A 56,701-nucleotide genomic window follows, 5' to 3' on the forward strand; every position below is an offset into this window, starting at 1 on the left:
GCGTCGTCGGGGTTGACGGCGTTGGGCCGTCCCACCGAGTGCAGCAGCGGAAGGTCGTTGCTGGAGTCGCTGTAGGCGGTGCAGTGGGCCAGGTCCACGCCTTCGCGGGCCGCAAGCGCCTCGACCGCGGCGGCCTTGGCCGGGCCGTGCAGCAGGTCGCCGACCAGTCGGCCGGTATAGACGCCGTCGACCGTCTCGGCCACCGTGCCAAGGGCGCCGTCCAAGCCGAGCCGGCGCTTGATGATGTCGGCCAGTTCCACGGGCGTGGCGGTGACCAGCCATACGCGTTCGCCCGCCATGAGGTGGCGTTCGACGAGCCGCCGGGCGCCTTCCCAGATGCGGTCGGACATCGTGTCGTCGTAGATGCCTTCACACAGGTCGACGAGGTCGTCGACGCCGTGGCCCGCCACGAAGGCCAGCGCAGCGTCGCGTGCTGCGTTGATCTGCTGGGGCTGTTCGGTCCCGCTGACGCGGAAGAGCGCCTGTCCCCAGGCGAAGCGCAGCAGGTCGCGGGTGGTGAACAGGTCGCGTGCTGCCAGTCCGCGCGCGAAGTGGTAGATCGACGCGCCGCGCATGAGGGTGTTGTCGACGTCGAAGAAGGCGATGGGGGCGCCGGTGCGCTCCGCGTCGACGGGGGACCCTGCGGGCAGCGGCACGAAGGGTCCGTCGTCGCCGGTATCGCGGCGCCGCGATCGTGCATCGGCCGCCGACGCTTCCCCTGCCAGGGCGGCGCGGCCGCGGTCGGATCGACGGAGATTGCGCCACATGCCCCCGAGTTTACGGCTCGTGCACGCACCATCGGGCGAAGCGGCGGCGACGGCGCTATGGCCGGTGAGGTAACTCACAAGCCAAACGGCTGATTCTGCTCAAACGCCGATGAATAGGGCATAACGGGCGGAGAATGTCCGGTCCGGATTCACCACCGGCCCCGCGCGTGCACCATGATTGGCGGGATGGTCGAGGTTGGACTGGCATTCGTCTGCGCCTTGGTGGCATGGAGCGCCACCGCGGCGCTGATCGCCCGCGGTATCAAGAGCCCGGGGCTCCGCAGCGCTGTCTGGGGCGCCTCGGCGGCCGCGCTCGCGATCGCGCTCAGCGCCGCCTTCCCCGGAGCGCTCCTGGGGTTCTCCGGCGCCACGTTCCGGACCCTGCAGATCGGGATCGGGCTGCTGGGACCGCTGCTGATCGCCTGGGGCGCCGTGGAGTACACGGCCGAATCGCCGCGCGCGCGGTTCGGCACCCGCCTGGTGGTCACCACCCTGGGCGTCGTGCCGCTCGTGGTGCTCGCCATGGACCGCCTGCGCGGCAGTTTCGACAGCTCCTATCCCGTCATGCGCGAGCACTACGACACCATCCCCGCGGTCTCCCTGGGCGTGGTGCACGGTTTCGCGCTGGTGGCCCTCGTCGCCTGTGCGATCGCCGTGATACGCCGCCTGCGCGAAGCGCCCCGGCTGTCCCGGCACGAGCTGTCCGTGCTGGGGCTGATGGCCGTGGCCGCGCTGCTGGAGATCGTCGTCAGCCGCTACGGGCTGGGTATCCTCGGGCAGCTGCTGATGTCGGGTGCTATCGCGGCCCTGTGGGTGGGCGCTCTGCGGGCCGCCGCCCCGCCGCGCGAACGTCCGAACCGCCGCACGCGCGGCCGCTCCCGGACGGGAGGCGGCGACCGGGGCGACGATCGCGCCGACGTCGCCGACGACGATGAGGAGGACGCTGTGTGGGGCAGGCGCCGACGGCGCGACCGCGGCCGTGACGACTACGACGACTACGACGACTACGGCGAGCCCGACCCCGGCGGTGCTCCCGCGGCCGCGGGAGCACCGGCCCCGCGCCCGCAGCCGCTGCTGGGCGTCATCACCATCTACACGCTCGCCGACGGCCGCGCCGACGCGTTCGACGAGGCCGCCGAAGAAGTCGTCGACGAGGTGGCCCGCCAGGAGCCCGACACCCTGCTCTTCGCCTGCCACACCGTCGCCGGGGCGCCGCTGCAGCGCATCGTCTACGCCATCTACCGCGACGAGCTGGCCGTCGAGGAGCACGAGCAGCAGCCGCACGTGCTGGAGTTCGGCAGGCGCAGCTCGTCGGCGGTGGTCGCCACCAATGTCATCGAGCTGTCGCTCTCGGGAGCCTCGGCCACCGACAATCTGGCCAGCATGCTGATGTCGCGCTAATGTCGTCGTCGGTGTGCGTCGGCACTCCCGCCTTCGCGAGACCGGTCCGGCCACTCGGGTGCTTTGCCCGGGTTCGCCGGAAGATCCCCTGGTATACGAAGCGACGACGCGTGTGAAGTACCCTTCGTTCAAGTACTGAGCTTTGGGCGCCCTCCGACGCCGCCGCCGTGGCGTGCCCGCCGGCCGGATGTCGGATCCGGGCGGGGCGCCGGAACCAACAGGAGCGTGCTGGTAGCCCGATGCGTAAGTTCCTCGTCTTTGTGATCTTCGTGCTGGTCGTGGTGGCTGTGGCCGACCGCGGCCTGCACTACGCGGCCGAGAGCGAGATCGCCTCGCGCGTCGAGCAGCAGTACGAGATGTCCTCCGAGCCGGAGGTCACCATCGGCGGCTTCCCCTTCCTCAACCAGGCCATCGGCGGCGAGTACGGCCGGATCCGGATCGTCACGGGCGCCGTCGTCGTCGACGACGTCCAGCTCGACCGCGTCGACGTCACGGCGCGCGACGTCACGGCGCCCCTGTCGGACTTGATGACCCGGCCCAGCGTGGTCGCCGACACCGCCGACGCGAAGGTCCTGCTGCCCTACAGCGAGCTGCAGAAGCGCCTGCCCGAAGGCATCGTGATCGAGAACGAGGACGGCCAGCCGCGCATGTCCGGCGACCTGGCCCTCGGCCAGTACAGCACGCCGGTCACGGCCGACCTCGAAGTCGCCGTCGAGGACGGCTCCATCATGGTCACCCCCGCCGACATCGAAGTCGGCCAGAGCCGGCTCGGCGGAGCGGACCTGGTCGAGGACCTGCTGGCGCTGCAGGTGCCGGTTCCCGAGATGCCGTTCGGACTCAACGTCCAGGGCATCGAGGCGCTGCCCAACGGAGTCGAGGTCAACGCCGAAGCGGACGACGTCCAGCTCGTCGGCGGCTCCTCCCCGGCACAGGGGTAGTCTCGTGGACGCGGGCGCAGTCGGCGCCGAAACGGCAGCGGGTACCGCCGCACTCGTCGCGGTGCTGCTGGCCGGAACGGTGTTCGGGCTTCTGCGGCGGCGCCTCGACGGCCGGTTCCGCACCGCGCGCGGCGCCCGCCGCACACGCCCGCTGCCGACGGCGCAGCAGTCGCCAGGGGAGGAGGCGCCCGGTATGGACGCACAGCACGACGGGAGTGCGGGCGCTGCCGCAGACGGGGCCCCGCACGAGCTCACCGGCGGCGACCTGGGCGCCGGGCTGGGCGAGCGCGCGACACTGGTGCAGTTCTCCACCGCTTTCTGCCAGCCCTGCCGTGCGACCCGCAGCGTCCTCGCCGACGTGAGCGGCATGGTCGACGGTGTGGCCCATGTCGAGATCGACGCCGAGTCGCACCTGGACCTGGTGCGCCGGCTCGACGTGCTGCGCACGCCCACGGTCCTGGTGCTCGACTCTGCCGGGCGCATCACCCGGAGGGCCGCCGGCCGGCCCCGCAAGGCCGACGTCATCGCCGCCCTGGGTGCGGCCGTAGCGGACTAGGGACGATTTCCGCGGTGCCGAACCGTGTGGAGGCGCGGCCCGGAACCCGACGACCCGTCCGGGGGAGCCGCCGGAGCGGCCGATCCCGGCCCCGGAAGGCGCCGCACCGGAGTGCGGGCCGGGGGAATCCGCGAAACCCGGACCGGTCCACGGGTCTGTGAGCGGCCCCACCCGTGACATCGGCCTGCGCAGGCCGTATCATCGGAAGCGTGAGTTCTCCGACAGAGCCGTTTCTGACGAAGCGCCGCGCCGTGGACTTCTGCCACGTCGCCGCCGCGCTCTGTCGTGCTGTCAGCTAGAGCCGAGCGCCCCGGGGCGTGACCCCGGTCCGCCGCTCGGCTGCGCGACCCGGCCGCCGGCCGCCCCTCGACTCCGCCAGCAGCACTCACCCGGGTGGGAACTCCACGATGCAGGTCGACCCGCGAGGTCAACGCTTCGCCGCCGCCGTCACCACCGCAGTCCTCGCGACCGTGCTGGTCACCGGTAGCGCATGGCTCCTCGCCTTCCAGGCGCTCGTCTTCGCCGTGGCAGTCGTCGCCGGTGTGCGGCGCTCGCCCTACGGCCTGCTCTTCGCCTGGTGGATCCGCCCGTTCCTGGGACCGCCGCACGAGACCGAGGATTCCGCCCCGCCGCGCTTCGCCCAGGCGGTCGGGCTGGTCTTCGCCCTACTGGGCCTGGCCGGCTACCTCGCGGTCGGCGCCTGGCTGGGCGTCGCCGCCACCGCGTTCGCGCTCCTGGCCGCTTTCCTCAACACCGCCTTCGGCCTGTGCCTCGGCTGTGAGACGTACCTGGCGATGCGCCGGCTGACCCCGGTGGGCCGCACCCCGTGACGGCGTTCGGCACCCCCGACCGCCTGCACGGCGACATGCACGATCGACCGATGATTCAAGGAGGTTCCCCATGAGCCGCTCCGACGTCCTCGTGGACGCCGACTGGGTGGAGGCTCACCTCGACGACCCGAACGTCGTCCTCGTCGAAGTCGACGAGGACACCTCGGCGTACGACAAGGGCCACATCCGCAACGCCGTCAAGCTCGACTGGAAGACCGAACTCCAGGACCCGGTCCGCCGGGACTTCGTCGACCGCACCGGCTTCGAGAAGCTCCTCTCGGAGAAGGGCATCTCCAACGACGACACCGTCGTGCTCTACGGCGGAAACAACAACTGGTTCGCGGCCTACGCCTACTGGTACTTCCGCCTCTACGGCCACCAGGCCGTCAAGCTGCTCGACGGCGGCCGCAAGAAGTGGGAACTGGACTCCCGCGAGCTGGTCGACGACGTGCCCCAGCGCGCCGCTACCTCCTACCGCGCCCAGGAGCAGGACACCTCCATCCGCGCGTTCCGCGAAGAGGTCGTCGACTCCATCGGCAAGAAGGACCTGGTCGACGTCCGCTCGCCCGACGAGTTCGTCGGCAAGCTGCTGGCGCCGGCGCACCTGCCGCAGGAGACCGCGCAGCGGGCCGGGCACATCCCCACCGCGCGCAACATCCCCTGGTCCAAGACCGCCAACGACGACGGCACGTTCAAGAGCGACGAGGACCTGCGCAAGCTCTACACCGACGCCGGCGTGGACCTGAACAAGGACATCATCGCCTACTGCCGTATCGGCGAGCGCTCGTCGCACACCTGGTTCGCGCTGCACGAGCTGCTGGGTCTGGACAACGTGAAGAACTACGACGGCTCCTGGACCGAGTACGGCTCGCTGGTGGGCGTTCCGGTGGAACTGGGCGAGGCCAAGTAACGAGCGCCGCGCCGGGGCCGTCCGCGGTCCGGCGGCGGCCCGCAGGGCACTGAGCGAGGAGGACACGCAGTGAGCGACAACGGATGCGGCGCGCCGGTCGGCGGCGTCGCCCTGGCAGACGCCGACGCCGGTGACCAGGCGGTGATCCAGGGGGTCGTGCGTCGCGACGGCGCGCCGCTCAGCGGCGCTTACGCACGCCTGGTGAACAGCTCCGACGACTTCGTCGGCGAGGTGGCCACCGGCGAGGAGGGCACGTTCCGCTTCTTCGCCGCGAACGGCGCCTGGAAGGTCAAGGTGCTGGCCTCGAAGGGCTTCAGTGCCGAATACGAGGTCGAAGCCGAGACCGGAAAGGTGATCGACCTCCAGGTCGACGCCTGAGCACGGCCGCGACCGGATAACCGCGCGGACGCCGGTGCGGACGGGGCACGCCCCGTCGGCACCGGCGTCCGTCGTATGCGGGCGGCCCGGTGCACGCCCGGCGCCGCGGGCCGCCGCGCCGCGGCGGCCCGCGCCCCCGCATCCCGTTCGCCGAGCGAACCGCGCCCCGCCGCCGCGCGTCGTACGCGGGCGGGTCGGCAGCGCGGACACCCCGGAGAGCCCTCCACCGAGCACCCGCCGAGAGCGGTTTCGCACCGCTTCTCCGGGTATACGACGCCCGAGCCGGCCCGACCTCGCCCAGCCCCTGAAGCGAACGGACCGTCCCACCGCCGATGGACACCCTCGCCGTCGCCGCCGTTCTGACCGCCGCCCTCCTGCACGCGGTCTGGAACGCCATCGCCCACGCCATCACCGACCGGCTCGTGGGATTCGCGCTCATCGGCGCCGGCGGCACGGCGATCGGGGCCCTCGCGGCGCCCTTCGCCGGAACCCCCGATCCCGCGGCATGGCCGGCCCTGCTGGTCTCGGTAAGCCTGCACATCGCCTACATGGGCGGGCTCATGCTCTGCTACCGCCTCGGCGACTTCGGCCAGGTCTACCCACTCGCGCGCGGAACCGCGCCCTGGGCGGTGGCTCTGGCCGCCGCCGCGCTGCTGGGCGAGCACCTGCCCCCGGTCCGGCTGTGCGGCGTCCTGGTGGTGTCCGCCGGCCTGTGCGCCCTGGCCTTCGCCCACGGAAGGCCCACGCGCGCCCGGCTGCCCGCCATCGGCGCCGCCCTGGCCACCGGGCTGATGATCGCCGCATACACCCTCGTCGACGGGTTCGGCGTGCGCGCCTCCGGCGACCCGCTCGCCTACGTCTCCTGGATGATGCTGCTGCAGGGCCCGTTCTACGGCCTCGTGGCGCTCGTCGTGCGCCGCGGGAGGCTCACCGCCCAGGTCCGGCCGGTGTGGCGGATCGGCCTGCTGGGCGGTGCGCTGTCGACGACCGCTTACGGCCTGGTCCTGTGGGCGCAGACGATCGGCACGCTGGCGGGAGTGGCGGCCCTGCGCGAGACCGGCATCGTCTTCGGCGCACTCATCGGAACCGTGTTCTTCGGAGAACGCTTCGGACGGGTACGCGCGGCCGCGGCAGCCGGAGTCGCGATCGGTGCAGTGCTGCTCAACGCCTGAAAGCACCCGCCCGGCGCCCTGCGGCCCGCCGGCGTCCCGCCCGCCCCCGCCCGCGCAGCGGTCGCGTTCCGCTGCCGTTTCGTGACAACACGCAGACCCGGTGCCACCATCTGCGGTAGTCTCCGCACGATCTCCGCATACCGCGCGATGCCGACCCGGCCGCCCCCGCCGGGCTGGAGGTGCTTCGAGGTGGCCGACCCCCCGTCGGGAACCCAGCCGAGTCCGACCTACCTCGGGTGGCGCTACGAGGTGCCGACGCCCGATCCCGGGCCGCCGCCGCAGCGCCCCTCGCCCGGAGACCGGGCGGATCCCAGCCCTGAGTGGATCTCTGCGCAACGGGAGGACGAGGCCCGCACCCACCGCCCGCTGTACGCCGCGCTGGCGGTCCTGGGCGGCGTCGCACTGCTGTGCGTGCCGCTGTGGCCGCTGCGCGTGCTTCCCGGGCCGGTCGTCTTCGGGGCGTTGTCGGCGTGCGCCGCCGTCGCCCTGCCCATCGCCGTCGCCCTCGTCCAGGGCCGCCGCGTCACCCGCGACCGGCTGCGCCTGGAAGAGCGGCGTGTGGAATCCGAGCGGGCCGCCCGCGAACGCGACCTCCGCGAACGCCAAGAGGAGCACGCCCGCGCCTACGAAGCGTGGCAGGCCCGCAAACGCGCCTACGAAGCCCAACCCCGCTGGTACGGCGTGCGCCCGCCCGACGGTTCCCGGGCCGTCGTCGTGGCGGGCGGCGACGACACCGGATGGTCGGCGCTGGTGACCACCGTGGGCGCCTCGGCGCTGCGCGTCGGCGGCGACCTCACCGTCGTCGACCTCTCCGGCCGCGGCACCGCCGCCGAGCTGTGCGCACTGGTCAAACGCTCCGCCGTGGTCCCCCGCATATGGGTCCTGCCGGCCGACCTGCCGCGGATGAATCTGGGCACCAACGTTCCGGCGGACCGGCGCGCCCGCATCCTGGCCGCGCTGGCCGGCGCCGCCGACGCCACGACCGACACCGGCGCCGACGAGGCGCTGCTGCTGGGGCTGCTGGAGGTGCTGGGCCCCCAGAGCGGCGTCGCCGCGGTGATCGGCGGGCTACGGGCGCTGAGCACGCCGCCCGGGGATCCCGCGAGCGACGACGCCGACCCCGACCTCGGCCCGATCCCGGCCGCGCAGCGCGCGAAACTGCGTTCCCGGTGCGGCGGCACCCGGGCGGTGCGGGAACGCGCCTGGAAGCTGGAGGCGCGGCTGTCCCCCTTCGAGGGCGTCGGGCGCCGGGCCGCCGAAGAGCCCTACGCCCAAGTCAAAGTCGTCGCCACCGACCGCACGCTGAGCGACGCCGCCGCGCGGGCCTACGGCACCTACACCGCGGCGGCGCTGAGCGAGCTGCTGGAGATGCGCGCGACCCGCGCGCCGGCGCCCGCACGCCCCTGGCAGCACACGATCGTGGTCGCCGGCGCCGAAGCGCTGCCCGCACACGCGCTCGACCGCCTCGGAGCGACCGCCTCGGCCGGCGGAGCGGGGCTGGTGCTGCTGTTCCGCGAGGTCGACGAGGACGCCGAGCACCGGTTGCGGGGCGAGGGGAGCGTTCCCGTCGTCATGCGCCAGCCCACCGCCGCGGCGGCTACGCGCATGCTGCGGGTGCTGTTCGGACCCGGCGGCGCGGATCGGGAGCGGGCCGGCCCCGGCACGGCGCCCGCGTTGCGAATGCACCGGCTCACCGAGGTCATCGGCGAGGCACTGCGCGGCTCCGTAGCCGACGGCTATGTCGGCGACACCGCCGAGGACGTCACGGCGCCGGTCTCGATGCGCAACGCAGCGGCCTCCGTGGCGCCGCTGGACCTGGCCCGGCACATCCGCACCGCCACCACCTGGGGGCGCACCACCGCCCAGGCGGCGGGCATCGGCGGCGAACCCCCCGGCGAACCGGAACGCGCCGAGGACGCGCTCAGCGGCCACCGCGCCGACGCGCACGGACTGTGCACGCTGCCGCCGACCGCCATGGTCGTGCCCGGCGCGGACGGCCCCGTCCTCGCCGACGCCAACCCCGGCATCCTGACCCTGCCCACCGCCACGCTCGGCACCGTCGGAGCCGCCCCCGACGCGCCGGTGCCGACCACGGCCGAGGCCGAGGCCGCCGGCGGGGGGCGCGGGGCGGCGCGGGACGAGCCCCCGCCCAACCTCGGCCCGCCGCCCGAACGGCTCGACTGGCGCGCGGCCGGCACGACCTAGGTGTGATGTCCCGGCCCAGCGCGCCGCGGTCGCGGCGCGGCGCGGCGCGTCCGCTCCGGTACTCTGGCCGCCTCACCCGCCCGGCGCGCTCCGGCGGATCAGTGCGGTCCGGGCAGGGCAATAGTCTGGGATGTGCCGCCTGGCGCCCAGGCGCACCGCAATCTCTCTCATTCGAACGTTGTGGGGATCATGAGCGAACTTCCCTTGCGTGCCCAACTGGCCGCGGTCGTGGGTAAGGGCGCGGCCTCGCTCTCCCGGGCCACCGGGCGCGGCGACGGCTCCGTCATCGGCGGAAAGATCGCGCTCAAGGTCGAACCCGACCTGCTCGCCCAGCTGTCGCGCGGCCGCCGGGTCGCTCTGGTGAGCGCGACCAACGGCAAGACCACGACGACGCGGCTGATCGCGTCGGCGCTGCGGGAGCTCGGTCCCGTCGCCACCAACGAGCACGGCGCCAACATGCCCACCGGCCACATCACCGCCCTGGGCAACCAGCCCGACGTCCGCGAGGCCGTACTGGAGGTCGACGAGAAGTACCTGCCGCGGGTGCTGGAGGCGACCAACGCGGCGGTGGTCGTGCTGATGAACCTCAGCCGCGACCAGATGGACCGCGCCTCCGAGATCAACCTCCTGGCCAAGAAGTGGCGCGAGGCGCTCGGCCGCACCCAGGCCCACGTCGTCGCCAACGCCGACGATCCACTGGTGGCCTGGGCCGGGCTGGGCGCCAACTACGCCACGTGGGTCTCGGCGGGGCAGCGTTGGAAAGAGGACTCCTGGTGCTGCCCGGAGTGCGGCGGCCACCTCAAGCGCGACCCCGATCCGCACTGGGAGTGCCCGGAGTGCGGCATGCGCCGCCCCGACGCCACCTGGTCGGTCGACAACGACGACGACAGCGTGGTCGACCCCGGCGGTCAGCGCTGGCCCCTGCGCCTGAGCCTGCCCGGCGACGCCAACCGCGCCAACGCCGCGACCGCGATGGCGACCGCGGCGGCCTACGGACTCCAACCCGCGCAGTCCCTGCCGCGCCTGCAGGAGATCCGCTCGGTCGCCGGGCGCTACACCTCGGTCGTCACCGACGGCGTCGAGGTCCGGCTGCTGCTGTCCAAGAACCCCGCCGGCTGGCTGGAGTCCTTCTCCGTGCTCGACCCGCCGCGGGTTCCGGTGATCCTGTCGGTCAACGCGCAGATCCCCGACGGCAAGGACACCTCCTGGCTGTGGGACGTCGACTACTCGGTGCTGCGCGGCCGCCGCGTGTTCGTGATGGGCGAGCGGCGCACCGACCTGGCGCTGCGCCTGGAGACCGACGAAGTCCCCTTCGAGGTCGCCGACCGGGTCAGTGACGTGGTCGCCAAGGTCACGGCCGAGAGCCCCGACATCACCAAGCTGGACGTCATCGCCAACTACACGGCGTTCCAGCAGATCCGCGCCGACTACGGCCGCGTCGAGTAGGACACGGAAGGGCATCTGATGAGCGACACCAGCAGCGTACTGCGCATCGTGTGGATCTACCCCGACCTGCTCAGCACCTACGGCGACCAGGGCAACGCGCTGATCCTGCGCCGCCGCGCCGAGCAGCGCGGCATCAGGACCGAGATCCTGCACGTCTACTCCAGCGACCCGGTTCCCGCCGAAGGCGACGTCTACCTGCTCGGCGGCGGCGAGGACCGGCCGCAGACCCTCGCGGCCGACCGGCTGCGCGCCGACGGCGGCCTCAAGCGCGCCGCGGAGCGCGGCGCGGCGGTGCTGGCGGTCTGCGCGGGCTACCAGATCGTCGGCCAGAGCTACGGTGACGACGACGACAACCCGCTGCCCGGCGTGGGGATCCTGGACATCCACAGCGGGCGCGGCGAGACCCGCGCGGTCGGCGAGATCGTCGCCGACGTCGCCCCCGAACTGGGCGGTGGCCGCATCACCGGATTCGAGAACCACCAGGGCCGCACCAGCCTGGGACCGGCCGCCACACCGCTGTCGCAGACCGTGACCGGAATCGGCAACGACGGCAGCACCGAGGGCGCCTACCAGGGACAGGTGCTGGGCACCTACCTGCACGGCCCCGCCCTGCCGCGCAACCCGCAGTTGGCCGATCTGCTGCTGCGGATGCGCGTGGGCGGACTCGCCCCGCTCGCCCCGTCGTGGGGCGAGGCTCTGCACGAGGAGCGGCTGGCGGCCGCCCTGTAGCCGCCCGGCCCGCGGCCCCGGGGAGGGCGGACCCGCCGTCCCCGCCCCGGGGCCGGAAACGGCGCGGGGGAGCGGCGGCGAAGCCCCCGGGAACCACTCGGCACGGGGCGATCCGCGGGCTAGCCCAGAAGCAGCGCGAACACCAGCAGGACCAGGGCCACCGGCAGCGCCGTGAAGCCCACGACCTCCTTGCTCCGGTCCTCGCGGATCAGTTCCTGCTCGGTGTGGGTGGAGATCGTCAGCGGCTCCTCCTCGGAGCCCATGAGCACCACGCCGCCGTCGTCCGTGCGGTGCGGAAAGGCGCGCAGGAAGATGCGCTCGCCGGGGTGGATCACCCATTCGCGGAACGAGCAGCCGGGCGTCAGCGCCGCCGGACCGGCCACCTTCGTGCCGGCGGTGCGGGCGTCGGGGTCCTCCTCGTCCGAGTGGGGCGGGGACAGCGCGTCGGCGGGTGGCACCGTGCCCTCGGCGAAGCGGTCGTGGACCAGGTCGGCGTGCTCCACCGTGAGCCAATGCGGCCGGCACTCGGCCGAACCGGTGACGTCGGTGAGCGCGAACGGCTGATGGGAGTGCAGATCGAAGACCGGGCTCAGTTCCAGCCGGTCGCCGGTCTCGTCCGAATAGCGGTGGTGCACCACCTCGACCCGGAACCATACGCACTCGGTCTGCGAGTACGGCGAGGTCAGCAGCCCTTCCGGACCGGCAGCGGCCTGCGCCAGGACCTCGGCCCGGGTCGGAAGCGCCTCCACCTCGGCCAGGCTGCCCAGCGGGTAGTTGGGCGTCGTCTGCAGCTTGAGCCGGTGGGAGCGCGCCTTCATGGCGCGCCACCACAGGAAGGCGCCGACGCCGACCAGGAGCAGCGTGATCAGTTGGAGAGTTTCTGCCACTTCGTCCATGTGGAGGTGTCCGATACGCGTCGGTGGTGAGGGAGCGGCCGGATCACCGACGGCCGAGGGCGCCGCCCATCGGATCGGCGCCCGCGGCGCTCGGCGGGCCGGCCGATGGCACCATGATCGTCCTCGAATCCGCCCGCGCGGCGGCGCGCCGCGGGGCTCCGCCGATGGATCCGCAGCAGCAGACTAATGGATCGGCGCCGCGGGATCACCTCGGTGCCGCGATGAGCGACCGGGAGCGCGTCCGGCGCTCAGGCCGGGCGGCGGCGCAGCCGGATGTCGGCGTTGGCGCCGGTGTCGGGGTCTACGACGACCTCCTGACCCGCGGCGATGCCGTCGACGGCGAACTGCGTCTCGACGGGCACGGTCCGCTTGACCAGACCGAGCGCGATCGGCCCCAGTTCGTGGTGGCGGGCCGAGGATCCCGCCACGCCCACGGACCGGCCGTCCAGCTCGATCGCCGCGCCCCGCTCGGGCAGGCGTTCGACGGTGCCGTCGAGGTGCAGCAGCACCAGGCGCCGCGGCGGGCGGCCCAGGTTGTGCACCCGGGCGACGGTCTCCTGGCCGGGGTAGCAGCCCTTCTCCAGGTGGACCGCCGGGCCGACCCAGCCCATCTCGTGGGGGATGGAGCGGTGGTCGGTGTCCACGCCGAGGCGGGGGCGGTGGTCGGCGATGCGGGCGGCCTCGTAGGCCTGCATGCCCGCTGCCCGGATACCGGCGTCGGTGAGTGCGGAGGCGGCCTCCTCCAGGGAACCGGCGGGCAGGAACAGGTCGGTGCCGGAGTCGGTGCGCCGCACGGGGAGCGCGGCGCCGAGGTCGGGTATCAGGGACAGTGCGGCCTCGCGGTCGGGGCCGGCGAGGGTCAGCACGGCGCGCGTGTCGCCGAGGTCCTCGATCTCCACCCGGAGCATGAACCGCATGGAGTCGAGGAAGGCGGCGAGCTCGGCGCCGGCGCCCGGCTCGGTGTGGATCCACACGGCTTCGCCGTCCTCAAGCAGGGACAGGTGGAAGCGGATGTGGCCCTTGGTGTCGAGGATCAGCGCCTCGGTAGCGGTGCCGGGTTCGGCGCGGGCCACGTCCTGGCTGGTGAGGTCGTTCAGCCAGCCGAGACGGTCGGGACCGCTCACCCGCACGACCCCGCGGTTCCCGCGGTCGATCCAGGCGGCGCTGCGGTCCATCGCGCGGCCTTCCTGTACCGGTTCGCCGTAGTGGGCGGCGACATCGGAGTCGGGTTCGGCGGCGGCGACGGCACCGGGACGCGTCAGCAACGGCGAAGTCATACCTCCGATGGTATGCGCCGCTGCGGCACTTCGGGGGTGCGGCGCCGGCCGGAACGGCCCGCGTCGGCGACCCCGCCCGCCGGAGGCCCGCGATCGGAAAACGGACAAAGCAGGACAGGCGACGCATGAAAAGTGTTTGCCCCGCGCTTCGCGGCCGCCGTAGTGTCGAAGGCACGCAGGAAAGGAGGTGGTCCGAACAGTGAAGACGTTCAGGACATGCGAGGTGTCCGTCCGCTAGGGCGACACGCTGAAGCGGTTCGCCCTGGCGAATCCACATCGGACACCCGGATCCCCGGGTCGCCGGGACTTGTCCGTCCGGCGCGACCCCGCCGCCCGCGGCGGAGTCACCCCGGGGATCTGTCCGTGTCCGTGTCCGGGCGCCGAACGCGCCCCGCACTCCCCCTCGCACCCGCCGCCGGACGCCGCGTCCGCGGCGCGCCCGGCCGGCGGATCACTCGGCCTGCTTCAACTGGGCCGACATGAACGACCGCAGGTCGTGGCCGCGCGCCGCCATATCCCAGGCATAGCCCAGGGTCTCGCGCTCCTCGCCGAACAGGCCGTACAGCCGCTTGCCCGCCGTCACCTGCTCACCGGTCTCGGTGCGCACCACGGCGTCGGTGGTCAGCTCCACCCGGCTCGCGAAGACCGTGCCGAGGTAGAGCTCGCTGTAGCCCTCGGGGTGGCTGATCAGCGCCTCGACATGGACCGGGGGCGTGTCGTCGGCGGGCTCCCCGGCCGGTGCCGGGCGGCAGCGCCAGTATCCGGACTCCGTGGTCCACAATTCGTCCAAGGATCCGTCGGCGGTGAGCTTCCACACTCGGCTGCGGTAGCCGAGGTAGGGCCCGCCCTCGTCGGTGAACTCCACCTCCTGGCCGAACTGGAACTCGTCCATCTCGGCGTATCCGGCGACGCCTACCCCCTCCCAGCGGCCGATCAGGAAGGACAGCTTCTCAAGATCGCGGTGCACCTCTGACTGCATGGTGTCCGAGCGTAGCCGCTCACGGACGCCCGAGTGACACCGCGTGTTCGTCCCGCAGGGCCCCGGCTCCAGCCGGTGTTAACGGCCCGGTCTCTCCCGTCAGGTATTACGGTGTTCACTCGCACGAGTCGCGGGGACGCGGGCGATCGCGGTGGGCGATCGGGAACGTCCGCCCGCCTCCGCCGAACCTGGTAAAGAAGATGCCGGTGCCGCGGCGCCGTCGCCGACGGCAGCCGACGCGGCCCGTATCACCGACGAATCGAAGAGAGGCGGCCTGGCATGCTGGTCATCGGGGTGGCCCTCCTGCTCGGCGCTGCGATCCTCGCGCCGCTGGCCGTCCGCGCCCTGCGCCGCCGGCTGAGCCGGCGCGACGCCGACGACGTGTGCCCCCGCGCCCTGGCCGAGCAGGCCGGCAGCGACGTCAGCGTCTCCGGGGTCGCGGTCGCGGGTCCCCAGGGCCCCGTCGAGTCCCGTCTCGCCCGCACCGACTGCGTCTGGCACGGCCACGAAGTGCTGCGCCACTACTGGTCGCTGACCGAGGACTCCGGGAGCGGCGAACGGGTCCGGACGCGCGCCTGCGACTCCATCGCCGACTACGGAGGCGCCGACATCCTGGGCCTCACCGGCAGCGTCGCCGCGGCCCGGCGCAACCGCCCCCCCGTGCTGATCGATCCCGAGGACGCGGCGTTCTCCGGCGCCGACCTCTGCCTGCAGCGGGTCGTGGGCCGGCCCCAGCGCGGCGTCCCGGCCCCCGCCGACGACCTCCTGCCGCGCGTCAAAGGAAGGATCTCGGGCCTGTTCCGCGGCGAGACCATCGAGTTCGAGTACCGCGAGTGGGTTCTGCGGCCGGGCGACCCGATCACCGTGCACGGCCGGGTGGAGCTGCGCGACGGCCGACCGGTCCTCACCGCGCCGCCGGACGGGCGGCTGCGCATCGAGCGCCGCCGCGACGACGACGATCGGGAGCGGCGGCCGGGCTCCGGTGCCGCCGCGCTGCTGCTGGGCGGATCGACCGTGGTCGCGGCGTGCGCGGGCGTGCTGCTGGTCCTCGCCGGAACCGCCTGAACCGGCGCCCCCGGACCGCCCGGACCTGCCCGGACCTGCCGGACCTGCCGAGCCGCGTGCTCCGGCCCGGTCGGTCCCGGCGGCCCGGACCCGCCCGCTGCCCGGTGCCGCTAGGCTGGCCCGCATGAACCGCACACTGGTGATCAAGGCCACTTCCGGGGAAGAGGACCCCGAACGCTGCAACCAGGCGTTCACCGTGGCCGCGGCCGCGGCGGCCGCCGGAGTCGACGTGTCGCTGTGGCTCACCGGAGAGGCGGCCTGGTACGCCGTCCCCGGCCGCGCCGCCTCCTTCCGCCTCCCCCACGCGGCACCGCTGCCGGATCTGCTGGAAGGCGTGCTGGCCGCCGGCCGGGTGACGGTCTGCACCCAGTGCGCCGCCCGGCGCGACCTCACCGCGCAGGACCTGATCGACGGCGTCCGCATCGCCGGCGCGCCCGCCTTCGTCGAAGAGACCCTCCAAGACGGGGCCCAGGCGCTGGTCTACTAGCGCTGCGCCCCCGTCGGCGGGACCACGGTCCGGCGGGGCGACGCCCGCGAACCGGTGCCCCGGGGTCGGGGAGCCCGGAATGCGACGGCCCCCTGCACGGGAGCGCGCAGGGGGCCGTGTGTCGGGGGCCGGTCGGGACTACTTCTTGCCCTGGTTCTTCACGGCCTCGATGGCCTCCTTGGCGGCCTCGGGGTCGAGGTACTCGCCGCCCGGCTTGCGCGGGGAGAAGTCCTCGTCGAGGTCGTAGACGAGCGGGATGCCGGTCGGGATGTTCAGCCCGGCGATGGTCTCGGGGTCGACCCCGTCCAGGTGCTTGACCAGCGCGCGCAGCGAGTTCCCGTGGGCGGCGACCAGCACGGTGCGGCCCTCGGACAGGTCGGGCACGATCGTGTCGTACCAGTAGGGCAGCATCCGGTCGACGACGTCGGCGAGGCATTCGGTACGCGGCATCAGCTCGGACGGGAGCTGCGCATAGCGGCGGTCGCCCACCTGCGAGTGCGGGTCGCCGTCGGCGATCTGCGGCGGCGGGGTGTCGTAGGAGCGGCGCCAGACCATGAACTGGTCTTCGCCGTACTCCTCGCGGGTCTGGGCCTTGTTCTTGCCCTGCAGCGCGCCGTAGTGGCGCTCGTTGAGCCGCCAGGAGCGCCGGACGGGAAGCCAGGTCAGGTCCGCCTCGTCCAGCGCGAGGTTGGCCGTGCGGGTCGCGCGTTTGAGGACCGACGTGTGCACGACGGAGGGGGAGAGGTCGGCCTCGCGCAGCAGCCGACCGCCCCTGCGCGCCTCCTCCTCGCCGGCGGCCGAGAGGTCGACGTCCACCCAGCCGGTGAACAGCCCTTCGGCGTTCCAGACGCTTTCGCCGTGTCGCAGTAGAACCAGAGTCGCCATGGCAGCCAGCCTAGCGACTCCGCCCCCGCGGAGGCGCCACAGGCTCGGGGGTCCGCACCGGCCGGGACATCCGCGGACGGCGGCGGCGCCGGGACTCAGGTGCCGGCGGTGCCGCCGTCCTCCTCGACCAGGTGGCGGAACGCCTGCAGGTTGCGCATGCTGTACCCCCGCCGGTAGCGCCACTCCCACTCCTTGCGGATGGAGGAGGCGAACCCGCGCTCCAACGCGGCGTTGAAGTTCTCGTCGGAGTAGGTCAGCACGCACCCGAGCAAGCGGTCGACCTCGTCGGGCGTGATCCCCGACAACGGGAGCCGGCCCACGATGTAGACGTCGCCCGCCTCGTCGGCGGAGAAGGCCATGCCGTACATGGCGTCGTTCTTCTGCAGCAGCCAGCGGTAGAACCCGGCCGCGTTCTCGTCGGGCTGCCGGCAGAAGAACGTCTTCACCAGAAGGCTGTGCTCGCCCGCACCGAGCCACACCATCGTGTTGAGCTTGCGCTGCCCGGGCAGTGTGACGACGAAGGACTCGGCGTCGGGGCGTTCGACGTCGAGGCCGGCTTCCTTGACCGCGGTCTCCACGGCCTCGACGGCGTCGGATCTGGCGCGGGTCGACATGTACGGGTGACCATCCCTTCGTAAGCTGCCGGGCGGTGTCGGCGTGCGGCACCGAGCCGCTGGAGCGGACCGGGGGCGTTCCGCGGGGCTACTGGCACGAGGCCATCGGGAGCCGTTCGCCGACCAGGGTTCCACGGTAGACGTCCAGCAGCCCGTCGACCGTCGCCTCCCAGCCCAATCCGGCCGCGTGGGCCACGGCCGCCGAGCCGAGCGCGTCGCGCCGGGCCGGCTCCCGGATGAGGCGGTGCACGACCCGGGCGTAGTCGTCGGGGTCGTGGCCGTCGACGAGCACGCCGGAGACGCCGTCGCGCACCGCTGTGGGCAGCCCGCCCACGCGCGCGGCGACGACCGGTGTGCCGCAGGCCTCGGACTCCACGGCCACCAGGCCGAAGGATTCGGAGTAGGACGGCACCACCGTGGCGGCGGCGGCGCGATAGAACGACACGAGCTCGGCCCGCGAGCGCGGCGGCTCCCAGCGCACGACGTCGGCGATGCCCAGGGACCGGGCCAGTTCGGCCAGGCGGCGCGGCTGGGTCTGGTCGCCGCCCGACAGCCCGCCCACGATCGCGACCACCAGTTTCTCGCGCAGCGACGGGTCGCGCTCCAGGAGCGCCGCGGCCGAGCGCAGCAGCACGTCGGGGGCTTTGAGCCGCTGCACGCGTCCGACGAACAGCAGCAGCTCGGTGTCCTCGGCCAGTCCGATCCGGCGCAGGGCCTGGCGCCGCGAACCGGGGCTGAAGACGTCCAGATCGACCCCCGGCGGCACGGTGCTGACCCGGAACGGGTCGGCGCTGTAGTGGTCAGCGAGCTGACCCGCTTCGACGGGGGTGTTGGCGACGAGGTGGTCGGCGTGGCGCACCAGGTGGTCCTCGCCGCGCACCCGGGAGTCGGGCTCTGCGGTGTCCCCCCGGGCCAGAGCCAGGTTCTTCACCTTGGCCAGGGTGTGCATCGACTGCACCAGCGGCACGCCCCAGCGCTGCGCGGCCGCCAGACCGGCGCGGCCGGACAGCCAGTAGTGGCCGTGCACGAGATCGTAGTGGCCGGGTTCGTTGCGCGCTTCGGCCTGCAGCACACCGAAGATGAACGGGCACAGGTAGTGCGCCAGGGCGGTCTTGTCCAATGCGCCGTAGGGGCCGGCGGGAATGTGGCGGACGGTGACGCCGGGCGCCATCTCCACGACGGGCGGCTGGTCCGGCCGGGTGGCGCGGGTGAAGACGTCGGTGGCGATCCCCCGGGCGGCCAGGCGCTTGGCGACCTCCACCGTGTAGACGTTCAGGCCGCCGGCGTCGCCGCTGCCGGGCTGCTCCAGGGGAGAGGTGTGCAGGCTGACCGAGGCGATCCTGCGCGGAAGCGCTCCGCCGGACGCTCCGCTCCCGCCGGCCCGCCCGGGGCCGGCCCGGCCCGCGGCCGGGAAGTGCTGTGCGGGTCCTGCCTCCAGCGCGTCAGGGGTGTCCGCCACTGCTCGATTCCCTTCCGGTGCTGTCCGTCGGTGCGCCCGTGATCCCCGGCGGAGCCGATCGGCCCGGCCGGCTCCGCACCGGATACGGGGGGTCGGGGAACGGCTGCCGTGCCCGGCGCCCGCGGCACACGGCCGCACACCTCTTCCGCTCAACAGGGGGCGGGCGCACAGTGTTCCATCATGGCCGCGCAGGGTCGGTGCCTCGGCAGCCGGGGTCGGCTATCGGGCGCGGCGACGCGCGCGGGGGACCGCGGTCGGAAACGCCTACCGCCGGGGCGGTGATCAGCCGCCCTGGCCGCCGGCGGTTCCGGCGGGCGAGGTCCAGCCTTCGACCAGGAACTCCACGGAGTCGGGGAAGGTCGGCACCCAGGTCTCCCAGGTGTGGCCCCCTTCCGGGTGCATGGTCTGGACCGTCATGTCGCGCTTGTTCAGCAGCTTCTCGAAGCGCTCGGCTTCGCCGTTGATGCTGCCCGTCTGCAGCGGCGTGTGGTCGTCTTCGCCCTCGATCAGCATGAACCGGATGTCGCGGACGCTCTTGTCGTCGAGGAGCTGGTCGGGCGCGTGGGCGTCGGGGTTGTCGCCGAAGGTGTCGCTGGGGTCGTCGACCTTGAAGTAGCCGGCCCAGCTGACGGCCTGGGAGTAGGTGCCGGGATGGCGCAGCGACAGCGCGGCCGCGCCGTAGCCGCCCATGGAGAACCCGCCGATGGCGCGCAGCGCGCGCGGACGCGTGTGGTCGCCCTCGACGGCGTCGACGGCCTTGTCGGTGACGAACGTCTCGATGTCGAAGTCGCCGTCGGCGGCGTCGCCCCATTCGGTGTCGCTGCCCCCGACTTCCTGGCCGAAGGGCGCGGCGACGACGAACTCCACCCCGGTGCGGCACATCTGGGTGTCGAGGGCCTCGCCCACGTCGGCGTCACGCACGTCGAGGTGGGTGGTGGTCGACCCGTGGAGGAGGTAGAGCACCGGCATGTCCGCGCTGTCGGGGCCGGGCGGCCGGCGCACCCAGATGGGGCGCTTTCCGTCGGGGGCTCCCTTGTCGGGTACCTCGACGATCTCGTCGGAACCGGACTCGTCGCAGGAGGCGACCTCCCCGGGGCGCGGGCGGACCGGGGATTCGCCTCCGGGAGGCATCGCGGCGCCGGCGGCCTGTGCTGCCGCTTCGCCGGACGAGGGGGCGTCCTCCCGCAGCGCCGCGAGTGTACCCGCGGTAGCTACGACGAGTGAGGACGCCACGAGTACCGCGGTTTTGCGGGAGAGTGTCGTGAACACACAGGGATCCTAAATGCCAAGGTCAAGAAGTCGGTCCGGGGTTCGAGCCGAGCGCGTGAGCGAAGGCTTCGTACGCGTCGGGACTGAATAGTGCGAATCGGATTTCACCCACTGTAGTGGAAGATTCTTGGATCGACCGCACGGCGATCTCGGCCGCATCGCCCATCGGCCAGCCGTAGACACCGGCCGAGACCGCCGGAAACGCGACGCTGGAGGCGTTCAGCCCGTCGGCGATCTCCAGGCTGCGCCGGTAGCACGACGCGAGGGTCGCGGAGCGGTCCTCGGAGGTGCTGTAGACCGGTCCGACCGTGTGGATCACCCACGTGGCGGGCATCCGGCCCGCCGTCGTGGCCACCGCATCGCCGGGCGGCAGGCCGTCGGGGTGAGACGTAGCACGTATCCGCCGGCACTCGGCGAGGACCTCGGATCCGCCGGCCCGGTGAACGGCCCCGTCGACCCCGCCGCCGCCCATGAGCGACGAGTTCGCGGCGTTGACGACGGCGTCCACCCGCTGCTCGGTGATGTCGCCCTGCACCAGAGTGATGTCCATCCTGCGTCCCTTCCGTGAAGCTACGGCACACGACTACCCCGATCCCCCACCGCTCCCACACGGCCGGGCTCCTCCGCCCCTCCGGGGCTCCTCCCGCGCCGCCGCCCCCCTCCGCCCCTCCGTTCCTCCGGCTCCGGGAATCGCGCCGATCTTGTAGCTACGGAGAGTGAAACCGGTTTCTCGTGACGGTAGCTACAAGATCGGCGCTGAGAGCGGGCGGTGCGCTTCGGGCGGTGCGCTTCGGGCCGCGGGCCGCGGAGAGCGGGGGCGATCGCGGGTATTGCGGGCTTCAGATCGGGGTAAAACCGGACTCGGCGGGCCGGAAGGCGGGCCGCGACGGCGTGTAGTACTACCCGGAGTAGACTCGGTGTCATGAATCGGCTCGGCGACCTCGAACGCGCGGTGATGGATGTACTGTGGCAGCGGAACAAGCCCCTGACGGTCCGCGACGTGGGCCGTGCGCTGGCCGACCGCGACCTCGCCCACACCACCGTGATGACCGTGCTGGACCGCCTCGCCAAAAAGGGAGTCGTGGCACGCGACCGCGAAGGGCGGGCTTGGCGCTACCGCCCGGCTGCCAGTCGTGAGAACTACGTCTCGGAGCTCATGATCGACGCTCTCGGCGAGACCGGCGACCGCGACGCCGCACTGGCGGCCTTCGTGCGGTCGATGAACGGCAACGAGGCCGAGGCGCTCCGGCGCGCGCTAGAGGATACCGACGAGCCGAGGACGTAGCCGATGGTCAGTGCCGCACTCCTCAGCGCCATCGCAGTGGGCTGCTGCGTGGCGGCGGCACGGTTCCGCCAGGCGTCATGGCCGCGCAGAGGGCCCTACGTGGCGGTCATCGTCTGGCAGGTACTCGGCCTGGCGTGGGGATTCTCCATCATCGGAGCCCTCCTCGCCTTCGGGCTCGCGCCGTACGGGCGCGGCGTCGTGGGCGGGCTGGCCGCGCTCGTCGCCGACGCGAGCTCCCACGACCTCTACCTCTCCGAGATCGCCGGAACCACCCTCGGCGCTACCCAGGTCGGGGCGGTGATCCTCGCCTTCAGCCTCACTCTGCTGCTGTTCAGCGGGCTGGTGGCGTCCTTCGTGCAGGTGGTGCGCGTGCGCCGCCGCCACCACGACCTGCTCGGGCTGGTCGCCCACGACGACCCCGAGGTTCCGGGTGCGCGCATCCTCGACCACCCCGCGGCGGCCGCCTACTGCCTGCCCGGCGTGCTGCGCTCGCAAGTGGTCGTCAGCGCCGGCGCCCTGGAGGTCCTGGACCGCAGCGAGCTCGCGGCCGTCATCGCCCACGAGCACGCCCACCTGCGCCAGCGCCACGATCTGGTGCTGCTGCCGTTCTCCTCGCTCAAGCGCGCGTTCCCGCACGTGCGCATGGTCGAGGTCTACTACCGCGCCGTCGCCCTGCTGATCGAGATGTGCGCCGACGACCAGGCGCGCCGCGAACGCTCCCCCAAGGAACTGGCGATGGCGCTGCTGCGGTTCGGCGCCTCGGGCACGTCGCAGGCCCCCGCCGGTGCGCTGGCCGCGACCGCCGACGAACCCGAGGTCCTCACGCGCGTCTCGCGGCTGCTCTACCCGGTCCAGCAGCTGACCCGCCGCCAGACCACGGCCGTGCTCAGCGCCGCGGTGACTCTGCTGTGCGCCATCACGGCGCTGTGGAGCATGCCGCTCTAGCCGGCGGCGCGCGTCGCCCCGGCTGCCGCGGCCCCCGAAGCCTTCGGCCGCGTCCGTGCGCGGACGCTCGCGGGCCGGGCACGATCGCCGGAGCTCGCGCGTTTAGTCTGGGAAAGGCCGGAGGCAGCGCCACCGGCAGACCATCCGCCACGAGGTTCGGAGCGTTTCGTGCTCGGCATCTTGGACATGCTTTGGTGGCTCATCTACGTCGCGATCTTCGTCGCCAGCCTGTACGCCCTGGTCGACGCCGTCCGCACGCCCGCCCAGGCGTTCCCCGCCATGGACAAGCAGACCAAGAAGCTGTGGGTCGGGCTGCTGTCCGTGGGGACGTTCGTCTCCTTCAGCGCCGTGTTCACCTCAATGCGGTTCTTCGTGTTCATCGCCCTGATCGCCGCCCTCATCTACCTGCTCGACGTCCGCCCCGCCGTCCGGGGCGTCGGGCGCAGCGAGGGGCCCTACGGCCCCTGGTGAATGAGGTGCATCCGGCCCCTCCTGCTCGGCGGCGCCGATCCGCTCGGTGAGCGCCGTCGCGGCGTGCAGCACCGACTCCGCGTACAGCCGGTCGCGGGTGTAGTAGGAGTGCCCCAGGACCGGCGGGTACAGCGCTTCGCCGGGCCGCACGCCGTAGTGCCGCGGATCGGGCAGCGGCTCGGCGTAGCCCGCGGCCCGCACCCGGCCCTCGTCGTCGGCCAGGACCGGACCGCCGATCGGGTCGGTGGCCCGCCACAGGTTGCGCCAGCGCTGCGCGCGCCCGCTCAGGTCGCTCAGCGCCAGCGGGCCGAAGTAGGCGGGGAAGTAGCGCGCGTACAACCGCGACAGCGGGGATCCGTGGGTCAGCAGCACCACGCGTTCGCGCACCCGCGCCGGCGCCTGCCACAGCGTCGCCGCCGCGAGCACCGACCCCTGGGAGTGGCCGGAGAGCACCACACCCGTTCCCCGGTCGGTCATGCCGGTCACACGCGCCACCAGCTGGGGAACCGCCCGTTCGGCGTAGGAGGGCGGAGCCAGCGGGTGCGCCAGGCGCGGCCAGAACGTCCCGACGTCCCACAGCACTCCCACGGCCTGGCGGGTCGGCTCGTCGCGGTAGGCGCTGCCGCCCACCGTCACCAGTGCCGCGAGGAAACCGCCGCCCAGGAACGAACCCACCGCCGCCAGCGCCGTCAGCACCTCCTGCGGCCATTCGCGGGCGACGCCGCCCGGCGGCTCCGGGCCGTACCCGCCGGCGGGCACCGCGCTCAGCTGCCCGGTCAGCACCGAGTACAGCACCAGCACCACCAGCGCTGCGAGCGGCAGCAGCAGCGCGGCCACCGATCGCGGCAGGTACTCCGTGGCACCGCCGAAGGCCCGGGCGCGGGCGATGGCGGCGGTACGGGCGGCATCGGCCGGTCGGCCGTACACCGCCGCCACGTCCGCGGCTTGGGCGCGCGCCCGGTGCCGCAGCAGCGCCGCCACCGCGCCGGCGCACAGCAGCGCGACCAACGCCTCCAGTGTGAACGCGAGCTGCAGCCAGGAGTAGGCAGCGGCGGGCCGCAGCGCGATGCAGGCGCCCGCGTCGGCGCCCGGGAAGCCGCAGCCGCCCAGCCATCCGGCCGCCTGGTAGGCCACCGCCGCCGACAGCGCACCGCCGAGCAGGGTGCCCAGGATCGCGGTCGCCGGACCGGCCGTCCCCGCCAGCGGCACGCGCTCGGGCGCCCCCGCGCCCCGGTACAGCGCGAGGGCCGCGGCCAGCAGCAGCGCGCCCAGTACGCACTGGAGGGCGAGCAGCGTGTTCAGCGTCGCCGAGTACGACGGCAGCGGCCCCGCGGCGGTCCAGTCCGGGCGCGGCACCAGCGCGTAGGCCAGGGCGGCGCCCAGCAGCGCCAGCGCCGCATCGCGCAGCAGACGGCATGCGGTGTCGGCCCGGCGGCACCACCGGGGCGGGGAGCTCGGCAGCACCGCACCCGCGGCGCTGAGCACGGCGACGCCCCCGATGAGCCCGGCGATCGGCAGGCCGGCGGCGGCACCCAGCACCGAGCCGGCGTCGTGGTGCAGGGCCGGGGCGGTCAGCAGGAAGGCCACCACCGAGACCGCCACCGCGATGTGCGCCGAGCGCAGCCGCGCCGTCGTGGCGGCGTCGCGCCAGAAGTCCGGTTCGCTCAGCGGCGCATGCGGACCCGGCGCGGGCTCGGGCAGGGCCGAGGCCACGATCGCATCGCCGCTGCGCCGCGACAGCAGCCAGAGCAGCCCGATGACGAGGACCGGCAGCAGCGCTCCCGCGGCCAGCGCCCGCGCCGGCGGCGCCCCGGGGGCGGCGAGCAGCCCTGACAGCGGGCGCAGCTCGGTGCACTCGCTGCCGTAGCCGGCGCATTGCCAGCCGATCAGGTCCATGCCCACCCCGCCCGCCGCCAATACCAGCAGTGCCGTCAGGCTGAGCGCGAGCAGGCGGGTCGCGGCGCCGTAGACGTGTTCGGCGGCGGCCATGCCGCGCGACGGGCTCTGGTGGCCGCGGGCGGGTCGCATCCAGTAGGCGATGTTGACCAGCATGAACGGGAGGAGCAGCAGCCACAGGGCCCGCGACGAGCGCCCCGACGTCAGCTTGCCCCAGGCGAATATCTCGCGGGGGACACCGGGCACGGTTTCGGTGTCGCTTTTGCGCCGCCACCGGAAGAACCCGGCGAGCGGATCGCCGGACACCCGGACGGAGGATTCGACGTCGAGCAGTTCCTCGGCCTGTCCCCCGCTGACCCCGTGCACCCGCAGTTCGACCGCCCGCATCTTCGGCATGGCGCCGATTCTCGCAGTCGGCTCCGCGGCGGGAGGGTGCGCTCAGCGGCCGGAACCGGGCGCCGCACCGTCGGCGGACCGGACCCGCCGGTTCCCGGTACGGGCCCCGCGTCCGGGGCCGGGTGTCACTGGACGACCGAGTCGTCCTCGACCGACCACGTGTTGCAGGCGCCGGGGGACTGCTGCTCCAACCCGTGCTCCATCCACAGGACGCTGTTCTCGGCGCTGCCGTGGGTGCGGTCCTCGGCCGGGGCGTCGGCGCGGTCGGCCGTGGCCGCGGCGTCGTCGAGGACGGCGTCGATGTCGTGGCCGTCCAGCGGGTAGCTGACCTCGACCGCGCCCAGGAAGGCGCCCGCAAAGCAGTTGGCCTGCAATTCGGACTTTCGGGTCCACGCGTTCCTCGCGACGCGGGAGTCCTCGTCGGCGCGCCGGTCGTGGTAGTACTCCAGCAGACCGGATTCGCCCTGCACGTGGTGGCCGTACTCGTGGGCCAGTAGCGAGGCGTAGACCGCGCTCTCCTCGCTGCCGCCCCATTTCTCGACCACGTCGCCGGTGCCGATGTAGATGCTCGTGTCCGCACGGCAGTAGAACGCGCCGGCGGCCGAGGGGTAGTCGCGGCACGGGCTGGATCCGCCTTCGCTCCAGTAGACCCGCTGCGGCGGCTCGAAGGGGATCCCGGCCTCCTCGAACTGGCGCTTCCAGGCGTCGTCCAGGCAGTCGGTGACCGCGTCGAGGAACCGCTCCATGGAGGAGGGGGTGTCGACGTCCAGGTGCGGCGCCGGGCAGGGCAGCGGCATCAGCCGGCCCGTGGTGTAGACGGGGTTGTCGACCAGCGCGGACCGGCCGGTGGGGCGGGCGTCGGCGGACGGATCGGGCGTGGCCGCGAGGTCGGGGTCGGACCGGCCGGAGGCGGGCGCGGGGTCGGAGCCGAACCTGCCGGTGTCGTCGACCGCTACGACCGCGAGCAGTGTCAGCCCCAGCAGCAGAGCGGCCAGGGCGGAGCACAGCGCCGCTCGGCGGTCGGCCGTGCCGCCGCCGTTCCGGCCGCTCGGCGGCCGACCGGTGAACGCCCCCATGCGCTACCCGCCGGACCGGGTCAGTCCGGCCGCGGCGCGGCCGGCCGGGGGGCCGCGCCGGTGTTCGTCTCGGTGCTCACTCGACCAGTTCCTTTCGCGCTTGCCAGGTGTTGCACGCCGCCGGGTCGCCCCGGTCCATGCCGTGGTCGGTCCACATCCGCCCGTTGTCCGGCGATCCGTGTGTGCGGTCGCCGCGCGGGGGATCCGCGCGCCGCTCGGCGTCGGCGAGGATGTTGGCGTGCTCCTGCGCATCGATCGGGTAGCTGTCGGATACGGAGCCGAGGAAGAGTCCGCCCAGGCAGTTGGCCTGCAGCTCGTTGCGCCGCGTGAGTCCGTCCTTGGCGGCGTCGTCGCCCTCGCCCGCCCGCACGCTGTGGAAGCGGCTCAGCACGCCCGCCTCGCCCTGGACGTGGTGGGCGTACTCGTGGCTGAGGAGGAACGTGTACCGCTCAGGGTGGTTGCTCTTCGCCGATGTCTCCACAATGTCCTGGATACCCAGATAAAGGCCTTCATTCGCCTGGCAGTAGAAAGCGGATGATCCGGCGGCGGGATAGGTTCCGCACGGGCTCTGGCCGGCGGTGTACCAGTAGATCCGGTTGGGCGGATCGAACTCGACGCCGGAGTCGGCCAGCTGTTCGCTCCACGCGGTGTCCAGGCAACCGGTGATCTCGTGCAGGAAGTTCTCCATCGATGCCGGATCGTCGGCGTCGAGCCGGGGCGCGGGGCAGGTGACCTGCGACATCTCGCCGCTGCTGTAGAGGGGGTCGGCGGCGAGGGCGCCGGTACCCGAATCCTGCGGCGCCGGTTCCCCGCCCGCCATCGGAGCCGCCCCCGGTCCTTGCGGCGCCGGACCGGCTCCGGAAGGACCGGACAGCGCGGAAACGCTGACGAACGCGGCGAAGCCCATCGCGGTCAGCCCGGTGAGCAACACCAGTGTGACGCCCAGACCCAGCCGCTGGCGGGGCCGGCGCGCGTAGGACGGGAGCGGGTAGGAGCCGGTCCCCGGGCGCCTGCGGGTGCCGCGCGCGTCCGCGGCCGGGCCTGTGCGTGCAGTACGTTGGGCCACCCGCGGTTCCACCTCCCCCTCGGTGCTGTCCTCGGCTCGGCGGCGGGTCCACCGGGCCAACCACGATTATGGCGGTCCGTCGCGAGATGTGCAGGTACCGGCCGGTTTCGGACGTTCGACCCTACGGCACCACGAAGCACCGCCGTGCCTGCGCGGAACTCGGGCGCGTACCTCCCGGACGGAACCGAACGATAGGCTCTCACCCCATGTGGCGGGTTGGAATCGCGCGGACGGCGGCCGCGGCCGCGGCCGCCGGGCTCGCGCTGTGCGCGCCCGCGGCCGCCTGGGCACAGGACGGCGCCACACCCTCGGCCCAGGCGTCCCAGCCCGCCTCGCTGCCCGACGACGGGCAGCGCAGTGTCACCAACGACATCCGGCTCGACCTGGGCGAGAAGGGTGTGCTGCACGCCGAGGAGTCCATCGCGTTCGGCGAGGATCCGCCCGAGGAGTTCGTACGCACCCTGCCGGTGCGCGAACCCTACGACGCCGAGCGCAGCCGGATCTACGAAGTCGACGGGATCTCGGCCGTCGACGGCGGCGGACGCCGCATCCCCGTCTCCACCCACGAGGACGACGGCACGCTGGACGTGCGCATGGAGACCGCCGGGCACTCCGCAGCCGTGCTGAGCTACACCGTCCGCGGCGCGGTGGACCCCGTGGGCGGCGGCACCGAGCTGGAGTGGACCGCCGTGGCCGGATACGGCCGGACCGTCGCCGAAACCACCGTCGTCGTCGACGCCGCGGCGCCCCCCAGAGCCCTGTCGTGCACGGCCGGCCGCGCGCGCAGCTCCATCTACTGCACCTCCTCCGACATGGGCGGCCACGAGGCGGCCCGGGCGCGCTTCCTGCAGACCGACATGCAGCCGGAGGAGAGCCTGCACATCGTCGTGAGCTATCCCGCCGACGCCATCGGCGGCGAAGCCATCATCGAACGCGACTGGTCGCTGACGTCGGCTTTCGCCATCACCCCCGCCACCGCGACCGTCTTCGGGCTGCTGCTGCTCGTTCCCGTGGGCATACTCCTCGCCCTCATCCGGATCCGCGGCCGCGACGAGCGCGCGATACGCACCGAGGCCTCCGCGGGCGACAGCGCCCCCGTCGACGCCTCCGGCGCGGGCGGCGAGGACGGCAGCGTCCGCTTCCGGCCACCCGACGACGTGCATCCCGGGCAGATCGGCACGCTCATCGACGAGCAGGCCGACGTCGTCGACATCACCGCCACCGTGGTCGACCTGGCCGTGCGCGGCCACATGACCATCCGCGAACTCCCCCACGCCCAGTACTCGGCGACCGACTGGCGCCTGGACCGGGCCGCCGGCCCCCTCGACGACGCCCTTCTGGGCTACGAGCGGCTGCTGCTGGACGCCCTCTTCCAGGACGCCGACCAGGTCAAGCTCTCCGAACTGGGACACAGCGGCTTCCCCGACCGCCTCGTCGATGTCCGCGAGGAGCTCTACCGCGACATGGTCCGGCTGAAGTGGTTCGCCAACAAGCCCAACCTCGAACGCAACCGCTGGACCACCGCCGGCATCGGCATCACCGTGCTGGGCGCGGTCCTGACCGTGGTGCTGGCCGTCGCGACCCAGTGGGCCTTCCCCGCCCTCGCCGTCGCCATCGCCGGCTCCGCGGTCACCGTCGGCGCCCAGTACATGCCCGCGAAGACCCGTCAGGGCAGCGTGGTCTTCGCGCACACGCTGGGTTTCCGCTGCTATCTGCTCGACGCCGGAGCCGAGGACGTCCCGCGCGAGGACCGGGTGGCCGTGTTCTCCCGCTACCTGCCCTACGCGGTCATCTTCGACAACGTGGACCGCTGGGCGGCCATCCTGGCGTCGGCGAGCGGCGAGTGCGCCGCAGACCTGCCCTGGTACAGCGGCCCCGACGACTGGCGGATGGAGGACTTCGCCGACTCCATCCGCTCCTTCACCCTGACACTGACGGGTGTGATCTCCAACACGCGCCAGTTCCGCACGCTGCGCTGAGCGCGGACCCGGCCGGCCACCCACCTGCACACGCACCACACCCGATACACGCAACGACGAGAGGGGCGATCATGCGGGCGGTCCTGCAACGGGTCGCGCACGCCGCGGTGAGCGTCGACGGCGAGATCACCGGCGAGATCACCGGACCGGGGCTGCTCGCGCTGGTCGGGGTCACCCACACCGACACCGCCGCCGAGGCCGCGAAGCTGGCAGCCAAGATGTGGCGTCTGCGCATCCTCGACGGCGAGGCCTCGTGCTCCGACCTCGGGGCGCCGCTGATGGTCGTCAGCCAGTTCACCCTCTACGGCGACGCCCGCAAGGGCCGCCGGCCGACCTGGCAGGCGGCGGCCCCGGGCGCTGTCGCCGAACCGCTCGTCGACACCGTGGTCGCCGAACTGCGCGACCTCGGCGCCCACGTAGCGACCGGCGTGTTCGGCGCGCAGATGTCGGTGTCGCTCACCAACGAGGGGCCGTTCACCGTCGTCGTCGAGGTGTAGGCCCCGCCCCGCGTGCCGGGGGGTGCGGCCCGCCTACTCCTCGACGCCCGCTTCGAACTTGTAGCCCAGCCCGCGCACCGTCAGGATGAACTCCGGGTTGCCCGGATCGTGCTCGACTTTGGCCCGCAGCCGCTTGACGTGCACGTCCAGGGTCTTGGTGTCGCCTACGTAGTCGGCGCCCCAGACGCGGTCGATCAGCTGCATCCGCGTCAGCACCCGTCCGGCGTTGCGCAGCAGCACCTCCAGCAGTTCGAACTCCTTGAGGGGGAGCTGGATGCTCTCACCGCGGACCGTCACCACGTGCCGCTCCACGTCCATGCGTACCGGTCCCGCCTCCAAGGCCGTGGGGAGCATGGCCTCGTCCTCGCCGCGCCGCCGCAGGACGGCACGGATCCGGGCGACCAGCTCGCGGGAGGAGAACGGCTTGGTCACGTAGTCGTCGGCGCCCAGCTCCAACCCCACGACCTTGTCGATCTCGCTGTCCTTGGCGGTCAGCATGATCACGGGGACGTTGGACTTCTGCCGCAGCGTCCGGCACACCTCGGTGCCGGGCAGGCCGGGCAGCATGAGGTCGAGCAGGACGAGGTCGGCGCCGGACCGGTCGAAGGCCTCCAGCGCCACCGTCCCGGTCTGGGCGACCGCGACTTCGAACCCTTCCTTGCGCAGCATGTACGAGAGGGCATCGCTGTAGGATTCCTCGTCCTCAACGACGAGTACACGCGTCACTGTGCTGCCTCCTGATTTGGTGTGTCGCCGGGGCGGGGACGCTCCCGGGCCTGGGCGTCGGGCAGACGCAGTGTGAACGTCGACCCCGAGCCTTCCTTGCTCCACACGGTGACTTCACCGCGGTGGTGGGTCATGATGTGCTTCACGATCGCCAGCCCCAGCCCGGTGCCGCCGGTCGCCCGGCTGCGCGCGGCGTCGACGCGGTAGAAGCGCTCGAAGATGCGCTCCAGGTCCTGGGCGGGGATGCCGATTCCCTGGTCGGCGATGCTGATCTCCACCATGCCGTCGGCGGACTCCACCGAGATCGACACCCGGGTCCGCTCGGGGCTGTAGGCGACGGCGTTGGCGACCAGGTTGCGCATCGCGGTGGCGAGCAGGCCCTCTTCGCCGAACGCGACGGTGCCCTCGGTGCCGCTGGCGACGAGCTCGATCTCCTTGGTCTCGGCGGCGGTGCGCACCGCGTCCATCGCCTCCTCGACGACGACCTCGACCGGGACCCGGTCGGGGTCGGCCATCGGTTCGGCGCCCTGGATGCGGGAGAGGGTGATCAGGTCCTGGATCACGCTGTTCAACCGGGACGCCTCTTGCTGCATGCGCCCCGTGAAGCGGCGCACCGCCTCGGGGTCGTCGCTGGCGTCGGCGATGGTCTCGGCGAGCAGGGACAGCGCGCCGACGGGGGTTTTCAGTTCATGGCTGATGTTGGCCACGAAGTCGCGACGGACCGCTTCGACGCGGCGCCGCTCGGTCTGGTCCTCGGCCAGTACGAGCACCAGCCCCGTTCCCCCCAACGGTGCCACGCGCACCGCGAAGGACGTGGAATCGGGGCCGAACTTGCGAACGGCCACTTCGATCTCGGTCTCGCGGATGACGCCGTCGCGGCGCACCTGTCTCGCCAGGGCGAGCAGGTCGCTGATGACCAGCTCCTCGCCGCGCACGATCCCGTAGGCGCGCGCGGCCGAGCTGGCGCGCAGCACCCGGTCGGCGGGGTCGAGGACGACCGCGGAGGACGGCAGCGCCGCGAGGACCTCCGCGATGCCGGACGGCAGTTCCGTTTGGCGCGGCGGCTCCTGGGCGCGTGTCCCGCCTGATTCGCTGATGCGGAACGCCAGACCCGCCGCGACGCCTGTCACGAGACCGACGAGCCCCGCGATTGCGGCGAGCAGTTCTCCTTGCACATTTCGATCGTAAGCCGCAGATGCGCTCCCGTACCCTGCTGACCACGGGTTGCTACCGAGGTTCCGCGACTATTCACCGATGATTCCGCGATGATTCAGCTACGAACTGGGACGATGTGAACATGCGCGATACGTATCATGAGGAGCTTGACTCCCTCAGCGAGCGCCTCGTCGAGATGACGCGGCTTTCCCGCCACGCGGTCGCCCGCGCGACCACCGCCCTGCTCGACGCCGATCTCAACGCGGCACAGGAGGTCATCTCCGGCGACGAGGACATCAACCGGCTCGACGAGGAGATCGAGGCCACGGCGTTCGATCTGATGGCCCGCCAGCAGCCGGTGGCACGTGACCTGCGCATCATCATCACGTCGTTGCACATGGCCGGCGACCTTGAGCGCATGGGCGACCACGCGGTGCACATCGCGAAGATCGCCCGCCGCCGCCACCCCGACTCCGCGATCCCGGCCGAGCTGCGTTCCACCGTGCTGGAGATGGGCCACCAGGCCGAGCTGCTGGTCATCAAGGCCGGTGAGGTCGTCAACCAGCGCGACGCCGAGACCGCCAAGGAGATGGACTCCGACGACGACCGGATGGACAAGCTCCGCCGGCGGCTGCTCACCCGCATCCTCGACCCCAACTGGCGGCACGGTGTCGAGGCCACGATGGACGTCACCTTGGCCGGGCGGTTCTACGAGCGGTTCGGCGACCACGCCGTGCACGTCGCCGACAACCTGATCTACATGGTGACGGGGGAGCGGACCCGGGAATCCGAATCGGAGGTGTGAGCGTTATCGGCGGGCGGGCCGCAACGGCGGTCCGCCGCTCCGCGGCAGCGGTTCGGGTGAACCGCCGCCGGGGTGGGGAACCCGCGGCCCCCGACCGCTTTGGGGCGGTCGGCTGAGGCGGTGCGTCCGTGCCCGCCCGTTGCGCGGTTCCGTGACCGAAGTGAGACCATGGAGCCGGGGAAGGGCTCCTTCGGGCGGCCGCGGTGTGCCGACCGGCGGCCGCGCACGGCAGACGGGTGGCCGCCGCTCCGACTGCAGTCGGGTACTCATTCCGGGTGACCGGAAGCACCTGGCGAGGGCTTTGTCAAGACCCCGAATGCGGCACTGACCTGGGCGTACGTAAACCGAATAGGTACGTTAAGTCACAGATTCGTGGTATCCTGGTGGTAGCGGAAGGGGTACTTGTCACATGACTTTCAAGGTCGGCGACACCGTTGTCTACCCCCATCATGGGGCTGCTCGTATTGAGGCGATCGAGACACGCACCATTAAGGGCGAGGATAGGACCTACCTCGTTCTCCGGGTGGACAAGGGTGATCTCACAGTACGCGTACCGGCGGAGAACGCTCAGGACGTCGGGGTACGCGACGTGGTCGGGCAGGACGGCTTGGACCGGGTCTTCGAGGTCCTGCGCGCACCGCACACCGAGGAGCCCACGAACTGGTCGCGGCGCTACAAGGCGAACCTGGAGAAGCTCGCGTCCGGCGACGTCAACAAGGTCGCCGAGGTCGTGCGCGACCTGTGGCGGCGCGACAAGGAGCGCGGACTGTCCGCCGGTGAGAAGCGGATGCTCGCCAAGGCGCGCCAGATTCTCGTGAGTGAGCTTGCACTCGCGGAGAAGACCAACGAGGACAAGGCCGAGGCTCTGCTCGACGAAGTTCTCACGGACTGACACCAGCCACAGCTAACCATTTAATTATGCCGAGAATTCCGAGGGTGGGCGTCGGTACCGACGTCCACCCTTTCATGTCCGGAAGAATTCTTTTCCTCGCCGGATTGGAATGGTCCGACGAAACGGGGGTCAGCGGCCATTCCGACGGCGACGTCGCCGCCCACGCGGCATGCGACGCGCTGTTCTCGGCCTGCGGGCTGGGTGATCTGGGCAGCCAGTTCGGCACCGATGACCCGCGGTGGAAGGGGGCGTCGGGTACCGGGCTGCTCGCCGAGTCCGCGGCACGGGTGCGCATGGCCGGCTTCGCGGTCGGCAACGTCGCGATCCAGATCATCGGTAATCGACCGAAATTCGCTCCGCGCCGTGCGGAGGCCGAACGAGTCCTGACGGAGGCGGTAGGCGCCCCGGTCACGGTGTCGGCGACCACCACCGACGGCCTGGGGCTGACCGGCCGCGGCGAAGGCATAGCCGCGATCGCCAATGCGCTGTGCATGCCGGAGCAGGACTGAAGAGCGCTCCCGGAGCCGGCGCCGGCATTCCGACCGGCGGCGGGCGCCCGGGGCATTCACGTATCGCGGCAGGCGCGCAGCGGAAGCGCCGCACCCGGAATCGGCGGTTCGAGGCGGCGGCGTCCGATCGCGCATAGTCGAGCGAAATACTATCCATACCCGATCCGCTGCGGCTTATGCATCCGAATGCGGCACGGCCGGGCGAATTCTCCGGAACGCATTCCCTCCGGGCTCCGGCGACACGCACAGCGGCCTTCCGCGGATCCGGCGGGACCGCCGGGGAGCCCGCCCCGCCTTCGGGCCCGAAGGCGGGGCGGGCTCCGCTCGGCTACTCCTCAGGCGGTCTGGGCTGGCTGCGTACCCGATTGGACGGGGGATCCTCCGGGAACGGCGACGACGCCCCGTCCTGCCGGGTGCGGCGCGGTTTGAGCACCATCGGGCGCTTCCCGATCGGCGGCGCCGCGGGGTAGGCCCCGCCCTCGGGCGGGCCGAACGCGTCGGCGCCGGAACGTCCGCCTTCGGATACGGAACCGTCCTCGCCGCCGGGGCCGTCCTCGCTGCCGGAACTGCCGGTGTCGGCGGCAGGGGCGGGGGACTCGGCCTCGTCGTTCGTGGGGTCGCCCAGCGGGAGTTCGTGCACGAAGCCGTCGGCGTCGTCGACGGGCCCCGCCTCCGCCGCCGCGGCCGGCTCGGCGGGCGGGCTGCCGGCGGACCCGGGAACCGGCGGACTGTCGGCGGCGCGCTTGATGGGGTTCTCAGCCGTGCCGGGGGTGCGCGTGGGGAGTTCGGACGCATCTGCGCGGGTGCGCGCCCCGGCCGCGGCGGTGTCCGCTTCCGCGGCCGTCTCGCCGGCGTCCGGCCCGGCCGGTCCGGGGCCGGTCTCGGCGGAGCCCGGGGTTTCCGGGGCCGCGTCGCCGGAAGCCGGCTCGCGGCGGTCGGAGCCCGGTCCGGCGGCGTCCGGGGAGTCCTCGAACGGGAAGTCGTCGCCGTCCTCGCCGCCCTCGTGTGCCGCGGGCGCCGGCCGCGCCGGTTCGGGCGCGGCGCCGACGGTTTCGGAGCCCGCGTCGGCCGTATCGGTCCACAGCGGGGCGGCTTCGTCCGTCGGACCGCCGTCGCCCGGGGAACCGCTTTCGGCCGGACCCTCAGCCGCTCCGTCCGCCTCGGCAGGAGTCCCGGCGGCGGGCGCCTGCTGCCGCCCGGCGCCGTCCGAGCGGCGGCCCAGGAAGCCGCGGCGCGTGCGCTGCGGATCGGGATCCGGCTCCTGCGCGGATTCGGGCGGTTCCAGGCTGCTGGGGCGCTCGGGCCGGCTGGGGCGCTCGACGGGTGCCGGACGCGGCGGGCGCAGGGCGGGATCGCGGAAGTCCGCGGACTCGGGGGCCCGCGGCCGGGGCGCCCTGCCGTCCTCCCCGTCCTCCCCGTCGTCCCCGTCGGCGACCGCGCGGTCCGCGTGCTCGTCCGCGTGCTCGTCCGCGGAGGCGGTCGCCGGGGCGGTCTCCCGGCCGGGCTCGGGAGCGTCAGGGGCGCCGAACGACGCGGCGAAGGAGCGGTCGCGCTCCGTTCCCGGCTCCCCGTCCGGGGGATCCGCGCTGTGCGGCTCGGCCGCGGGTTCGGGGGCGTCCCCGGCACGCCGCCGGCGCACCCGGCGCGGCCCGGTACCGGGAACCTCGCCGCGCAGGTGCATGACCACCGAAAGGAAGAGCCGGAACGCCACCAGTAGCGCCAGCCACGGTGCGACGGCCGCCGCGACCGTCGCGACGGCGGGCACCAGAACCAGGTCGCTCGCTTCCAGCGCACTCGCCCCTGCGGCAACGGCGACCAGCAGCAGGATCAGCCCGTCCGCCCACAGCCGCTGCGCGCGCGGAGCGGTGCGCAGCGTGTATCCGGTCCACAGCGCCATGAGCACGAGCAGCGTGAACACGGCGGGGTACAGGTGGGAGTACCGCGGCTCCACGTTGCCCTGAACGGCGATCCGGTAGATGCCGTTGTAGGAGAGCACGACCGCGCAGGCCGCGATCACCAGGACTCCGAGGGCGGTGAACAGGATCGTGGCGACGGACGAGCGCGGTCTGCCGGCGGGGGTGCGCGCACCTGCGGTTTCGGAGGAGTTTTTAACGGCCATCGTGCGCAGAAGCGTAGCCCAGCCGGAGCCGCGAACACGAGGCAGCGCCCGGATCCGGCCGCCGCGCTCCTGCGGGGCGTGCCGCCCGCCCCCGGTCCGGTGGCCGAGCGGCCGGCAGGGGCGGCGGATCGTCGGCGCGTCCGCGGATGCGGGGGCGAATCCCGTGAGCGGTGCGGCGGCTGTTCGCGGTGTTCCAGACGACCGTTTCCACCCGTTACTCCCGTTCCGCTACGGGGGAGGAGGTACGGCGTCGGGAGGTGCGGATGCGCCGACTGCGGATGCGGCGGACTCCCCGGCCGGTTCTCCGGCCGGCACCGGCGGAGCCGAACCGGGCCGAAGCCGCCGCGTACGCGGCCGCGCACGTCCGGCTACGGCGCCGCGGCAGCGATCGCGGCCGCTCGGGCTTGTGGACACTGCGCCCGCGGCCGATCACGTAGCCGCTACCCTGGGCCGCGTGAGTCTGCGCTTCTATGACACCAGTGCCCGCCAGGTCCGCGACTTCACTCCGTTGCGCGAGGGGTGTGCGTCGCTGTACCTGTGTGGTGCCACGGTTCAGGCGCAGCCGCACATCGGCCACATCCGATCGGGCGTGAACTTCGACATCCTCCGCCGGTGGCTGGAGTACCGCGGCTACCGGGTCGTCCTGTGCCGCAACGTGACCGACATCGACGACAAGATCATCAACGTCGCCGCCGACGAGGGCGTCGAGTGGTGGGAGGTCGCCGAGCGCAACCAGCGCGCGTTCACCGCCGCCTACGACATCCTCGGCTGCCGGCCGCCCACGGTGGAGCCGCGCGCCACCGGCCACGTGCCCGAGATGATCGAGCTGATGCAGCGGCTCATCGACCGCGGCCACGCCTACGCGGCCGGCGACGGCTCCGGCGACGTCTACTTCGACGTCTCCTCCTACCCCGGCTACGGCGAGCTGTCCAACCAGCGCATCGATCAGATGCGCGGTGCCGGCGACACCGACGACGACCGCGGCAAGCGCGACCCCCGCGACTTCGCGCTGTGGAAGGGCGCCCGCCCGGGCGAACCCAGCTGGGACACCCCGTGGGGGCGGGGCCGCCCCGGTTGGCACCTGGAATGCTCGGCCATGTCGACCAAGTACCTGGGCGGCTCCTTCGACATCCACGGCGGCGGACTCGACCTCGTCTTCCCGCACCACGAGAACGAGGTCGCCCAGTCCAAGGCCGCCGGCGACGGGTTCGCCCGGTACTGGCTGCACAACGGCCTGCTGCACATGAGCGGCGAGAAGATGAGTAAGTCGCTGGGCAATTCCCTGCTCATCCCGTACATGGTCCGCAAGGTGCGCCCCGTCGAGCTCCGCTACTTCCTCGCGCAAGCGCACTACCGCTCGGTCATCGACTACTCCGACGACGCGCTGTACGAGGCCGCGGCCGCCTACCAGCGGATCGAGGGCTTCCTGACCCGCGCGGCCGAGGTCGCGGGCACCGTCGAGCCGCACGCCGAGGTCCCCGAGCCCTTCGCCGAGGCGCTGGACGACGACCTCGGCGTCTCCCCGGCGCTGGCCGTCGTGCACGGCGCGGTCCGCGAAGGCAACAACGCGATCACCGAAGGCGCCAAGGAGCGCATCGCCGAACTCGGCGGCCGGGTGCGCGCCATGACGGGCGTCCTCGGGCTCGACCCGCTCTCCGATACCTGGTCGGGGGGCGGCGACTCCGGGCTGCGCGACGTCGTCGACGCCCTGGCGGCGGTGGCCCTGGAACAGCGCCAGGCCGCACGCGAGCGCAAGGACTACGCGGCGGCCGACGCCATCCGCGACCAGCTGCTCAGTGCCGGGATCGCCGTAGAAGACACCCCGCGCGGACCGCGCTGGGAGCTGCGGCGGGGCTGACGGCGCGCACGGGTACTACGGGCGCATAGGGGACCGCCGCCGCGCCACCGCCGATGGCGCACTCACCCGTCACGATCGGCGACCATGGAAGGGTGCCGTGCGATGCGGTCGGCTTCGGGGTCGGCTGCGCGTCCGCAGACGCGGAGCCGGGCACCGGTGAGACCGAGGCCGTCCGCCGCCGCGGAGCCGCTCCCGGCCCCAGCCGGCAGCAGGAACCCGCGGCGCCACGCGAACGAACCGCCCGCCCGCGACCGGGTTCGGCGGCGCGCTACCGACAGCTGTAACCGAAGGGTGAGGACAGCAGACCATGCCGGCGAAGAAGAGCAAGAAAGGCCCGACCAAGGGCACCGGCGGCAAGGGGAAGCGCGCCCTGGAGGGCAAGAAGGGGACGCTTCCGGCCGAGGAGCGCCACTGGTACGGGGAAAAGAAGCGTCGCTCGGGCAAGAGCACCGCGAAGCAGCAGCCCGCGAAACAGCCCGCCAAGCAGCCCGCCAAGGGCGCGGCGAAACCGGACGCCCCCGCGTCCGGGCCCCGCACCGGGGGCGGCGAAGCCAACTCCCGCCCCGGCGACCTCCTCGTCGGCCGCAACCCGGTCGTCGAAGCGCTGCGCGCGGGCTTTCCTGCCAAGCGGCTGTTCCTGGCCAACAGCCTGGACCAGGACGACCGCATCACCGAGGCCGCACGCCTGGCGGGCGAAGCCGGACTGGACGTCCGCGAGGTCTCGCGTTCGGAACTGGACCGCCGCTGCGACAGCCACGGCCAGCCGGGAGCGGCACACCAGGGCTTGGTTCTGCAGACCCGGCCCTACCAGTACTGGGATCCCGAGGATCTGCTCGAAAACGCGCAGTCCCGTGCCGAAGAGGCCGGCGTCAGCCCGCTCATCGTCGCCCTGGACGGGGTCACGGATCCGCACAACCTCGGTGCGGTCGCCCGCTCGGCGGCGGCGTTCGGCGCCCACGGCCTGCTGATCCCCGAACGCCGCGCAGCGGGAGTGGGTATCGCCGCGTGGAAGACCTCCGCCGGCACCCTCGCCCGTCTGCCCGTCGCCCAGGCCACCAACCTCACACGGACGCTCAACGGCTACAAGAGCTCCGGCGTGTTCGTGGCCGGCCTCGACGGCGCCGGCGAGACCGCGCTGGACTCCCTGGACGTGGCGGAAGATCCTCTGGTCGTCGTGGCGGGATCGGAGGGCAAGGGGCTGTCGCGGCTGGTCCGCGAAACCTGCGACCAGGTCGCGCGGATTCCGATCGGCGGCGCCGAGTCCCTCAACGCCTCCGTCGCCGCCGGAGTCGCCCTCTACGAGATCACCCGCATCCGATCGGGGTCGGCGCCGACGCAGCACTGACGCAGAGCCGGTACCATGCCACTGTGCGCCCGGGCGGTGTCCCGGGCCGCACGGCCGACGTAGCTCAATCGGTAGAGCAATCGCCTTGTAAGCGATAGGTTAGGGGTTCGATTCCCCTCGTCGGCTCTCCTTCTGCCCGAAACCGCAGGTCAGGGCAGTGAAACGAAACCGCCGCCCGGGGGCTCCGGGCGGCGGATGCACACGTTCCGCACATCGGGAGAGGCCGCCTTGCGCGGCTTCCGCGTCGGTGGGCCCAGCCGGATGCGCGGCCCGCGTGGCGCCGAGGGCGTCGGCCTTCACCCGCCCGCGGTCCACCGCCGCCCGCCCGAGGAGATTCGCGCCGCGTGCTTTCCCAGTGCGGCTGAGCGCATGCTGCGAAGGAGCGGAGGCGAACGGGTCCCCTTCCGCGTGTTCCGGCGTCAGCCCGGCAAGCGGGCCACTCCGGCCAGCCCCCAGGTGTGTTCCCGGGGCATGTAGTCGGCCGCGTCGGGGACGGGGGTCGGCCCGGGCGCCCAGTCGCCGCCGTGCGTCAGCCCAGGCGGGTCGACCAGTTCCAGGCCGTCGAAGAAGCGGGCGATCTCGGCGTGGGAGCGGGTCTGGCCGGGTGAGTTCGTGGCCGCGTACAGCTGCTCCAGGGCTGCGGCGCGTTCCGGAGCGGTCTCGTTCTCGACGTGGCTGATGGCCACGTAGGAGCCTGCCGGCAGGCGTTCCAGATAGCGCCGGAGCAGGCCGTACGGGTCCTCGTGGTCCGGCAGGAAGTGCAGCATCGCGACCATCAGCAGTCCCACCGGCCGGTTCGGGTCGATGCGGCTCGTCAGTTCCTGGTGCGCGAGGATGGATTCGGGGTCGCGCATGTCGGCCTCGATGACACCGGTGATCTCCGCGCGGTCGGCCAGCAGCGCCTCGGCGTGCACACGCACCACCGGGTCGTGGTCGACGTAGACCACACGGGCCTCGGGACAGTGCCGCCGCGCGACCTCGTGGACGGGATTCTCCGCGGGAAGGCCCGACCCGATGTCCAGGAACTGGTCGACCCCGTGTCCGGCCATGTAATCCACAGCACGCCCGAGGAACTGCCGGTTCACGCGCGCCATCCGCTTGATCTCGGGGACCCGCTGCTCGATCTGCCGGGCGAGATCGCGGTCCACGGCGAAGTTGTTCTTGCCGCCGAGATAGTAGTCGTAGAGGCGGGCCGCGCTGGCTACGGTCGGTACGCCGTGGCCCCCTCCCGGGGTGGTATCGGTGCTCATCGAAGTCCGTCCCCTCAACCGGCGAATCATGTGCGGGAATGCACATTGTGCACGACACCGCCGACACGGGTAATCGCTTCGTCCTGATGGCTACCGGAACACGCCGTGGCTCATGTCACATCCGGCGTCCTGTGGCCGGCGGGCGGGGCGCCCGCGCACGCCTGTGCCCGGGACGGCTGCGGACCGGTCACCGGACGGCGTGCTCGGGGGCCCGCCGCGGTCCCGGTCAGTTCGGCGCACCCCCCGCGGCGGCCGCCGGCGAGCGCCCGATGCGCGCCGCCGAGGTGCCCAGACCGGTCGGACCCCAGGAGAACCCCTGCCGCACATCGGGGGTGTGCTTGTGCCGCAGGTACCCGTCCTTGTAGCGCCGGCACGCGCGGTGCCATTCGAGGATCCCCGACATCCAGTCCTTGAGCCCTTCGGCGTGACCGGTGATCACGGCCCGGCCCCGGTCGTCGAGGTCCCACGCGTCGAGGAGGCCGCCGAGTTCCGTGGCGAGGATGTGTTCGAACTGCTCCATGCGGGCGCGTACGAGGTCGACGACGATGTCGCGCGCGGTCTCGCGGGCGACATCGAGGAAGTTCTCCGTCACCACGACCAGGTTGTGGACCTCGCCTTCGAACTCGATCTCTTTCTGGTAGGAGTGCAGGTCGTTCACGAAGCACGCGTAGTCCTGCGCGGCCGTTTCGAGTTCGCGGAGTGTACGGGTCTGATAGATCCCCTCGGGGACTTCCTGGTCGTGCGCGAGCCGGGACAGGGAGATGGTCATGTCCGAGCCGAAGGTGCGCCGGCGCATCTCGATGTAGTCGACCGGGTCGGGAACCCGGTTGTGCGCCTGGTTGTGCAGCTCCCACACCCAGCTGTCGGCCATCTCCAGCACGGCGGTGCGGAACCGGCGGCGTGCGTCGGGAACCATCGGTCCGGCGGTGCGCACCCACAGGTCGGCCAGGCCGCGTTCGAGCGGATTGGCGGGTTCGGGGGCCTCCTCACCCGGTTCGACCGGCATGAACTGCCGCAGCCGCTCGCTCTGCAGCTTCGCGGCGCCCAGACCGCGGGTGGCGCCGAACCACCGCGGGTAGGCGTCGTCGCCGTAGGTGCCCCAGACCAGCCAGGCGCTGGAGAGGGAGAGCTGCTCCCGGGTGCTGTCGGCGTGGATCATCGCGCCGCAGTAGGCGACGTCGTTGGCGTGGAAGTTCTCCTCGTCCCACACCGCCGCGCCCAGCCCGGGCACGGACTCCAGCATGCCCATCTCGCGGGCCCACTCCAGGGAGTCGGAGCGCGCGTCGTCCAGGTGGGGGCTGCGGCGGATCGGGAAGGGCATGTACAGCCGGTCGCACTCCAGGGGGCCCGTCTGCGGCAGCAGCGGCTGGGCGTGCTGGTGCGCCCGGCGGCGCATCCCCGGCTCCAGGGACGTGAACGCCGGGCGCCCGGCGGAGGTGCCCAGGCCGGTGGGGCCGCTGAGGCCGCCGGAGCGGGCCGTGGCGCCTTCGTTCATGTAGCGGCTGGAGCGCGCGTGCCACTCGTGCCCGCCGGCCTGCCAGTCCTGCAGGCCCTTGGCGAACGCGGCCACGGCGGCCTGCTGGTCGGGCGGCAGGCCGTGCTCGGCCAGCAGCGCGGGGGTCTCGACCAGGGCGGTGTCCTCGAACTGCAGCATCCGTGACGTGAGCAGCTCGTTGGCCAGGTCGGCGGCTTCCTGGGTGGAGCAGGCGAAGAACCGCTCGAAGACGAGGACGGCGTTGGAGTTCTCGCCTTCCTCGCGCACCTCGCGCTGGTAGGAGAACAGGTCGTTGCGCAGGTGGACGGCGTCGGCGAAGGTGTCGACGAGCACGGCGACCGGCCGCGATGCGGTGATCGCCGACGGGACCTCGGCGTCCGCGGCGACCTCGACGAGGTTGGCCGACCAGGGCGCTCCGCCGACGCGGCGGCGCATCTGGATGTACTCGATCGGGTTGGCCACGCGGTCGCGGTTGATGTTGTCGAGCTCCCACATCGACTCGACCATCAGGTTGTGCGTGTTCAGGATGAAGCGCCGCCGCCAGTCGTCGGAGCGGTAGGGCACGGTGCGCCGCCAGAGGTCGCACAGTGCGGCTTCGGCCGCGTTGGCGGGTTCGGGCGGCTGCTCGCCGTCGGCGGTCATGAAGCGTTCCAGGCCCTCGACATAGGCCTGCCCGCCGGCGAGGTCGCCGGAGTACTTGAACAGCTCCAGGAAGTGGTCGTCGAAGAAGAACACCCAGACGTACCAGTCGGTGATCAGGTCGAGGGTGGGGCCGTCGCAGTCGGGGTGGGTATAGGCGCACAGCAGCGCGTAGTCCATGACGGCGAGGTCGTGTTCGCTCCACACGACACCGCCTCCCGGGGCGGGGGCGTCGAGGATCCCCATCCGCTTCGCCCACTCCATCGTGTGCTGGCGCGAGCGCTCGACGTGGGGATTGATGCGGGCCGGGTGCGACAGATAGAAGCCGGGCAATGTGAACGCGTCCATCCGCGTGCCTACTCTCGCTCTCGTCGGCCGACTGAGGGGGAAGTACGCCCCGGATCCTATTGGTCGCGCTCCGTCATGTCCGGGCGTTCGATCAGCGAATGCCCGCAGTGAGACGGAGGTGGCTTCGAGGGAAGCCTGGTATGCGCGGAGCAGGCGTTTCGCGGCTTTTTTCCTGCGGTGCACGAGCGACGGGGGCCGTGCGCCGCAGAGACATGAAACGGAGAGTGTCGGTCCGTGCCGATGCACGGCAGGCGCTCCGGTGCGGGTGCGCGCCGACGGATCGGCCGCCGACCCGGACTTTCCGCCCCGTTCGGGTGCGGAACGGGAATCGGAAGTCCGCGATCGCCATGAACCACCGGCCGGAACCGGGGTGAGCGCCGCCCTCGACGGAGGCGGTCGGTGCCGTCGACAGCACGGGCGGGACGGTGGCGGCCCCGCCGAGCACGACCGCGCCGGCGTCGCGCCGGCGGCGGCCGGAGGAATCCGGAGGATGCGGGCGACCGCGGCGCCGCTTGCCCGCTACCCGCTCAGCGCCGATGCCGGGAGGCCGGCCACCCTGCGGCCCAGATCCTCCAGATCCGGAGCCGCCAGGTCCGGCCAGCCGTGGACCGCCGCGCGCCACCGCCGCGGGACCGCCGGGGCGCCCCAGCGGGCGCCGAGGAGGGCGCCGGCGATCGCGGCGACGGTGTCGGTGTCGTCGCCCGCGCGTACGGCGTTCTCCAGTGCGGCGACCAGGTGTCCGGGGCCGCCGCCCTCCGTCGTGGTGATCGCCGACCAGGCCGCCTGCAGCGCCGTCACGACGAAACCGTTCGGGGCGAACGCCTCCGGCGGGGCCTGCTCGGCCTCGTCCAACCGGGCCGCCCAGTAACCGGCCCGGTCGTCGGCGAGCAGATCCAGGCCGGCGCGCACGCCCGTGAAGCCGCCGCCGGCCACCGCGGCGCGCACGCCCTCGCACCACAGCACGCAGGCTTCTTCGGCGAGCGGGTCGGCGTGGGTGAGGCTGCTGACCAGCCGGGCCGCGTCGGCGGTGCGCCGCGCATCGTCGAGGAAGCACAACCCGACCGGCCCGGTGCGCATCAGTGATCCGTTGCCGGCGCTGAGCACGCCCGATTCGTAGCGCTCGCGGGCGGCCGCCAGCATCGCTTCGGCCGCACCGGGGGCGCCGCGCGCCGAGGCGGCCGCGTCCAGGATCGCGCGCGTCTGGGTGCCGATGTCGCTGGCGCCCTCGAACCGCCACGCCAGGAAGTTCTCGGCGACGGCGTCGAGCACGGGTCCGCGCAGGACCGCGCCGCCCGTTCCTCCGGGGCCGGACCCGGAGGCCGCCTCCGCGAACGCGCGGGCGATGCAGGCGGCCATCTGCGTGTCGTCGCTGTACTCGCCGGGACGGTAGGGGCCCAGTCCGCCGCCCGCCATCTCCGGGGTCTGGTCGCCCCGCAGCCGCGGCGCGAACTCGTAGGGAACGCCGAGGGCGTCGCCGCAGGCCGTGCCGAGCAGTACGCCCGCCGCCCGGTCCAGGCGCTCCTGCGCCGGAATACCGCTCGACGCCTCGCTGGGGGTGTCGTTCACGCTGGTGGTCCTTCCCGGTCGGTCGTTCGGGGAGAAGCGGGGCGGGTGCGCTGCCGGCCGCGCGGGGCGGGACCGCCGGCGGCACTCACGGACGTGTGCGCAGCGGATCCGCGGCACCCACCGGTACTGGGGCGTCGCAAGACCGGGCATGAGCCGGTCCCGTCGGGCGGCGCCGCCGAGCGGCGCCGGGTATCTCGACATCGTAGGGGTTCGTGCCGCGGAGGCCGGGCGGTGCGGGCCGTGTGCGGCGCCGGGCCCGCTGACGGGAGCCGTCCGGCGCCGCACACGGCCGCATCCGGCCGCGGCCGACGGGTGTAGGCAGGCGGGTCGGCCGCCTCGGTCGCGACCGCCGCGCGGTACCGGTATCGGCCTGCGCCGCGCAGCGGTTTCGCGGCACCGCAACCACGGCCCGACCAGGGGCGTGGCGCGAGCGGATCGGGCGCCGCGCGCACGCCCGGCTACCGGAACCCGTACGCGCCGGACGGCGGCCCGGGGTTTCGGTCATGACATGCAACGCCATTCGGCTTGGGACACTGGACCCGTGCGGGACGATCCGCTCTCCTTGGGGTATCCGGCCGGGTGAGGGGCCGGGCAGGATCGACCGAGGGGAGGGTGCGTGCTGGACGGCGACTGGCTCGCAGAGACCGGGACGGAGATCCGCGGCGTCCTGAAGGTCATGGTCGACGCGGGGTGGCTTCCGGGGGGAACCGCCGTGGTCGGCACCGGCAGCATGTGGGAGTTCGTCTCGGTCGGCGGGATCGGCGAAGCCGCAGGCGACCGTCCGGCGGCGCCGGACGTGCGCTACGACGCCGCGAGCCTGACCAAGGTCATGGCCACCTGGCCGCTGGTGGGCCGCGCGGTGGCCGAAGGACTCGTGGGGCTCGACGATCCGCTGGGGGCGTACTTTCCCGGCGGCCCGTACCCGGGTGGGCAGGTCACGACGCGCCAGATCCTCACCCACACCTCCCGCCTGAATCCGGTGACGTGGCTGGAGCGCTACGTCGGCACCGAGCAGGACCTCGCCGAGGCGATCCTGTCCGAACCGCTGGACGAGGCGGGCTACCACTACATCGACCGCGGGTTCATCCTGCTCGGGCTGCTGATGGAGCGGCTGCTGGGCGACCCCCTGGACCGGCTGGCGGACGAGCTGTGGGCGATGGCCGGCATGCCCTCGACCGGTTACGGGCCGCTGCCGCGCACGTCCGCGGTCGCCCCCACCGAACGCCGCGTCCCCGGCGCGGCACCGACCTGGGGGGTCGTGCACGACGAGGCGGCGGGTCTGATGGGCGGGGTCGCCGGCCACGCGGGCGTGTTCACCACCGCCATAGATCTCGGCGTGTTCGCCCGCGACCTGCTGCGGGTCCATGCCGACTCCCGCGGCGGCGACGACTTCGCCGACTACGTGTGCCAGAGCTGGCGTCCCCAGGTGCCGGTGGACGACCGCTACTCCCGCGGCCTGGCCTGGCTGGTCAACGACAGCGGTCTGGTGTACCACCACGGATATACGGGGGTCAGCCTGTTCCTGCACCCGGCGACCGGCCGCTACGTCGGCCTGCTGACCAACGCCGTGCACTACGGCCGCCGCAGAACCGGCCTGTTCGACCTGAGATCGGCGGTGCGGGCGTCCTTCGCCGAGTGACCGACGGCGCGCGGCGCCGGGCCGACCCGGCACCGCGCGCCCCGACGGGCGCGATCATCCGTCTGGGGCGCGGGCTCCACCGGACGAGTGCGTCGCCGCGGCGGAATCCACACGGCCGAGCGCCGTGGCCGAGCGCCGCGGCCGAGCGCTGCGGTGCACCGGTGCACCGGTCCCGCTGACGGTCTACCGTGCGGACGTCGGCACCGGCCGACCGGCGACCGCGTCCGATCCAGGAGGCAAGCATGACGACCGGGACGAGTGGCCCTGGTAACCCCGATTCGCTGAAGGCCGAGCTGCTGGAGCTGGAGCACCGGGGCTGGCGCAGCCTGTGCGACGGCACCGGATCCGACTTCTACGGTTCGCTGATGACCGAGGACGGTGTGATGGTGCTCGCCCACGGCGAGGTGTTCGACCGGGCGGCGGTGGTCGCCTCGCTCAGCGGCGCCCCGACGTGGGACGGTTACGAGATCACCGGGGAGCGCGTCGCCGGCCTCGGGCCCGACACCGCCGCCCTGGTCTACCGGGCGCGTGCCCATCGGGGCGGCGCGGACGCGGTGTTCACCGCACTCATGTCCAGTGTCTACACCCGCCGCGACGGCGCCTGGCGGCTCGTCCTCTACCAGCAGACGCCGGTTCCGCACCCGGAAGCGTGAGCGGGAGTCCCACGCACGGTCTCGCCGCCGGGCAGCTGAACGCCGGCGCCTGAGCCGCCCCGTACCAGCGGCGGGCGCTGCGGTCGGCGCGGCCGCACGGGGTGCGCCCGGTGAGCTTGAAGCGGTCGGTCACCGACCGCTGCGGTCGTTCTCGCGGTGACGCGTGCCCCGCCGGCCCGTCCGCCGGAAGGCGTACGCGCTCTCGGTCTCGGAGAGGAAGCCAGGACGGCCCGCAGCGTCTAGCATCCCGGACATGCGACAACTGCACAGCGGACCGGCGGTGGAATACGCCATGACGGCGACGGGACTCGCGTTCTACGCGGCGGCGTTCGCGGGGCTGCTGCTCAGCGGCACCACCACCATCTCGCCTTCCGCTGATCCCGGCGCCGCGCGGATCACCCTGTGGGCGGCAGTGGTACCGGTCCTGGCCGCGATGGTTCTCGCCCGCCTCGTCCCGCCGCGGGTGCCGGTGCCCGAGCCGCTGACCGACCTGGACGGGCGGCGGATCACTCGGGAGACGTGGGTGCTCGTCGCGGCGGCCGTCGTGTTCCCCGTCGCGGTCGCCGGTATCAGCGACACCCTGTGGTATCCGTCGGCGAAGGTCCTGCTGTTCCTCATCGTGCCGCTGGCGGCCTTCCGACTGAACCGCGGCGGGGAGGGGCCCAGGGCGCGGGCCGTCCCCGCGCCGGCGACGTGGCTGGCCCCGCTGCCCGCTGCGGCGGCGTGGGTGCTGCTCTCCGAGGTCGTCTTCGCGCGTCCGCTCACCCAGGACCTGCCGGATCCGATCACCCTCGCGGTCGGGTCCCTCATCACACTGCTGACCGCCGGGGTGCTGGAAGAGGTGTTCTACCGGGGCTGGCTGCAGACCCGGCTGGAGGCCGCCTTCGGGCCCTGGCCGGCGATCCTCATCGGTTCGCTGCTGTTCGCCCTCATGCACGCGGGCAGCCACCTGGACGGGGGCGCATCCTGGGTCGGGATCGCGTCGCTCGTCGCCTACCACGGCATGTTCGGTCTGATGCAGGGCTACCTGTGGGCGCGCTATCGCAACATCTGGGTGCTGATCGCTATCCACGCCGTCGTCAACCTCGTCTACGTCGACTTCCTCGTCCAGGCGGTCACGCAGTGACGCGATCCGGTGGCGCCGACCTGCCCGCTCAGCGGGGCAGCCGGGGCTCGATCCCGTCGACGACCGACGACCGACGACCGACGACCGACGGTCGGCCGTCCGCGACGCCGCAGCCCAGACCGGTGCGACGGCGGCAGACGGCCGGAAGCGTTCCCCGCGCCGCTCCTGCGAGCGTGGGGCACCCTTCGTTGCGCCCGCAACCTGCTCAGAAACCGGACTCAGGCACCTAATCCCGGCCGGCTATCGCCGCGCGCAGCGCCGCGAGCAGTTCGGCGACGCCCTGCGGGCCGTCGACGACCAGGTCCGCGCGGTCGGAGAGTCCCTCGACCTCGTCGGAGCCGCTGCACACGGTCACCCCGGGCACACCCCGGCCGCGCAGGCGCTCCACCGTCTCGAAAGCGGCGATGTCGCCGAGGTCGTCGCCGGTGTACAGCACCGCCGGGTCCGCGCCGGCGTCGGCTACGACGCCCGCCAGCGCCGAGCCCTTGTCCATACCCGCCGGCCGGAGTTCGATGACCCGGCGCCCGGGCTCGACGGTGAGCCCGGCGCGCTGCGCCAGCGCGGCCAGCGGGATGCGCAGGGCCTCCAGGGCCGCGTCGGGGTCGGCGGCGTTGCGGGTGTGCACCGCCAGCGACCGTCCCTTGTCCTCGATCCGGGTTCCGTCGTGGGCCCCCGAACGCCGCAGCAGCTCCGGAAGCTCCTCGCGGACCAGGCCGACCCCGGCTGGCGGGTCGGGGGCGGTGACATGTCCGTCCTCCCAGCGCTCCAGGCCGTAGTGGCCCAGTACCAGGATGTTCGCGATGTCGGCGAATCCGCCGTACTCCACCGCCACCGCGGCCGGCCGCCCGGTGATGACCACCAGGCGCCCGACCAGCGGCGCCAGGCGGGAGAGTTCGGCGGTGACACCCGGATAGGAGCGGGCGTCGCTCGGATCGGGGACGATCGCTGCCAGCGTGCCGTCGAAGTCGAAGGACAGGACGGCGTCGGCGGGGCGCCGGACGATCCGGTCCAGCGCGGCCGCGCCCGCTTCGGAGCCGGGCTTGGGCAATGGCATGTGCGGTCGTCTCGTTCCCGTTTCGAAAAGGGTGCGGGCGGAGCAGGGCGGTGCAGGTGGCACGCCCCCCGCTCGGAGTATGCCCTCAGATGGCGCGGCGCTGCCGCCGCGCCGCCGTGCGTCGTTACAGGTGGATGCCCAATTGCCGGGCGGTTCGCTGGCGGCGGCGGTCGGCGCGCAGCCGGCGCAGCCGCTTGACGGTCATGGGGTCGAAGGCGAGGGCTTCGGGGCGGTCCACCAGCCCGTTGAGCAGCTGGTAGTAGCGCGTGGCGGAGAACCCGAACTCCTCGCGGATGGCCTGCTCCTTGGAACCTTCCAACTTCCACCATTGGCGTTCGAAGGCCAGGATGCGCTGTTCCCTCTCGGCCAGCTCGCGCTCGTCGCCGGACGCAGCGGACGTGGCCGATGCGCCGGGATGAGCGGAGGGTCGCTGATCGAATAGCCCTGGATCTGACATTGGGCGCCTCCTCGTCCGGATTGGCGCACTCATGGTAGCGACTCGCAGGCGGGGGTGGAGAGGCGAACACACGGATGGGGCCGCGGGGTAAGGGTCGCCCGCACCCGCACGGTCAGGGGGCTGCCCTGGGCGGACGGCGCTGCCGATGCCCCGTCCGCCCCGTCCGCCTCGGGAGGATCGAACTGCGCAGACGTGGAACAATGACGCCGACCGTACGCACCGGGACAGGGCACCGACGGGGCTCAGGAGTTGGGGGTCGAGTTTTCCATGATCCGCGGTAACCGGGCCGCTGCGCGCTCCGCCACAGCGGCCGCGTGCGCGGTCGCGCTGCTGGCACCGCAGGGCGCCGCCGCACCCGCGGTGGCCGACGAGCACGCCGGGCGGGAGCTGCGGCCCGACCAGTGGGGCATGGAGGCCGTGGGCGCCGCCGAAGCCGCCGAAACCGACGACGGCGGCGGTGTGACCGTGGCCCTGATCGGTGGTGGAGTGGACACCTCGCACCCCGATGTGTCCGAGGCCGCCGCCCGGGGCGGGGACTTCACCGACGACGGCGGTTCCGGTCCGGACGCGACCGCCACCCCGCTGGCCGGCATCATCGCCGGGCGCGGACACGGCCAGGAGTACACCGGCGGCGTCGTCGGGGTGGCGCCCGGCGCCGACGTCCTGTCGGTGCGCGTGCCGACGGGAACCGGCCGGCAGGCGGCCGCGGCGCTCGCCGACGGTATCCGCCACGCCGCCGACAAGGGCGTCCAGGTGCTGGTGCTTCCCGCGGGGTCCGCGAGCGCCGAGCCCGACGCGTCCGTGCAGGCCGCGGTCGGCTACGCCCGGAGCAACAACGCCGTGGTGGTCGCCCCCGCCGGCGAGGGCGGCGACGCCTACCCGGGCGCTTACGACGGTGTGCTGGCCGTCGGCGCCGTCGGCGAGGACCTCGTGCCGACGGCCGATTCGCCGGCGTCCGGGGCCGCGCTGGTCGCGCCGGGGGCCGGAGTACCCGCCCCGGCCCCCGGCGGGGGATACGCTCCGGTCGACGGAGCCGCGGCGGCGGCCGCGTTCGCCGCCGGCGCCGCCGCGCTGCTGCGCGCCGCCTACCCCCAGCTGGGCACCGGCGAGGCCGTCGACGCCCTGACCGCCTCGGCGCAGCCCGGGGGCGGGCAGGACGCCGGCTACGGCGCCGGGGTGCTCGACATCCCCGCCGCCGTGGAAGAGGCCGGCGAGGCCGCCGAAGGCAGACCGCTGTTCGACGAGGATCTCGCCGAGCAGTCCGGGCGAGGGGAGTCCCTGCTGCCGGACTGGGCGGTGTGGACCGGCGGGGTGCTGCTGGCCGTTCTGGGCTCCGCCGCCGGAGTGCTGCTGTGGCGCCGCACCGGCGCCAACCCCTACGACTTCCCTTCCCGCGAGCCCGACCGCCGTAGCACCGGTGATCGCGGCGGCGCCGGAACCCGCTCCGGGGGTGCGCGGCGCGCGGGATCCGGGACCCGGAACAGCGGCCGCCGCAGGCGCTGACCGCCCGCAGCCGCGGGATCCGCGCAGCGGCCCGCGTTCGGTGAGCGCCCGGTGCGGCCGGGGCCGCATCCGCCGCACGGCCCCGTTCGGTCACCGCCGCAGCGCTCAGCGTGAAGCGGTGTTTTCCCTGATATACGCCTTGACGTGCAGCGTCGGGCGTAGAAGCCTGGCGGAATGTCCCCCACGGAGTTCCCTGATCGATCGTCCGACGCCCGCCCGACCGACGCGCCCGCTCCGCTGCCCTCGCGCCGGGGAGGCGGCCGCGCCGAGCCGGCCCCGGGCGCACTCGCCCCGCCGCCGCACTTCATCGACGGCAGGGTCGTGGTCGTCGAGGCCGACCCCAAATGGCCCTACCTGTTCCAGCGGGAGGCCGACCGCATCCGCGAAACCCTGGGCGACACCGCGCTCGCGGTGGAGCACGTGGGCTCCACGGCGGTTCCCGGGATGTGCGCCAAGCCCTGCGTCGACGTGCTGCTGACCGTGCCCGACCCGGCCGAGGAGAGCGCCTACGTACCCGCACTGGAGGGCGCGGGCTACGCGGTGGCCCATCGCGATTCCGAGGCCGCGGGCCGTCGCCTGCTGCGCGGCCCCGACGTCAACACCGACGTGCACGTCTACGGTCCGCACGCCGCCGCGGCCGGGCTGATGCTGCTGTTCCGCGACCGGCTGTGCGCCGACCCCGCCGACCGCGAGCGCTACCAGCGGGTGAAACTGGAGCTGGCGCAGCGCAGGTGGGAGAGCGTGCAGGAGTACACCGAGGCGAAGTCCGGCACGGTCGCAGAGATCCTCGACCGCGCCGGCGAGCCGGTGGCCGCCCCGACGGAGTGAACCGCCGCGGCGGCCCGGAGCAGGCACGCGCACCGGCCGGAACCGGCCCCGGCCCGCGGAACCGGACCGCAGCGCCTACTTCAGCGCACGCAGCTGCGCCTCGAACCAGGGGGTGGGCGCCAACGCGGTGGCGCTGTCGACCAGCCGCCCGCAGCGTGCGCGGCGCTCGTCGGCGGGCATCTCCAGGGCTGTACGCAGCGCCTGCGCGGTCTCGCTGACGTCGTAGGGGTTGACCAGGACCGCGTCCTCGCCCAGCTCGTCGGCGGCGCCGGCCTCGCTGGACAGCACCAGGACACACCCGTCGTCGGACAGGACCGGCCCTTCCTTGGCCACGAGGTTCATGCCGTCGCGGATCGGATTGACCAGCAGCACGTCGGCCATGCGGTAGGCGGCCAGCGAACGCGCGAAGTCGTCCTGCACCTCCAGGATCAGCGGGCTCCAGTCGGCCGTGGCGAACTCCCGGTCGATCTCCGCGGCCACCCGCTGCACCTGCTCGGTGTAGTCGCGGTACTCCGGGACGTCGCCGCGGCTGGGGTAGGCGAAAGCCAAATGGGTGACGCGTCCGCGCCACTCGGGATGCTCGCGCAGCAGTTCGCGGAACGCTTCCAGGCCGCGCACGATGTTCTTGGACAGCTCGGTGCGGTCGACCCGCACGACGAGCTCGGCGTCGCCCACCCGCTCGCGCAGCCGCGCGCGCCACTGCTCGACGTCGGCGGCCGCGGCCCGCTCACGCAGGCTCTCGGCGTCGGCGCCCAGCGCGTGCACGCCCGTGCGGATCACTCGGCCGCCGAACTCCACGGTGCGCCGGGTCCAGTCGACCTCCACCCGCAGGAACGTCTCGCAGCAGCGCAGGAACGCGTCGGCCCAGCGGCGGCTCAGGAAGCCCAGGTGGTCGGCGCCGAGCATGCCTTCCAGCAGCTCCCGGCGGATGTCCGCGGGGAGCATCCGGAAGTACTCCGGCGGCGCCCACGGCGTGTGCGAGAAGTGGGTGATGCGCAGGTCGGGGCGGCGCTGGCGGAGCATCCGGGGAACCAGCGCCAGGTGGTAGTCCTGCACGGCCACGCGCGCGTTGTCGGCCGATCCGGTGAGCAGCGCTTCGGAGAAGGCGGCGTTGTAGGAGCGGAAACCCTCCCACTGGGAGCGGAAGGCGGCGTCGAAGCGCGGCTTGTTGGGGGTGTCGTAGAGCATGTGGTGCACGAACCACAGCGTCGAGTTGGCCACCCGGGTGTAGGCGTCGGTGAAGGTGTCGGGCGGTATGTCGAGCATCCGCACGCGCATGCCGCCGAGGTCGAAACCGGCAGCGTCCAGCCGTCCCTCGGGGGAGCGGGCGGCGGCGGCGCGGTCGGCGTCGGACAGGGCGGCGCACACCCACATCGTGTCGGTCGACGACGCGACCGAGCTCAGGCCTGAGACCAGCCCGCCCCCGCCGCGCCGGTAGTCCAGCGCGTCGCCTTCGCCGAACGAGAAGGACACCGGTCCCCTGTTGGAAGCGACGAGGATCTGTGCCTTGTCCACCTGAACGTCCACCTCTCACCTGTCACCGCGGATTGCGCCGACGCTTCATTGCACTACACCGGTACCCCGTACGACAGGGCCCGCTGTGTGAAGGTGTCATAGGTCTCGCCTGCGGCCGGTGCGCGCAAACCCGGGAGGCCGCGGCGGACCGGCCCGGCAGGCGCGCCACAGCGGGCGTAGCGGCCGCTCCGGGGCCGCGGCCAGGGACGACGCCGGTCCCGGTGCGGCGCCTTCGGGCGTGTTACCCGCGTCACTCTTCATGGATAAACCGGCACAGGGTGGGTTAGTCTTGCGTGCGGATTCCGCTGCGCCTCCCGGGCCCGTACGCGGATCCGCCATACAACTTCATATTGCTCATCCAGAGGGGTGGAGGGACCGGCCCTACGAAGCCCCGGCAACCATCTCGGTTTGCGCGACTCGCGATCCTGCGAGGCGGCCGAGGCAGGTGCCAACTCCGGCCTGGGACCAGATCGGTTCGCCAGGGAAGATGAGGGGAGACGCCTCGTTATGGCGATAGCCGCCACGGAAACGCAACCGACCGCCGCCCGCGCCTTCGGCCCCGCCGCCGCGCTGTCCTGTCGGGAATGCGGCGAGCGCTACGACCTCGCTCCGCGCTTCGCGTGCGAGTTCTGTTTCGGCCCGCTCGAAGTGGCCTACGAGTTCGGTGCGCTCACCCGCGCGGAGATCGAGCGCGGCCCGAACAACATCTGGCGCTACGCCGGCCTGCTGCCGGTGCCCGACAACGTCGCCGAGCTGCCCAACATGGACCCCGGGCTGACGCCGCTGGTGCGCGCCGACCGGCTGGCCGGCGAACTGGGGATGCGCTCGCTGCACGTCAAGGACGACTCCGCCAACCCCACCCACTCCTTCAAGGACCGGGTGGTGGCCATGGCCGTGGAGGCCGCCCGCACCTTCGGATTCCGCACGCTGTCGTGCTCGTCCACCGGCAACCTGGCCGGTGCTGTGGGCGCCGCCTCGGCCCGCGCCGGATTCCGCTCGTGCGTGTTCATCCCGGCCGGCCTGGAAGAGGGCAAGGTCGTCATGGCGGCCGTCTACGGCGGTCAGGTCGTGGCCGTCGACGGCAACTACGACGACGTGAACCGCTTCTGCTCGGAGCTGATCGGCGACCCCGCCGGCGAGGACTGGGGCTTCGTCAACGTCAACCTGCGCCCCTACTACGCCGAGGGGTCCAAGACGCTGGCCTACGAGATCGCCGAGCAGCTGGGATGGCGGCTGCCCGAGCAGATCATCGTGCCCATCGCGTCGGGCTCCCAGCTCACCAAGATCGACAAGGGCTTCCGCGAACTGATCGAGCTGGGCCTGGTCGAGGACCGGCCGTACAAGGTGTTCGGCGCCCAGGCCACGGGCTGCTCGCCGGTCGCCGCCGCCTATGAGCAGGGCCACGACGTCGTCCAGCCGGTCAAGCCCGACACCATCGCCAAGTCGCTGGCCATCGGCAACCCCGCCGACGGCCCCTACGTCATCGACGTCTGCCGCCGCACCGGCGGCGCCGTCGCCCACGTCGACGACGCGGCCGTGGTCGACTCCATCGGCCTGCTGGCCCGCACCGAGGGCGTTTTCGCCGAAACCGCCGGCGGCGTGACCACCGGTGTCCTGCGCAAGCTGCTGGACGAAGGCGCGCTCGACCCCGACGCCGAGACCGTGGTGCTCAACACCGGCGACGGCCTGAAGACTCTCGGCGCCGTCGAGGCGGGAGTCACCGCGACCATCAAGCCCTCCCTGGACGTGTTCAAGGAGGCGGGGCTGCTTTAGCCCCCGTACGACCCTGCCCCCCGTCCCGCCGACCTCCGGCAGCGAGCGAGTCAAGGAGTATCCGCAGATCATGAGCGTCAGCGTCCGAGTCCCGACCATTCTGCGCACCTACACCAAGGACGAGGCCGACGTGACCGCCGAAGGCGGCACGGTCCAGGACGTCCTGGCCGACCTGGAGGCCAAGTACCCCGGTATCCGGGCGCGCATCGTCGACGACTCCGGCAAGATCCGCCGCTTCGTCAACGTCTACGTCGGTGACGAGGACGTGCGATTCGCCCAGGGTCTGCAGACCCCGACCGCCTCGGGTGCGCAGGTCTCGATCATCCCGGCCGTCGCCGGAGGCTGCTGAGCCCCGGACGGCGCCGTCCGCTGCGCCCGCGCCCTCCGGAAGGTTCCGGGGGCGCGGGCGTCGTCGTGTCGAGGAGCCGCCGGTGAGGCGGCGTTGACCTGCGAGTGGATCCGCGGCGAACTCTGGAGAGGGCATTTGCACTCGCATAGGCGGAGTGCTAATAATAGGTGAGCTGGCACTCTGACAAGCGGAGTGCTAACCCCTGGTTCGAGGCGATGAGGCCGCGGCCTCCGGCAGAGGGGTTGCCGGAATCCCCGCGGTCGTCCGTCGCGGGCGTCGGCTCGTACCTTCGCGTATCAGCCCGGTCTCGGGAGGACAAGAAGTCTATGGCAGCCAAACTGATCGCGTTCGACGAAGAGGCCCGCCGCGGCCTTGAGCGCGGTATGAACCAGCTCGCAGACGCGGTGAAGGTGACGCTCGGCCCGAAGGGCCGCAACGTCGTTCTGGAGAAGAAGTGGGGCGCCCCCACGATCACCAACGACGGCGTCTCCATCGCAAAGGAGATCGAGCTCGAGGACAGCTGGGAGAAGATCGGCGCCGAGCTCGTCAAGGAGGTCGCCAAGAAGACCGACGACGTCGCCGGTGACGGCACCACCACCGCCACCGTGCTCGCGCAGGCCATGGTGCGCGAGGGCCTGCGCAACGTCGCGGCCGGCGCCAACCCGGTCGGCCTCAAGCGCGGCATCGACAGCGCCGTCACCCGGCTGAGCGAGGAACTGGCCAACCTGTCCAAGGAGGTCGAGACCAAGGAGCAGATCGGCTCCACCGCCTCGATCTCCGCCGGCGACGCCCAGATCGGCGACACCATCGCCGAGGCCATGGACAAGGTCGGCAAGGAAGGCGTCATCACCGTCGAGGAGGGGCAGACCTTCGGGCTGGAGCTGGAGCTCGCCGAGGGCATGCGCTTCGACAAGGGCTACGTCTCCCCCTACTTCGCTACCGACATGGAGCGGATGGAGACGGAGCTCGAGGACCCCTACATCCTCATCGCCAACCAGAAGATCTCGAACAACAACGAGTTCCTTCCGGTCGTCGAGAAGGTCCTGCAGGCCGGCCGTCCGCTGATGGTCATCGCGGAGGACCTCGAGGGCGGCGCGCTGCAGACCCTCGTCGTCAACAAGATCCGCGGCAACTTCAAGTCCGTCGCCGTCAAGGCCCCGGGCTTCGGCGACCGCCGCAAGGCCCAGCTCGAGGACATCGCCGTGCTGACCGGCGGCCAGGTC

Annotated in this window: 51 protein-coding genes, 1 tRNA gene and 1 riboswitch (2 of these 53 only partly in view); of the genes, 31 read left to right on the forward strand and 21 right to left on the reverse strand. The window is 72.7% G+C overall.

Annotation, left to right across the window (positions count from 1 at the left end; translation table 11 throughout):
• Positions 1–575, reverse strand: partial view of an HAD family hydrolase gene (locus HNR25_RS14170; protein WP_246464337.1) — the 5' portion only. Its footprint begins 151 nt before the window's first position; the window shows 575 of its 726 coding nt (coding positions 1–575); it begins with the start codon at positions 573–575; the stop codon falls past the left edge of the window.
• Between the two features lie 378 nt (positions 576–953).
• Here HNR25_RS14170 and HNR25_RS14175 point away from each other — a divergent pair, with 378 nt between their 5' ends.
• The 10 genes from HNR25_RS14175 to HNR25_RS14220 all read left to right on the forward strand — a co-directional run bounded on the left by HNR25_RS14175 (position 954) and on the right by HNR25_RS14220 (position 11,332).
• Positions 954–2,168, forward strand: a complete 1,215-nt coding sequence (locus tag HNR25_RS14175; RefSeq protein WP_184635808.1) for a putative quinol monooxygenase — start codon at positions 954–956, stop codon at positions 2,166–2,168.
• Between the two features lie 239 nt (positions 2,169–2,407).
• Positions 2,408–3,106 (forward strand): LmeA family phospholipid-binding protein, encoded by a 699-nt coding sequence (locus HNR25_RS14180; protein ID WP_184635810.1) that lies wholly within the window; start codon positions 2,408–2,410, stop codon positions 3,104–3,106.
• Between the two features lie 193 nt (positions 3,107–3,299).
• Entirely contained in the window at positions 3,300–3,662 is a 363-nt protein-coding gene (locus HNR25_RS14185) for a TlpA family protein disulfide reductase (protein WP_184639309.1), read from the forward strand.
• 407 nt (positions 3,663–4,069) lie between these two features.
• Entirely contained in the window at positions 4,070–4,492 is a 423-nt protein-coding gene (locus tag HNR25_RS14190) for a DUF4395 domain-containing protein (protein ID WP_184635812.1), read from the forward strand.
• Positions 4,493–4,562: 70 nt separating this feature from the next.
• Positions 4,563–5,402, forward strand: a complete 840-nt coding sequence (locus HNR25_RS14195) for a sulfurtransferase (RefSeq protein ID WP_184635814.1) — start codon at positions 4,563–4,565, stop codon at positions 5,400–5,402.
• 69 nt (positions 5,403–5,471) lie between these two features.
• Positions 5,472–5,780, forward strand: a complete 309-nt coding sequence (locus tag HNR25_RS14200; protein ID WP_184635816.1) for a DUF1416 domain-containing protein — start codon at positions 5,472–5,474, stop codon at positions 5,778–5,780.
• Between the two features lie 332 nt (positions 5,781–6,112).
• The gene (locus HNR25_RS14205) at positions 6,113–6,952 is read left to right on the forward strand and encodes an EamA family transporter (RefSeq protein ID WP_184635818.1); all 840 of its coding nucleotides are present in this window, start codon (positions 6,113–6,115) and stop codon (positions 6,950–6,952) included.
• A gap of 189 nt (positions 6,953–7,141) precedes the next feature.
• Positions 7,142–9,157 carry a hypothetical protein gene (locus HNR25_RS14210; RefSeq protein WP_184635820.1) on the forward strand — a complete coding sequence of 672 codons (2,016 nt, stop codon included), beginning with the start codon at positions 7,142–7,144 and terminating at the stop codon, positions 9,155–9,157.
• 189 nt (positions 9,158–9,346) lie between these two features.
• Positions 9,347–10,603, forward strand: coding sequence for a Mur ligase family protein (locus HNR25_RS14215; RefSeq protein WP_184635822.1), 1,257 nt, complete (start codon positions 9,347–9,349; stop codon positions 10,601–10,603).
• Positions 10,604–10,621: 18 nt separating this feature from the next.
• Positions 10,622–11,332, forward strand: a complete 711-nt coding sequence (locus tag HNR25_RS14220) for a type 1 glutamine amidotransferase (RefSeq protein ID WP_184635824.1) — start codon at positions 10,622–10,624, stop codon at positions 11,330–11,332.
• Positions 11,333–11,451: 119 nt separating this feature from the next.
• Here the strand turns inward: HNR25_RS14220 and HNR25_RS14225 are convergent, their stop codons facing one another.
• The 3 genes from HNR25_RS14225 to HNR25_RS14235 all read right to left on the reverse strand — a co-directional run bounded on the left by HNR25_RS14225 (position 11,452) and on the right by HNR25_RS14235 (position 14,484).
• Complete coding sequence (locus HNR25_RS14225; protein ID WP_184635826.1) at positions 11,452–12,228, reverse strand: GIDE domain-containing protein; 777 nt, start codon at positions 12,226–12,228, stop codon at positions 11,452–11,454.
• Between the two features lie 248 nt (positions 12,229–12,476).
• Positions 12,477–13,505, reverse strand: coding sequence for a CAF17-like 4Fe-4S cluster assembly/insertion protein YgfZ (gene ygfZ, locus HNR25_RS14230; RefSeq protein WP_184635828.1), 1,029 nt, complete (start codon positions 13,503–13,505; stop codon positions 12,477–12,479).
• A 451-nt stretch (positions 13,506–13,956) separates the two neighbouring features.
• Complete coding sequence (locus HNR25_RS14235) at positions 13,957–14,484, reverse strand: nitrobindin family protein (protein ID WP_184635830.1); 528 nt, start codon at positions 14,482–14,484, stop codon at positions 13,957–13,959.
• Positions 14,485–14,763: 279 nt separating this feature from the next.
• Between HNR25_RS14235 and HNR25_RS14240 the strand changes: the two genes are divergently transcribed.
• Positions 14,764–15,549 (forward strand): GIDE domain-containing protein, encoded by a 786-nt coding sequence (locus HNR25_RS14240; RefSeq protein WP_184635832.1) that lies wholly within the window; start codon positions 14,764–14,766, stop codon positions 15,547–15,549.
• Between the two features lie 124 nt (positions 15,550–15,673).
• A complete protein-coding gene (locus HNR25_RS14245) occupies positions 15,674–16,036 on the forward strand; it encodes a DsrE family protein (protein WP_184635834.1) in 363 nt (120 codons plus the stop codon).
• 138 nt (positions 16,037–16,174) lie between these two features.
• On the opposite strand, the gene HNR25_RS14250 is transcribed toward HNR25_RS14245, so the two are convergent.
• From HNR25_RS14250 to HNR25_RS14270, 5 genes are all read right to left on the reverse strand, one after another.
• Positions 16,175–16,921: a phosphoglyceromutase gene (locus HNR25_RS14250; RefSeq protein WP_184635836.1), complete on the reverse strand. Its 747-nt coding sequence runs from the start codon at positions 16,919–16,921 to the stop codon at positions 16,175–16,177.
• 95 nt (positions 16,922–17,016) lie between these two features.
• Positions 17,017–17,535, reverse strand: a complete 519-nt coding sequence (locus HNR25_RS14255) for a YbjN domain-containing protein (protein WP_184635839.1) — start codon at positions 17,533–17,535, stop codon at positions 17,017–17,019.
• Between the two features lie 88 nt (positions 17,536–17,623).
• Positions 17,624–18,874, reverse strand: coding sequence for a D-inositol-3-phosphate glycosyltransferase (gene mshA, locus HNR25_RS14260; RefSeq protein ID WP_184639311.1), 1,251 nt, complete (start codon positions 18,872–18,874; stop codon positions 17,624–17,626).
• A gap of 402 nt (positions 18,875–19,276) precedes the next feature.
• Positions 19,277–20,263: an alpha/beta hydrolase gene (locus HNR25_RS14265; protein ID WP_184635841.1), complete on the reverse strand. Its 987-nt coding sequence runs from the start codon at positions 20,261–20,263 to the stop codon at positions 19,277–19,279.
• A 22-nt stretch (positions 20,264–20,285) separates the two neighbouring features.
• Positions 20,286–20,813, reverse strand: a complete 528-nt coding sequence (locus HNR25_RS14270; protein ID WP_184635844.1) for an O-acetyl-ADP-ribose deacetylase — start codon at positions 20,811–20,813, stop codon at positions 20,286–20,288.
• 372 nt (positions 20,814–21,185) lie between these two features.
• Between HNR25_RS14270 and HNR25_RS14275 the strand changes: the two genes are divergently transcribed.
• The 3 genes from HNR25_RS14275 to HNR25_RS14285 all read left to right on the forward strand — a co-directional run bounded on the left by HNR25_RS14275 (position 21,186) and on the right by HNR25_RS14285 (position 22,964).
• Positions 21,186–21,548, forward strand: coding sequence for a BlaI/MecI/CopY family transcriptional regulator (locus HNR25_RS14275; RefSeq protein WP_184635846.1), 363 nt, complete (start codon positions 21,186–21,188; stop codon positions 21,546–21,548).
• Positions 21,549–21,551: 3 nt separating this feature from the next.
• Entirely contained in the window at positions 21,552–22,493 is a 942-nt protein-coding gene (locus tag HNR25_RS14280; protein WP_184635848.1) for a M56 family metallopeptidase, read from the forward strand.
• A 186-nt stretch (positions 22,494–22,679) separates the two neighbouring features.
• On the forward strand, positions 22,680–22,964 hold the full coding sequence (locus HNR25_RS14285; protein WP_184639313.1) for a DUF2516 family protein: 285 nt from the start codon (positions 22,680–22,682) through the stop codon (positions 22,962–22,964).
• Here the strand turns inward: HNR25_RS14285 and HNR25_RS14290 are convergent.
• From HNR25_RS14290 to HNR25_RS14300, 3 genes are all read right to left on the reverse strand, one after another.
• Positions 22,851–25,256: a hypothetical protein gene (locus HNR25_RS14290; RefSeq protein ID WP_246463665.1), complete on the reverse strand. Its 2,406-nt coding sequence runs from the start codon at positions 25,254–25,256 to the stop codon at positions 22,851–22,853. The genes HNR25_RS14285 and HNR25_RS14290 overlap by 114 nt on opposite strands.
• 125 nt (positions 25,257–25,381) lie before the next feature.
• Positions 25,382–26,332 carry a neutral zinc metallopeptidase gene (locus HNR25_RS14295; RefSeq protein WP_184635851.1) on the reverse strand — a complete coding sequence of 317 codons (951 nt, stop codon included), beginning with the start codon at positions 26,330–26,332 and terminating at the stop codon, positions 25,382–25,384.
• Between the two features lie 76 nt (positions 26,333–26,408).
• Positions 26,409–27,398, reverse strand: coding sequence for a neutral zinc metallopeptidase (locus HNR25_RS14300; RefSeq protein ID WP_312862543.1), 990 nt, complete (start codon positions 27,396–27,398; stop codon positions 26,409–26,411).
• Between the two features lie 206 nt (positions 27,399–27,604).
• On the opposite strand from HNR25_RS14300, the gene HNR25_RS14305 reads away from it, so the two are divergent.
• Both HNR25_RS14305 and dtd read left to right on the forward strand, forming a co-directional pair.
• Positions 27,605–29,377, forward strand: a complete 1,773-nt coding sequence (locus tag HNR25_RS14305) for a DUF2207 domain-containing protein (protein WP_184635853.1) — start codon at positions 27,605–27,607, stop codon at positions 29,375–29,377.
• Between the two features lie 71 nt (positions 29,378–29,448).
• Positions 29,449–29,874 carry a D-aminoacyl-tRNA deacylase gene (gene dtd / locus HNR25_RS14310; protein WP_184635855.1) on the forward strand — a complete coding sequence of 142 codons (426 nt, stop codon included), beginning with the start codon at positions 29,449–29,451 and terminating at the stop codon, positions 29,872–29,874.
• Positions 29,875–29,907: 33 nt separating this feature from the next.
• Here the strand turns inward: dtd and HNR25_RS14315 are convergent, their stop codons facing one another.
• Both HNR25_RS14315 and HNR25_RS14320 read right to left on the reverse strand, forming a co-directional pair.
• Positions 29,908–30,600, reverse strand: a complete 693-nt coding sequence (locus tag HNR25_RS14315; RefSeq protein WP_184635857.1) for a response regulator — start codon at positions 30,598–30,600, stop codon at positions 29,908–29,910.
• Positions 30,597–31,775: a sensor histidine kinase gene (locus tag HNR25_RS14320; protein ID WP_184635859.1), complete on the reverse strand. Its 1,179-nt coding sequence runs from the start codon at positions 31,773–31,775 to the stop codon at positions 30,597–30,599. The genes HNR25_RS14315 and HNR25_RS14320 overlap by 4 nt, the downstream gene beginning before the upstream one ends.
• Positions 31,776–31,897: 122 nt before the next feature.
• On the opposite strand from HNR25_RS14320, the gene phoU reads away from it, so the two are divergent.
• The 3 genes from phoU (at position 31,898) to ispF (ending at position 33,961) form a co-directional block, all read left to right on the forward strand.
• Complete coding sequence (gene phoU / locus HNR25_RS14325) at positions 31,898–32,560, forward strand: phosphate signaling complex protein PhoU (RefSeq protein WP_184635861.1); 663 nt, start codon at positions 31,898–31,900, stop codon at positions 32,558–32,560.
• A gap of 409 nt (positions 32,561–32,969) precedes the next feature.
• A complete protein-coding gene (locus HNR25_RS14330; protein ID WP_184635863.1) occupies positions 32,970–33,452 on the forward strand; it encodes a CarD family transcriptional regulator in 483 nt (160 codons plus the stop codon).
• Between the two features lie 26 nt (positions 33,453–33,478).
• The gene (gene ispF / locus HNR25_RS14335; protein ID WP_184635865.1) at positions 33,479–33,961 is read left to right on the forward strand and encodes a 2-C-methyl-D-erythritol 2,4-cyclodiphosphate synthase; all 483 of its coding nucleotides are present in this window, start codon (positions 33,479–33,481) and stop codon (positions 33,959–33,961) included.
• 328 nt (positions 33,962–34,289) lie between these two features.
• On the opposite strand, the gene HNR25_RS14340 is transcribed toward ispF, so the two are convergent.
• Positions 34,290–36,080: a hypothetical protein gene (locus tag HNR25_RS14340; protein WP_184635867.1), complete on the reverse strand. Its 1,791-nt coding sequence runs from the start codon at positions 36,078–36,080 to the stop codon at positions 34,290–34,292.
• Positions 36,081–36,534: 454 nt separating this feature from the next.
• On the opposite strand from HNR25_RS14340, the gene cysS reads away from it, so the two are divergent.
• The 3 genes from cysS to HNR25_RS14355 all read left to right on the forward strand — a co-directional run bounded on the left by cysS (position 36,535) and on the right by HNR25_RS14355 (position 39,409).
• On the forward strand, positions 36,535–37,938 hold the full coding sequence (cysS, locus tag HNR25_RS14345) for a cysteine--tRNA ligase (protein WP_184635869.1): 1,404 nt from the start codon (positions 36,535–36,537) through the stop codon (positions 37,936–37,938).
• Between the two features lie 307 nt (positions 37,939–38,245).
• Complete coding sequence (gene rlmB, locus HNR25_RS14350; protein WP_184635870.1) at positions 38,246–39,283, forward strand: 23S rRNA (guanosine(2251)-2'-O)-methyltransferase RlmB; 1,038 nt, start codon at positions 38,246–38,248, stop codon at positions 39,281–39,283.
• Positions 39,284–39,336: 53 nt separating this feature from the next.
• Positions 39,337–39,409, forward strand: a tRNA-Thr gene (locus HNR25_RS14355).
• 293 nt (positions 39,410–39,702) lie between these two features.
• On the opposite strand, the gene HNR25_RS14360 is transcribed toward HNR25_RS14355, so the two are convergent.
• The 3 genes from HNR25_RS14360 to HNR25_RS14370 all read right to left on the reverse strand — a co-directional run bounded on the left by HNR25_RS14360 (position 39,703) and on the right by HNR25_RS14370 (position 44,581).
• Complete coding sequence (locus tag HNR25_RS14360) at positions 39,703–40,533, reverse strand: SAM-dependent methyltransferase (protein ID WP_184635872.1); 831 nt, start codon at positions 40,531–40,533, stop codon at positions 39,703–39,705.
• A gap of 226 nt (positions 40,534–40,759) precedes the next feature.
• On the reverse strand, positions 40,760–43,015 hold the full coding sequence (locus tag HNR25_RS14365) for a terpene synthase family protein (protein ID WP_184635874.1): 2,256 nt from the start codon (positions 43,013–43,015) through the stop codon (positions 40,760–40,762).
• Between the two features lie 519 nt (positions 43,016–43,534).
• The gene (locus tag HNR25_RS14370) at positions 43,535–44,581 is read right to left on the reverse strand and encodes an ADP-ribosylglycohydrolase family protein (RefSeq protein ID WP_312862544.1); all 1,047 of its coding nucleotides are present in this window, start codon (positions 44,579–44,581) and stop codon (positions 43,535–43,537) included.
• A gap of 616 nt (positions 44,582–45,197) precedes the next feature.
• On the opposite strand from HNR25_RS14370, the gene HNR25_RS14375 reads away from it, so the two are divergent.
• The 3 genes from HNR25_RS14375 (at position 45,198) to HNR25_RS14385 (ending at position 47,999) form a co-directional block, all read left to right on the forward strand.
• Positions 45,198–46,220, forward strand: coding sequence for a serine hydrolase domain-containing protein (locus HNR25_RS14375; protein ID WP_184635876.1), 1,023 nt, complete (start codon positions 45,198–45,200; stop codon positions 46,218–46,220).
• A gap of 242 nt (positions 46,221–46,462) precedes the next feature.
• On the forward strand, positions 46,463–46,873 hold the full coding sequence (locus HNR25_RS14380; protein WP_184635878.1) for a nuclear transport factor 2 family protein: 411 nt from the start codon (positions 46,463–46,465) through the stop codon (positions 46,871–46,873).
• Between the two features lie 253 nt (positions 46,874–47,126).
• Complete coding sequence (locus HNR25_RS14385) at positions 47,127–47,999, forward strand: CPBP family intramembrane glutamic endopeptidase (RefSeq protein WP_184635881.1); 873 nt, start codon at positions 47,127–47,129, stop codon at positions 47,997–47,999.
• A 226-nt stretch (positions 48,000–48,225) separates the two neighbouring features.
• On the opposite strand, the gene otsB is transcribed toward HNR25_RS14385, so the two are convergent.
• Both otsB and HNR25_RS14395 read right to left on the reverse strand, forming a co-directional pair.
• Positions 48,226–49,053 (reverse strand): trehalose-phosphatase, encoded by an 828-nt coding sequence (otsB, locus tag HNR25_RS14390; protein ID WP_184635883.1) that lies wholly within the window; start codon positions 49,051–49,053, stop codon positions 48,226–48,228.
• A gap of 124 nt (positions 49,054–49,177) precedes the next feature.
• A complete protein-coding gene (locus HNR25_RS14395) occupies positions 49,178–49,510 on the reverse strand; it encodes a DUF3263 domain-containing protein (protein ID WP_246463667.1) in 333 nt (110 codons plus the stop codon).
• 267 nt (positions 49,511–49,777) lie between these two features.
• On the opposite strand from HNR25_RS14395, the gene HNR25_RS14400 reads away from it, so the two are divergent.
• Complete coding sequence (locus tag HNR25_RS14400) at positions 49,778–51,013, forward strand: S8 family serine peptidase (RefSeq protein WP_184635885.1); 1,236 nt, start codon at positions 49,778–49,780, stop codon at positions 51,011–51,013.
• Between the two features lie 174 nt (positions 51,014–51,187).
• On the forward strand, positions 51,188–51,841 hold the full coding sequence (locus HNR25_RS14405) for a GrpB family protein (protein WP_184635887.1): 654 nt from the start codon (positions 51,188–51,190) through the stop codon (positions 51,839–51,841).
• 75 nt (positions 51,842–51,916) lie between these two features.
• Here the strand turns inward: HNR25_RS14405 and HNR25_RS14410 are convergent, their stop codons facing one another.
• Positions 51,917–53,356 carry an alpha,alpha-trehalose-phosphate synthase (UDP-forming) gene (locus HNR25_RS14410; RefSeq protein WP_184635889.1) on the reverse strand — a complete coding sequence of 480 codons (1,440 nt, stop codon included), beginning with the start codon at positions 53,354–53,356 and terminating at the stop codon, positions 51,917–51,919.
• Positions 53,357–53,707: 351 nt separating this feature from the next.
• Positions 53,708–53,850, forward strand: a riboswitch (SAM riboswitch).
• 13 nt (positions 53,851–53,863) lie between these two features.
• Here HNR25_RS14410 and thrC point away from each other — a divergent pair.
• The 3 genes from thrC to groL form a co-directional block, all read left to right on the forward strand.
• Entirely contained in the window at positions 53,864–55,129 is a 1,266-nt protein-coding gene (gene thrC / locus HNR25_RS14415) for a threonine synthase (protein ID WP_184635891.1), read from the forward strand.
• A 70-nt stretch (positions 55,130–55,199) separates the two neighbouring features.
• Positions 55,200–55,478 (forward strand): ubiquitin-like small modifier protein 1, encoded by a 279-nt coding sequence (locus HNR25_RS14420; protein WP_184635893.1) that lies wholly within the window; start codon positions 55,200–55,202, stop codon positions 55,476–55,478.
• Between the two features lie 326 nt (positions 55,479–55,804).
• Positions 55,805–56,701: the 5' portion of a chaperonin GroEL gene (gene groL / locus HNR25_RS14425; protein ID WP_184635895.1), read on the forward strand. It continues 735 nt past the right edge of the window; the window shows 897 of its 1,632 coding nt (coding positions 1–897); its start codon is at positions 55,805–55,807; the stop codon falls past the right edge of the window.

It is taken from the genome of Streptomonospora salina, from assembly GCF_014204715.1.
GTDB classification, from domain to species: Bacteria; Actinomycetota; Actinomycetes; order Streptosporangiales; family Streptosporangiaceae; genus Streptomonospora; species Streptomonospora salina.

Coding starts and splice junctions, on each gene's coding strand:
- ygfZ (WP_184635828.1), bottom strand. CDS start 13,505: ATGACTTCGCCGTTGCTGACGCGTCCCGGTGCCGTCGCCGCCGCCGAA.
- rlmB (WP_184635870.1), top strand. CDS start 38,246: ATGCCGGCGAAGAAGAGCAAGAAAGGCCCGACCAAGGGCACCGGCGGC.
- HNR25_RS14285 (WP_184639313.1), top strand. CDS start 22,680: ATGCTTTGGTGGCTCATCTACGTCGCGATCTTCGTCGCCAGCCTGTAC.
- HNR25_RS14190 (WP_184635812.1), top strand. CDS start 4,070: ATGCAGGTCGACCCGCGAGGTCAACGCTTCGCCGCCGCCGTCACCACC.
- HNR25_RS14365 (WP_184635874.1), bottom strand. CDS start 43,015: ATGGACGCGTTCACATTGCCCGGCTTCTATCTGTCGCACCCGGCCCGC.
- thrC (WP_184635891.1), top strand. CDS start 53,864: ATGGCGATAGCCGCCACGGAAACGCAACCGACCGCCGCCCGCGCCTTC.
- HNR25_RS14175 (WP_184635808.1), top strand. CDS start 954: ATGGTCGAGGTTGGACTGGCATTCGTCTGCGCCTTGGTGGCATGGAGC.
- ispF (WP_184635865.1), top strand. CDS start 33,479: ATGCCGAGAATTCCGAGGGTGGGCGTCGGTACCGACGTCCACCCTTTC.
- HNR25_RS14305 (WP_184635853.1), top strand. CDS start 27,605: ATGTGGCGGGTTGGAATCGCGCGGACGGCGGCCGCGGCCGCGGCCGCC.
- HNR25_RS14240 (WP_184635832.1), top strand. CDS start 14,764: ATGCTGGTCATCGGGGTGGCCCTCCTGCTCGGCGCTGCGATCCTCGCG.
- HNR25_RS14395 (WP_246463667.1), bottom strand. CDS start 49,510: ATGTCAGATCCAGGGCTATTCGATCAGCGACCCTCCGCTCATCCCGGC.
- HNR25_RS14235 (WP_184635830.1), bottom strand. CDS start 14,484: ATGCAGTCAGAGGTGCACCGCGATCTTGAGAAGCTGTCCTTCCTGATC.
- HNR25_RS14215 (WP_184635822.1), top strand. CDS start 9,347: ATGAGCGAACTTCCCTTGCGTGCCCAACTGGCCGCGGTCGTGGGTAAG.
- HNR25_RS14220 (WP_184635824.1), top strand. CDS start 10,622: ATGAGCGACACCAGCAGCGTACTGCGCATCGTGTGGATCTACCCCGAC.
- HNR25_RS14405 (WP_184635887.1), top strand. CDS start 51,188: ATGTCCCCCACGGAGTTCCCTGATCGATCGTCCGACGCCCGCCCGACC.
- phoU (WP_184635861.1), top strand. CDS start 31,898: ATGCGCGATACGTATCATGAGGAGCTTGACTCCCTCAGCGAGCGCCTC.
- HNR25_RS14400 (WP_184635885.1), top strand. CDS start 49,778: ATGATCCGCGGTAACCGGGCCGCTGCGCGCTCCGCCACAGCGGCCGCG.
- HNR25_RS14290 (WP_246463665.1), bottom strand. CDS start 25,256: ATGCCGAAGATGCGGGCGGTCGAACTGCGGGTGCACGGGGTCAGCGGG.
- HNR25_RS14250 (WP_184635836.1), bottom strand. CDS start 16,921: ATGGCGACTCTGGTTCTACTGCGACACGGCGAAAGCGTCTGGAACGCC.
- HNR25_RS14280 (WP_184635848.1), top strand. CDS start 21,552: ATGGTCAGTGCCGCACTCCTCAGCGCCATCGCAGTGGGCTGCTGCGTG.
- dtd (WP_184635855.1), top strand. CDS start 29,449: ATGCGGGCGGTCCTGCAACGGGTCGCGCACGCCGCGGTGAGCGTCGAC.
- HNR25_RS14330 (WP_184635863.1), top strand. CDS start 32,970: ATGACTTTCAAGGTCGGCGACACCGTTGTCTACCCCCATCATGGGGCT.
- HNR25_RS14275 (WP_184635846.1), top strand. CDS start 21,186: ATGAATCGGCTCGGCGACCTCGAACGCGCGGTGATGGATGTACTGTGG.
- HNR25_RS14385 (WP_184635881.1), top strand. CDS start 47,127: ATGCGACAACTGCACAGCGGACCGGCGGTGGAATACGCCATGACGGCG.
- HNR25_RS14380 (WP_184635878.1), top strand. CDS start 46,463: ATGACGACCGGGACGAGTGGCCCTGGTAACCCCGATTCGCTGAAGGCC.
- HNR25_RS14255 (WP_184635839.1), bottom strand. CDS start 17,535: ATGTCGACCCGCGCCAGATCCGACGCCGTCGAGGCCGTGGAGACCGCG.
- HNR25_RS14295 (WP_184635851.1), bottom strand. CDS start 26,332: ATGGGGGCGTTCACCGGTCGGCCGCCGAGCGGCCGGAACGGCGGCGGC.
- HNR25_RS14185 (WP_184639309.1), top strand. CDS start 3,300: ATGGACGCACAGCACGACGGGAGTGCGGGCGCTGCCGCAGACGGGGCC.
- HNR25_RS14225 (WP_184635826.1), bottom strand. CDS start 12,228: ATGGACGAAGTGGCAGAAACTCTCCAACTGATCACGCTGCTCCTGGTC.
- HNR25_RS14180 (WP_184635810.1), top strand. CDS start 2,408: ATGCGTAAGTTCCTCGTCTTTGTGATCTTCGTGCTGGTCGTGGTGGCT.
- HNR25_RS14205 (WP_184635818.1), top strand. CDS start 6,113: ATGGACACCCTCGCCGTCGCCGCCGTTCTGACCGCCGCCCTCCTGCAC.
- HNR25_RS14270 (WP_184635844.1), bottom strand. CDS start 20,813: ATGGACATCACTCTGGTGCAGGGCGACATCACCGAGCAGCGGGTGGAC.
- HNR25_RS14420 (WP_184635893.1), top strand. CDS start 55,200: ATGAGCGTCAGCGTCCGAGTCCCGACCATTCTGCGCACCTACACCAAG.
- HNR25_RS14360 (WP_184635872.1), bottom strand. CDS start 40,533: ATGAGCACCGATACCACCCCGGGAGGGGGCCACGGCGTACCGACCGTA.
- HNR25_RS14195 (WP_184635814.1), top strand. CDS start 4,563: ATGAGCCGCTCCGACGTCCTCGTGGACGCCGACTGGGTGGAGGCTCAC.
- otsB (WP_184635883.1), bottom strand. CDS start 49,053: ATGCCATTGCCCAAGCCCGGCTCCGAAGCGGGCGCGGCCGCGCTGGAC.
- HNR25_RS14245 (WP_184635834.1), top strand. CDS start 15,674: ATGAACCGCACACTGGTGATCAAGGCCACTTCCGGGGAAGAGGACCCC.
- HNR25_RS14340 (WP_184635867.1), bottom strand. CDS start 36,080: ATGGCCGTTAAAAACTCCTCCGAAACCGCAGGTGCGCGCACCCCCGCC.